The sequence below is a fragment of the Photorhabdus heterorhabditis genome (assembly GCF_018448905.1).
Taxonomy (GTDB): domain Bacteria; phylum Pseudomonadota; class Gammaproteobacteria; order Enterobacterales; family Enterobacteriaceae; genus Photorhabdus; species Photorhabdus heterorhabditis.
The window spans coordinates 1-57671 of sequence record NZ_RCWA01000004.1; the positions used below are offsets into that span (position 1 = coordinate 1).

At 43.2% G+C, this 57671-nt stretch carries 57 protein-coding genes and 1 tRNA gene (1 of these 58 running past the window's edge); 38 read left to right on the top strand and 20 right to left on the bottom strand.

Translation table 11 applies throughout. From position 1 onward, the window contains the following. Window positions 1–584: 584 nt before the first annotated feature. On the bottom strand, window positions 585–875 hold the full coding sequence (locus EAE89_RS03375) for a hypothetical protein (RefSeq protein WP_214085371.1): 291 nt from the start codon (window positions 873–875) through the stop codon (window positions 585–587). A 441-nt stretch (window positions 876–1316) separates the two neighbouring features. Here EAE89_RS03375 and EAE89_RS03380 point away from each other — a divergent pair, with 441 nt between their 5' ends. The 14 genes from EAE89_RS03380 (at window position 1317) to EAE89_RS03435 (ending at window position 12687) form a co-directional block, all read left to right on the top strand. Then, complete coding sequence (locus tag EAE89_RS03380) at window positions 1317–2207, top strand: integrase domain-containing protein (RefSeq protein WP_149615884.1); 891 nt, start codon at window positions 1317–1319, stop codon at window positions 2205–2207. Between the two features lie 379 nt (window positions 2208–2586). Further along, window positions 2587–2718, top strand: coding sequence for a hypothetical protein (locus tag EAE89_RS23955; protein WP_262499864.1), 132 nt, complete (start codon window positions 2587–2589; stop codon window positions 2716–2718). Window positions 2719–2825: 107 nt separating this feature from the next. Then, window positions 2826–3047, top strand: a complete 222-nt coding sequence (locus EAE89_RS03385) for a hypothetical protein (protein WP_149615883.1) — start codon at window positions 2826–2828, stop codon at window positions 3045–3047. Between the two features lie 12 nt (window positions 3048–3059). Then, entirely contained in the window at window positions 3060–3437 is a 378-nt protein-coding gene (locus EAE89_RS03390; RefSeq protein WP_149615882.1) for a hypothetical protein, read from the top strand. Next, window positions 3437–3733: a hypothetical protein gene (locus EAE89_RS03395; RefSeq protein ID WP_214085372.1), complete on the top strand. Its 297-nt coding sequence runs from the start codon at window positions 3437–3439 to the stop codon at window positions 3731–3733. The genes EAE89_RS03390 and EAE89_RS03395 overlap by 1 nt, the downstream gene beginning before the upstream one ends. Before the next feature lie 76 nt (window positions 3734–3809). Beyond that, window positions 3810–4283 carry a hypothetical protein gene (locus EAE89_RS03400; RefSeq protein ID WP_149615880.1) on the top strand — a complete coding sequence of 158 codons (474 nt, stop codon included), beginning with the start codon at window positions 3810–3812 and terminating at the stop codon, window positions 4281–4283. A gap of 69 nt (window positions 4284–4352) precedes the next feature. After that, entirely contained in the window at window positions 4353–6314 is a 1962-nt protein-coding gene (locus EAE89_RS03405) for an ArdC-like ssDNA-binding domain-containing protein (RefSeq protein WP_244866127.1), read from the top strand. 98 nt (window positions 6315–6412) lie between these two features. After that, window positions 6413–7324, top strand: coding sequence for a hypothetical protein (locus tag EAE89_RS03410; RefSeq protein ID WP_149615878.1), 912 nt, complete (start codon window positions 6413–6415; stop codon window positions 7322–7324). Window positions 7325–7584: 260 nt separating this feature from the next. Further along, the gene (locus EAE89_RS03415) at window positions 7585–7773 is read left to right on the top strand and encodes a hypothetical protein (RefSeq protein WP_149615877.1); all 189 of its coding nucleotides are present in this window, start codon (window positions 7585–7587) and stop codon (window positions 7771–7773) included. Between the two features lie 125 nt (window positions 7774–7898). Continuing rightward, window positions 7899–8819: a DUF1281 domain-containing protein gene (locus EAE89_RS03420; RefSeq protein WP_149615876.1), complete on the top strand. Its 921-nt coding sequence runs from the start codon at window positions 7899–7901 to the stop codon at window positions 8817–8819. Between the two features lie 220 nt (window positions 8820–9039). Beyond that, window positions 9040–9570 carry an N-6 DNA methylase gene (locus tag EAE89_RS03425; protein ID WP_338090087.1) on the top strand — a complete coding sequence of 177 codons (531 nt, stop codon included), beginning with the start codon at window positions 9040–9042 and terminating at the stop codon, window positions 9568–9570. Then, complete coding sequence (locus EAE89_RS24135; RefSeq protein WP_338090086.1) at window positions 9564–9689, top strand: hypothetical protein; 126 nt, start codon at window positions 9564–9566, stop codon at window positions 9687–9689. The genes EAE89_RS03425 and EAE89_RS24135 overlap by 7 nt, the downstream gene beginning before the upstream one ends. Window positions 9690–10089: 400 nt before the next feature. Beyond that, window positions 10090–11607, top strand: coding sequence for a conjugal transfer nickase/helicase domain-containing protein (locus EAE89_RS03430; protein ID WP_339423028.1), 1518 nt, complete (start codon window positions 10090–10092; stop codon window positions 11605–11607). Window positions 11608–11685: 78 nt separating this feature from the next. Beyond that, window positions 11686–12687 carry a tyrosine-type recombinase/integrase gene (locus EAE89_RS03435; RefSeq protein WP_149615874.1) on the top strand — a complete coding sequence of 334 codons (1002 nt, stop codon included), beginning with the start codon at window positions 11686–11688 and terminating at the stop codon, window positions 12685–12687. 388 nt (window positions 12688–13075) lie between these two features. Here the strand turns inward: EAE89_RS03435 and EAE89_RS03440 are convergent. The 6 genes from EAE89_RS03440 to aspA form a co-directional block, all read right to left on the bottom strand. Further along, window positions 13076–13151: transfer RNA gene (locus EAE89_RS03440), tRNA-Phe, on the bottom strand. Between the two features lie 128 nt (window positions 13152–13279). Further along, entirely contained in the window at window positions 13280–13852 is a 573-nt protein-coding gene (dicD, locus tag EAE89_RS03445; RefSeq protein WP_054480873.1) for a division control transcriptional repressor DicD, read from the bottom strand. Window positions 13853–13868: 16 nt separating this feature from the next. After that, entirely contained in the window at window positions 13869–15605 is a 1737-nt protein-coding gene (locus EAE89_RS03450; protein WP_214085374.1) for a protein-disulfide reductase DsbD, read from the bottom strand. A gap of 179 nt (window positions 15606–15784) precedes the next feature. Then, window positions 15785–17086 carry an anaerobic C4-dicarboxylate transporter gene (locus EAE89_RS03455; RefSeq protein ID WP_054480878.1) on the bottom strand — a complete coding sequence of 434 codons (1302 nt, stop codon included), beginning with the start codon at window positions 17084–17086 and terminating at the stop codon, window positions 15785–15787. A gap of 496 nt (window positions 17087–17582) precedes the next feature. Beyond that, on the bottom strand, window positions 17583–18038 hold the full coding sequence (locus EAE89_RS03460) for an AEC family transporter (protein WP_214085431.1): 456 nt from the start codon (window positions 18036–18038) through the stop codon (window positions 17583–17585). Window positions 18039–18360: 322 nt separating this feature from the next. Beyond that, the gene (gene aspA, locus EAE89_RS03465; RefSeq protein WP_149615873.1) at window positions 18361–19785 is read right to left on the bottom strand and encodes an aspartate ammonia-lyase; all 1425 of its coding nucleotides are present in this window, start codon (window positions 19783–19785) and stop codon (window positions 18361–18363) included. A gap of 380 nt (window positions 19786–20165) precedes the next feature. Between aspA and EAE89_RS03470 the strand changes: the two genes are divergently transcribed. From EAE89_RS03470 to EAE89_RS03485, 4 genes are all read left to right on the top strand, one after another. Further along, window positions 20166–20654, top strand: a complete 489-nt coding sequence (locus EAE89_RS03470; RefSeq protein ID WP_054480884.1) for an FxsA family protein — start codon at window positions 20166–20168, stop codon at window positions 20652–20654. Window positions 20655–20841: 187 nt separating this feature from the next. Beyond that, window positions 20842–21135, top strand: coding sequence for a co-chaperone GroES (locus EAE89_RS03475; protein ID WP_054480886.1), 294 nt, complete (start codon window positions 20842–20844; stop codon window positions 21133–21135). A 63-nt stretch (window positions 21136–21198) separates the two neighbouring features. Continuing rightward, entirely contained in the window at window positions 21199–22845 is a 1647-nt protein-coding gene (gene groL / locus EAE89_RS03480; RefSeq protein WP_054480888.1) for a chaperonin GroEL, read from the top strand. 705 nt (window positions 22846–23550) lie between these two features. Next, the gene (locus EAE89_RS03485) at window positions 23551–23892 is read left to right on the top strand and encodes a DUF4156 domain-containing protein (protein WP_054480890.1); all 342 of its coding nucleotides are present in this window, start codon (window positions 23551–23553) and stop codon (window positions 23890–23892) included. 58 nt (window positions 23893–23950) lie between these two features. On the opposite strand, the gene epmB is transcribed toward EAE89_RS03485, so the two are convergent. Continuing rightward, window positions 23951–24979 (bottom strand): EF-P beta-lysylation protein EpmB, encoded by a 1029-nt coding sequence (epmB, locus tag EAE89_RS03490; RefSeq protein ID WP_054480892.1) that lies wholly within the window; start codon window positions 24977–24979, stop codon window positions 23951–23953. Between the two features lie 39 nt (window positions 24980–25018). On the opposite strand from epmB, the gene efp reads away from it, so the two are divergent. Together efp and sugE are read left to right on the top strand one after the other, a co-directional pair. Continuing rightward, window positions 25019–25585 (top strand): elongation factor P, encoded by a 567-nt coding sequence (efp, locus tag EAE89_RS03495; RefSeq protein WP_054480895.1) that lies wholly within the window; start codon window positions 25019–25021, stop codon window positions 25583–25585. A 240-nt stretch (window positions 25586–25825) separates the two neighbouring features. After that, on the top strand, window positions 25826–26140 hold the full coding sequence (sugE, locus tag EAE89_RS03500; protein ID WP_054480897.1) for a quaternary ammonium compound efflux SMR transporter SugE: 315 nt from the start codon (window positions 25826–25828) through the stop codon (window positions 26138–26140). 289 nt (window positions 26141–26429) lie between these two features. Here the strand turns inward: sugE and frdD are convergent, their stop codons facing one another. From frdD to frdA, 4 genes are read right to left on the bottom strand one after another with little or no spacing between them, the layout of a single operon-like run. Beyond that, a complete protein-coding gene (gene frdD / locus EAE89_RS03505; protein WP_054480899.1) occupies window positions 26430–26783 on the bottom strand; it encodes a fumarate reductase subunit FrdD in 354 nt (117 codons plus the stop codon). 16 nt (window positions 26784–26799) lie between these two features. Further along, window positions 26800–27192: a fumarate reductase subunit FrdC gene (gene frdC, locus EAE89_RS03510; protein ID WP_214085375.1), complete on the bottom strand. Its 393-nt coding sequence runs from the start codon at window positions 27190–27192 to the stop codon at window positions 26800–26802. Window positions 27193–27207: 15 nt separating this feature from the next. Then, window positions 27208–27942 carry a succinate dehydrogenase/fumarate reductase iron-sulfur subunit gene (locus EAE89_RS03515; RefSeq protein WP_149615872.1) on the bottom strand — a complete coding sequence of 245 codons (735 nt, stop codon included), beginning with the start codon at window positions 27940–27942 and terminating at the stop codon, window positions 27208–27210. Continuing rightward, window positions 27935–29731, bottom strand: coding sequence for a fumarate reductase (quinol) flavoprotein subunit (gene frdA, locus EAE89_RS03520; RefSeq protein WP_054480905.1), 1797 nt, complete (start codon window positions 29729–29731; stop codon window positions 27935–27937). Before frdA ends, EAE89_RS03515 begins: the two co-directional genes overlap by 8 nt. Before the next feature lie 1305 nt (window positions 29732–31036). Between frdA and EAE89_RS03525 the strand changes: the two genes are divergently transcribed. From EAE89_RS03525 to epmA, 3 genes are all read left to right on the top strand, one after another. Next, window positions 31037–31453, top strand: a complete 417-nt coding sequence (locus tag EAE89_RS03525; RefSeq protein ID WP_054477149.1) for a fascin domain-containing protein — start codon at window positions 31037–31039, stop codon at window positions 31451–31453. A 510-nt stretch (window positions 31454–31963) separates the two neighbouring features. Continuing rightward, window positions 31964–32377, top strand: a complete 414-nt coding sequence (locus EAE89_RS03530; RefSeq protein WP_214085376.1) for a fascin domain-containing protein — start codon at window positions 31964–31966, stop codon at window positions 32375–32377. A gap of 309 nt (window positions 32378–32686) precedes the next feature. After that, window positions 32687–33664 (top strand): elongation factor P--(R)-beta-lysine ligase, encoded by a 978-nt coding sequence (gene epmA, locus EAE89_RS03535; protein ID WP_054477144.1) that lies wholly within the window; start codon window positions 32687–32689, stop codon window positions 33662–33664. Between the two features lie 41 nt (window positions 33665–33705). Here the strand turns inward: epmA and glpQ are convergent, their stop codons facing one another. Both glpQ and glpT read right to left on the bottom strand, forming a co-directional pair. Beyond that, window positions 33706–34776: a glycerophosphodiester phosphodiesterase gene (gene glpQ, locus EAE89_RS03540; protein ID WP_214085377.1), complete on the bottom strand. Its 1071-nt coding sequence runs from the start codon at window positions 34774–34776 to the stop codon at window positions 33706–33708. A 140-nt stretch (window positions 34777–34916) separates the two neighbouring features. Continuing rightward, a complete protein-coding gene (gene glpT / locus EAE89_RS03545; RefSeq protein WP_054477140.1) occupies window positions 34917–36269 on the bottom strand; it encodes a glycerol-3-phosphate transporter in 1353 nt (450 codons plus the stop codon). Between the two features lie 495 nt (window positions 36270–36764). Between glpT and EAE89_RS03550 the strand changes: the two genes are divergently transcribed. Together EAE89_RS03550 and EAE89_RS03555 are read left to right on the top strand one after the other, a co-directional pair. After that, window positions 36765–37196: a DUF29 domain-containing protein gene (locus EAE89_RS03550; protein WP_214085378.1), complete on the top strand. Its 432-nt coding sequence runs from the start codon at window positions 36765–36767 to the stop codon at window positions 37194–37196. 145 nt (window positions 37197–37341) lie between these two features. Continuing rightward, window positions 37342–37773, top strand: a complete 432-nt coding sequence (locus EAE89_RS03555) for a DUF29 domain-containing protein (protein ID WP_054477136.1) — start codon at window positions 37342–37344, stop codon at window positions 37771–37773. 97 nt (window positions 37774–37870) lie between these two features. Here EAE89_RS03555 and EAE89_RS03560 read toward each other — a convergent pair whose 3' ends face one another. Together EAE89_RS03560 and EAE89_RS03565 are read right to left on the bottom strand one after the other, a co-directional pair. After that, window positions 37871–38971, bottom strand: a complete 1101-nt coding sequence (locus tag EAE89_RS03560; protein WP_054477134.1) for a glycerol dehydrogenase — start codon at window positions 38969–38971, stop codon at window positions 37871–37873. Window positions 38972–39197: 226 nt separating this feature from the next. Then, a complete protein-coding gene (locus EAE89_RS03565) occupies window positions 39198–39866 on the bottom strand; it encodes a 7-cyano-7-deazaguanine/7-aminomethyl-7-deazaguanine transporter (RefSeq protein ID WP_054477132.1) in 669 nt (222 codons plus the stop codon). 326 nt (window positions 39867–40192) lie between these two features. Between EAE89_RS03565 and tusA the strand changes: the two genes are divergently transcribed. Then, the gene (gene tusA, locus EAE89_RS03570; protein WP_015835818.1) at window positions 40193–40441 is read left to right on the top strand and encodes a sulfurtransferase TusA; all 249 of its coding nucleotides are present in this window, start codon (window positions 40193–40195) and stop codon (window positions 40439–40441) included. Between the two features lie 165 nt (window positions 40442–40606). Here tusA and EAE89_RS03575 read toward each other — a convergent pair whose 3' ends face one another. Beyond that, window positions 40607–42880: a zinc/cadmium/mercury/lead-transporting ATPase gene (locus EAE89_RS03575; RefSeq protein WP_149615871.1), complete on the bottom strand. Its 2274-nt coding sequence runs from the start codon at window positions 42878–42880 to the stop codon at window positions 40607–40609. 424 nt (window positions 42881–43304) lie between these two features. On the opposite strand from EAE89_RS03575, the gene EAE89_RS03580 reads away from it, so the two are divergent. Further along, entirely contained in the window at window positions 43305–44360 is a 1056-nt protein-coding gene (locus EAE89_RS03580; protein ID WP_054477127.1) for a HesA/MoeB/ThiF family protein, read from the top strand. Next, complete coding sequence (locus EAE89_RS03585; RefSeq protein WP_054477125.1) at window positions 44339–45520, top strand: MFS transporter; 1182 nt, start codon at window positions 44339–44341, stop codon at window positions 45518–45520. The genes EAE89_RS03580 and EAE89_RS03585 overlap by 22 nt, the downstream gene beginning before the upstream one ends. Before the next feature lie 133 nt (window positions 45521–45653). Here the strand turns inward: EAE89_RS03585 and EAE89_RS03590 are convergent, their stop codons facing one another. Continuing rightward, complete coding sequence (locus EAE89_RS03590; RefSeq protein WP_015835813.1) at window positions 45654–45917, bottom strand: DUF1145 family protein; 264 nt, start codon at window positions 45915–45917, stop codon at window positions 45654–45656. A 20-nt stretch (window positions 45918–45937) separates the two neighbouring features. Next, window positions 45938–46522, bottom strand: coding sequence for a 16S rRNA (guanine(966)-N(2))-methyltransferase (gene rsmD, locus EAE89_RS03595; RefSeq protein ID WP_054477122.1), 585 nt, complete (start codon window positions 46520–46522; stop codon window positions 45938–45940). A gap of 229 nt (window positions 46523–46751) precedes the next feature. Between rsmD and ftsY the strand changes: the two genes are divergently transcribed. The 5 genes from ftsY (at window position 46752) to EAE89_RS03620 (ending at window position 52170) form a co-directional block, all read left to right on the top strand. Beyond that, window positions 46752–48221, top strand: a complete 1470-nt coding sequence (ftsY, locus tag EAE89_RS03600) for a signal recognition particle-docking protein FtsY (protein WP_214085379.1) — start codon at window positions 46752–46754, stop codon at window positions 48219–48221. 6 nt (window positions 48222–48227) lie between these two features. Beyond that, window positions 48228–48893 carry a cell division ATP-binding protein FtsE gene (gene ftsE, locus EAE89_RS03605; protein ID WP_054477112.1) on the top strand — a complete coding sequence of 222 codons (666 nt, stop codon included), beginning with the start codon at window positions 48228–48230 and terminating at the stop codon, window positions 48891–48893. Continuing rightward, complete coding sequence (gene ftsX, locus EAE89_RS03610) at window positions 48886–49860, top strand: permease-like cell division protein FtsX (RefSeq protein ID WP_054477110.1); 975 nt, start codon at window positions 48886–48888, stop codon at window positions 49858–49860. The genes ftsE and ftsX overlap by 8 nt, the downstream gene beginning before the upstream one ends. A 212-nt stretch (window positions 49861–50072) precedes the next feature. Continuing rightward, window positions 50073–50930 (top strand): RNA polymerase sigma factor RpoH, encoded by an 858-nt coding sequence (gene rpoH, locus EAE89_RS03615; protein WP_054477108.1) that lies wholly within the window; start codon window positions 50073–50075, stop codon window positions 50928–50930. Between the two features lie 100 nt (window positions 50931–51030). Continuing rightward, complete coding sequence (locus EAE89_RS03620) at window positions 51031–52170, top strand: glycerate kinase (protein WP_214085380.1); 1140 nt, start codon at window positions 51031–51033, stop codon at window positions 52168–52170. Here the strand turns inward: EAE89_RS03620 and panM are convergent. Beyond that, window positions 52158–52556 carry an aspartate 1-decarboxylase autocleavage activator PanM gene (gene panM / locus EAE89_RS03625; RefSeq protein WP_214085381.1) on the bottom strand — a complete coding sequence of 133 codons (399 nt, stop codon included), beginning with the start codon at window positions 52554–52556 and terminating at the stop codon, window positions 52158–52160. The two genes, EAE89_RS03620 and panM, sit on opposite strands and share 13 nt — an antisense overlap. Window positions 52557–53067: 511 nt before the next feature. Here panM and EAE89_RS03630 point away from each other — a divergent pair. The 5 genes from EAE89_RS03630 to livF form a co-directional block, all read left to right on the top strand. After that, complete coding sequence (locus EAE89_RS03630; protein WP_054477101.1) at window positions 53068–54180, top strand: branched-chain amino acid ABC transporter substrate-binding protein; 1113 nt, start codon at window positions 53068–53070, stop codon at window positions 54178–54180. Window positions 54181–54242: 62 nt separating this feature from the next. Further along, window positions 54243–55169: a high-affinity branched-chain amino acid ABC transporter permease LivH gene (gene livH, locus EAE89_RS03635; RefSeq protein WP_054477099.1), complete on the top strand. Its 927-nt coding sequence runs from the start codon at window positions 54243–54245 to the stop codon at window positions 55167–55169. Further along, on the top strand, window positions 55166–56452 hold the full coding sequence (locus EAE89_RS03640) for a high-affinity branched-chain amino acid ABC transporter permease LivM (RefSeq protein WP_054477097.1): 1287 nt from the start codon (window positions 55166–55168) through the stop codon (window positions 56450–56452). Before livH ends, EAE89_RS03640 begins: the two co-directional genes overlap by 4 nt. Beyond that, window positions 56449–57222, top strand: coding sequence for a high-affinity branched-chain amino acid ABC transporter ATP-binding protein LivG (gene livG, locus EAE89_RS03645; RefSeq protein WP_054477095.1), 774 nt, complete (start codon window positions 56449–56451; stop codon window positions 57220–57222). Before EAE89_RS03640 ends, livG begins: the two co-directional genes overlap by 4 nt. 2 nt (window positions 57223–57224) lie before the next feature. Continuing rightward, window positions 57225–57671 carry the 5' portion of a high-affinity branched-chain amino acid ABC transporter ATP-binding protein LivF gene (gene livF, locus EAE89_RS03650; protein ID WP_054477094.1) on the top strand. The gene runs 255 nt beyond the window's last position, so the window shows 447 of its 702 coding nt (coding positions 1–447); the start codon lies at window positions 57225–57227; its stop codon lies off the right edge, out of view.

Below are 57671 nucleotides of genomic sequence, written 5' to 3' on the forward strand. Positions count from 1 at the left end.
TAAAAGCCGGGGTTTGGTTAAGATAGCAGCAAAAACAGGGGGTTATATTTTAAAACAAAAAACAGGCCAATGTTATTATTCTGTTACAAAATATATAAAAAATGCATTAATATTAATCATTTAATAATCAATGTTAATAATTTCAAAATAATTTCATTTTTTGTTTTAATTTTGTGATTTAGATCATATTTTTTATTTTAATTTCAGAATGAGAATACATTGAAATGTGACATTTATCGTTAACTAGTGATTGGGTATTACCTTTTATGATTAGGTTAGATGATGACTTTTAGCTCAGTTGTCAGAACAGGCGCTATGTTATTGCGGATTTATCTATGCCAGTTTTGCTTCTTGTTAACTGTTCGGCCTGTCATTGTGCTCACTTTTTGAAGAGCATAAATGATGATTCTATGCAGTATGAAAAGCTTTCTTGACGTTGAGATGGACCTTGATTAATTTAAGGCAGTATTCGTTGTCGCGTAAGCGATCGTTAATGTTCCCGCAGTCTGAGAGGAATGCCTTCGGGTGACTGATTTCAATGCCATTGTAGCCTGAGAGGTGGCGTCTTCGGACGGTAAATCCGTTTATCCTTTGAAAACGGGTATCACTAGCAATAGTGATGAAGGTGCAATTTCACAGACAATTTTCTGACTTGCCAGTATCATCAAGACAACAACCTGCGGGTTAATTTTGCTTTCTACGATTAGCTTGCCTGGGTGGTTTCGTTCAGCAGTCTGGATGATTGCTGCCAGCTTCGACAGGTTATTGGATATTTTGCGGACAACGCATTGGGTCCAGAAGAAACCGGCAGCGTCACTTGTTGGCGTGATAACGAAAACCAAGTGACGCTGCCAGCGTACAACCTTCCAAACCACGTAATACAAGCTTTCCCCGCATCTTTTACCTTCTGACCAATACGTAGTACACCGGTCGGAGGGTTTTAAGATCGCTATTCACCTTAACGTCTTGAGTAAAAAACAATCATGTTGACGTTTTATATTCAGAAGGTTTTATATTCAGAAGAAGGAGAACAATCGACTCGGTATTGATGGCGACGTCAGTGAAAACTGGCGTTGGAGGTAGTTTGACAACGGTCAGGACGGTGTAAACCGCGAACAGCTCAGAGAGCTGGGGTGCCTCGTAAGAACTCAACATTTCGCCACCCCGATGCACAGATATCAGTCGAGCCGCAGGAAGCGCAAATCAAACCGTGCCGTTGGGGTTGAGAGATGACATTCAGAATACCGTTTTGTATTGCCTGCCTCCGTCAGGTTACAAGCGGTGGTGTCGTGTGGGTTAAAAAGGAAATCGTTTGAATGTCAAAGTTGAGTAAACAGTTAGTCACATTGGCTCGTCAGGCTGGCGGCAGTTTTAAAACCGTTTCAGACAGAATGAAAATAGCCAAACGTCTGGCAGAAAGCATGGCGATATTAAATATTCAAATCCGTGATATTAAGAATATGAAAATTAATCATATTGAAAAATATATCGATAGCCGAAAGTCAGAGAATATTTCAAAGCGCACGTTACAAAATGAGATGGCGGCTGTTCGGGCGATATTCGCTATGGCGGGAAGATCTCAATTAGCTAACCCTCATCACGAACGGTTAAGTAATCATGCGCTCGGATTATCTGGCGCCAGCCGGGAGGGGACTAAGATGGCGATTTCGGATGAGCGTTATCACACGACGCTTGTTTTTGTCCGAGGGAAAGATGAAGGAGTGGCTGCGGCTATGCAACTTTCTCGTTATCTGGGGCTGCGAACGGAAGAAGCGGTTCAGGCGGCAAAGTCATTAAGAACGTGGGAAAAAGCTTTATTGCGTGGGGATGAAAGAGTGAGGGTGGTGTTTGGGACAAAAGGGGGACGTCCCCGTGACACGACGGTGGTTGATCGGGATAAAGTGATCCAGGCCGTCAGGACGGCAATAAAGTATGCCAATAAAAATCAGGGATGTTTGATTGATAAGCCGAATTTACATTCGGCCATTGATCGTTACCGGAATATTGTCAGGGAAGCGGGGTTAACCGGAAAGTCTTCACCACACAGTTTGCGTTATGCTTATGCTGTTGAGGCCATAAATTATCATCTGTCAAAGGGATTCAGCCGAAAAGAAGCGGAAGCGATGGTTTCAATGGATTTGGGACATGGGGATGGGCGCGGGCATTATGTTGCCCGTGTCTACAATAAACAGCAGGATGACAATTAATCAGCTTTTGAATTTAACTTGAATCGAAACCGCCCTGGGCTTAATATCAGTGCGTTAACTTGTTGTTTTCGGGCAACGGCCAATGTCAGATGAGTCTGAGACTGACGCTTTTGGGTGACTCGTCATAAAACCATTGTAACCTGAGAGATGGTGCCTTTGGGCGGTACACCCGTTTATCCTTTGAAAACGGGTATCACTGATTACAGTGATGAAGGTGCATTTTTAGTAACACACGGTGGCCTACTGGCTATCTGATGATCTCACCGCCGAGGGACAGAGTGAAGCCTGTTGTCTCTCTCATATCAACCACCTCCTGATGGGGAATACCTTTCCCTGAGGGATGAGGTTATTCCTCATTTTTTACATTTGAGGAAATATTATGCACACTTTATCGTTATTCATTGAAATATCGGTGCAAGCTGTCCGGTTTGAAGCGCTGATTGGGCACAAAGTTAAGTCAGGGAGATTACCCCGGCTGGTGATGCTTATCAGGCATCCTGACAGGGATTGACCTGACGGATTTATTCACTTTGTATGATGTTCGTGATGGAACATCTTCCTTACATTTCCCGGGGCTTGTCCCCGTCAAGGGCGGACTCCCGGTAACAGGAGTAGTTAATGCCTGCTTTTCATCCCCCCACTGATACGACAACCTTGTCGGCTTCAGAGAGGTTAACGCCGAAACAACGTTCACTTATCCGCGATGTGATCCGTGATGAGCGTGACTGCCGAGATCGTGACGCACTCCTTAAACTTTTGGGCATGATAACGCTGTTCAAAATTGCGGGGATCCTGACGTTAGGTGTGCTGTTGCTGGTTTTCCAGTTGTTATGGGGATAAAGGAGACGAACGATGTTAATGATCTTTGTGACAGTACTTTGGAGCGTTATTCGTTGGATTTCGCTGTCGTTTTACCATGTTATGTCCCGGCTATTACGTCGAAGACAGGTGAGACTACCGGCAGCTCATACGCGAAGACACACGGTATATGCGGGTAAATGGCAACTTTCTGATGACGCGAAGTCGTGCGGGAGACCGGTGGTGGTCAGAGATAGACACAGCTACAAACCGGGTGTGGAGTTGCTGTATTTCGGTGAGGAGAGTCCGGAGCCGTTTTATGGCGAGCGGTACCTTATCGACGAAACGGAAGCGGTGGATTCGGCGCAACAGATGCTCACGCGTCTGTTGAGACAGCGTAGTTTGTCGAAGGCTTATGATGAGGCCGCATAATGGTCAATGAGACGTTGACTGCCGTTACCCGGACGGTGATGCCGGCTGTGGCGATTGAGGAGCCCGTCTGGCTGCGAATGGTAAGTTATCCGTCTGCGCCAGAATATGAAACAGAACGGTTTCATCAACTGATTTACCAGGCATTCAAAGTCTGGTCAGCAGCCAAGCCGGGAACGTGTGAGGTGACGTTTGGTTTTTTCTGTTTGCCGCATGACGGCAACATGAAGGCCCTTTTATGGCAAGCGCTGCGGCTTAAACATCAATCTGATCGGTTACTGATTGCATTGGACGCCTAATTTATTGATTACCCTGACGGGGAAACCCGTGAGGGTTAACTCCGTCAGTCATTTTTTTACAACAGGAGTTAACCCTATGAGTACAATGACGACTAAAGAACACATTCGGGAACCGTCCCAGTCCCTGTCAGTGCAGGCGCTGGCTGAGCCTGAGATATTCAGGAAAACCCGTAGCCGGTTTAATCAGTGGCTGCAGGCGCAATTCGACAATCACTATCACACGCTGAGAAATCATGGTTACCGCTGTTTTCTTGCTCGTCATCATCCGACAGAGCTTGAGCGTTACGATGAGGCATGCGAAGCCTTACGGCGTGAGGAATTTCACCGGTTCAGTGAGTTGCAGACGCTGGGGCTGTTCCTGTATCAACAGGTTCAGCTAAAGGAGAAAAAACTCAGGCAGCGTCGTCGCTGGCTGTTGACCGGGATAGCATTGACGTCGCTGGTGACAGGCGTGTGTTTGATGCTTCATGCTTACGAAGTTGACTTGTCTGTAGTTTATCACTGGCTGACCGCGTTACCGGCCAAAATAGCTAATTATTTCATGCGCTAATTATTTATCCCCTGGGAGAGACGACTCCCTGTGGAAGGGTCTCTTCCTTAATTTTAGACAGGAAGGATGATGACCCTTTATTACCTACCGGATGATATCTGCCGGTTAATAACCCGACGTCTTACAGACAGCCTGGAAAGTGGATGGGCGCCCTGGCAAGCGGCCAGTGAGTACGGTTTGCCGCAGCATGCGCTGACCGGACAACCGTTTAGCGGTATCAATGTGCTGTTGCTCTGGCAAACTATGTTGCAGCGGCAGCTGATATCTAACCGCTGGTTAACCGGTGATGAGTTAAGAGCGTTAGGCGGATGGGTGGTCAACGGTGAAAAACCGACAACCATCGTCCGTTACCGGCCTTCAATGTCGCTGATACGTGTTATTAATCTGGAACAATGTGAAGGACTGCCGGCAGAACTTCAACCCGGTTGTCCTTTACCTCCCCGTCCGGCTCCCGGTTTTGCCGCTGTTCAGCAACTGGTGACGGCCAGTGGGATCCCGGTGGTTCATCGGTCAGGCATTGTGCCCGTTTACCGGCCATGGCATGATCGTATTGAGCTGCCTGTCCGGCGGGACTACGTTGAAGATTCACAATACTGGCATGACTTGTTGTATCAACTGGTTTATGCCACTGGCCATCCGTCCCGGTTAAACCGCTTTGGCCTGACAACCCGAAGTCAGTGGGATGAAGCCCGGGAACAATGGGTGACAGCATTGGGCGCGGCGTTTGTGGCGGCATTGACCGGTGTTCGGGGTAACCCGGTATATCCGGATAGGGTGGCACCTTGGGTACAGACTTTGGATTCAGATCCGTGGTGGTTATTTCAGGTGGCTAATGATGCCCGCCGTGCCATGGATTATTTGCAGCACCGAAAGCAACAGTTACCAACCCGTGTAGGGTTGTGGCAACAAATGGCGACCGTACTGCTTAGCGAACATTATGGTCTGCCGCTGGATGACACGATGTTGGGATGTGATGCAGTTGTTCAGCGTCATATCGACGGTGGTATCACGCCGCTGATGGCTATCAGTGCATTGGCACGAATATACGAGTGGGACCGGCGTGATCAGTCCGAAGGGCGGTTATTCCCGGAAGAATTGGGGCCGGCCAGTGAGGCACTGGCATTGTTCTCCAGCCAGCCATCGTATCTGAACTATTATCGGGTACCGGTCACAGAACAGGCTGATACCGATGAACCGGATACGTTATTACAACCTGAGCGGTTGTCACCGCCGGTGGCGTCTGAGACGGGCAGTGAGGATGAAGATAATGACCCTTATTCTCCTGATGATAATGTGGTGGCGCTGCCATTGGCGGCAACTTACCGGGAACCGAATCCACATAAACAGGCTTTTATCAGACTGTTTAACCAGATTGCACCCCATGAAAATCGCTGGCCGGTGTTCTGTGATTTTGTGCATATGGCCGCCTGTTCATTGTATAACGCGCTGTTGCAAAATGAGGAATTTGAAGCGGACTATATGCAGCGGGTTAAACGTTATTCCCGTGAAGATGCATTCCGGCTGAGTCGTTTGCTGAGTGAAGTTATTATGGGTCTGGAGTATGAGGTCGGTGATTTTCTGGGGTCTATTTTTATGGCGCTGGAATTAGGTAATGACCAGGCTGGTCAGTATCTTACGCCGTTTCCTGTCAGCCATATGATGGCCAAATTACAGCTGGCTGACGGTTTGCCAATGCTGAAATCCGGTGAGCGTGAATATATCACGGTGTCTGACCCGGCTTGTGGTGCCGGCGGGATGATTATTGCGATGCATCAGGCAATGCTGGAAGCGGGGTTTAATCCTCAGCAGCAGATGCTGGCGTTTTGTGTCGATATCGACCCGGTTGCCGCGATGATGACGTATATCCAGCTGTCGTTGCTGGGTGTCCCGGCCGTGGTCACGGTGGGCGATTCACTCACTCATGTCATGTCTCAGCAAATGGTGACGCCAATGTACCATTTAGGCTGCTGGCAGTTCAAACGTCAGCGTCAGGAAGCTGAAAACGAAATAGCGATGCGTAAGGCTGGCTGATACACATTTTTAATTTAAGTCACCATTGGGTGGCCTCACATTAACCTGATAGGGGATATCCCCTAAGGGGAAACCCCGTCAATCACGAGATTTCCCTTATGTCTTTATTACGTTTTTATATCCGGCATCAATTCGTAGAACGAATGGGGCTGGCGCTGAATGATAACGCTATTTTCTGTCTGTTTCATGAGTGCCAGGGAGACTACGTCAATACCCATGTAAAGTTTACCAAAGAGTTACTTTTGCCCGTCATGGATCATTTTTTGGACAGTTTGTATGAGGAGCTGGCAAACCGGGCTAGATGCAGAAATAGTGAACGTATCCTGACGTTATGGATACGGGGAATGGATGCGATATCTCATGTTTATCAGGATCCGATGCTGATGCCTTATACCCATCTGGACAGTAGTGGCCGTGTGGATACCCTTATCAGGCCAGATACCGCCGTGTTACTGAATTTGACGGCAGAGCAGTTTTTGTGTCTGACGGCGCAGGATAATCTACCGGAAGATGAACAAATGGGGCTGGAACAGTTCAGCAAAACACAACAGTACTGGACACGTTTTATGGACTATCTGGATAAGCAGTTGACAGAAACGTGTCGGTATTGTTTTGAACGTTTGGGTCAATTTCTTCGTCACTTACAGGTTGAACCCCGTTTAATACGGCGTTTTTCCTTCTCTATCGGTTACATTGATGTATTCATGGGGCCACAGGATTTACACAATATTGAGGCAGAGGAATTTGAGTCAGGGTATCTCGAAGAGTATATCGATGATGTCTCTGATGGACTGATGACACCCGTCCAGTTCCAGGTTGATGTGGTATATAAGAATGGTCGTGTGATAGAGAGTTTTCGATCAGATGTAGACATTGAAAATGTTAATAACCCAACACTCAAGGATTATCGGAATGTGGTGGATGAGGCAATCACATGGGTACATGAGCAGTTTGTGCTGAAAACCCGTTTAGTGAGCCTGTTTTCGCCAGTACATAGGCTGGCAGTATAACTAAAATTTAACCCATTGGGGGAAATGTTCCCTCAATGGGAACGTTTCTCCTCAGGAGAACGACGATGTTACTTTTTAAGGCGAAAGACCTGAAACCCGGTTACTGCATGACAAATGTGATCTGAAGGTGACGCTGACAGCCACACAAATTATCACACAATTTTACCCCTGATTGCCGGGATGCCGGCAGTCGTTTTCACCCTGACGGGCGTTATTTCCCGTCAGGGGGTAACGCCCGTATTTATTTCGGAGCGTTATTGATGAAAAAGATTAAGACCAAAACAGACCCAAAAACTGTTCGCAAGAATAAAGTCACCCGTCGTTATGGCAGGCGTTTCCGGCCTGATTTGTACCGGATGATGACGGTCAGGATTATCGGGGCGTTTGGAAAAAGAAAGCGCCCTGATGTACAGGCCACAAAATTGTGGAGACCGGCTGTCCGGCTATAAATAACTCGGATGGGTCTATCCGAAAGCGGGATAGCTTTTTCACATCGCTGAACTTATCACTTGCCTGTGGGGCATTACCTTCACAGGGTATGCTCTGTGAAGGTAAAAAAAGAGGATTTTTTACTATGCCGAAGTGGTACGCTAATCGTTTGCATATCACGGGTCAACCTGACCAACTGGATGCGCTGCAACAATGGGCATTGGGAGACAAAACTCCCTATTACGGGCAGGCTATCCATCAAAGTATTAAGCTGTTTGTTGCGGGCTGTGCCGGTCTCCTGCAACCCACTGAAACGACAGATTACCCACTTTATCCGGCGCTGGTCGCGAAGGGGAAAGGAGGAAGCTCACCGGCAAACCGGGCGTTTGAGCACTGGCTGGCCTTGTTAAAAGATAATGTTGTGCTTGATGAAGTCACCAGCCAGCAGATTAACAGGCTATACCAACAAAGTAGTCTGGCCGCGCGAAAATGGGAGACGTTGCTCCCGGCAGCGCAGGAAACCATCATGGCGTTGTTTAACCAAAAGTCCCGTGACTGGTTCGGTCTGGTTGACTGGAACGGAGAACGTGACACGGAAATGCTGTGGTCTCATCTTGATGACCGGCTGACAGAGACGGTTCCGGGTGACTTGTTTTTGCTGATACCGACCCGTCTTGCGAGTGAAATCAATGGATTTTGGGGCGGATTGTTAAAGGATCATGAGACGACTCATGAATTGTATATCCGATTGTACGGTATGGCACAGCCGCGAGGTTATGACATAGCCTGGAAGCACCATGATGATGGCAGTCTGACCGGGCATTTTGACAAAACACCCCAGGAGCCGTGGTATGAAAAAGTTATAGCGCCTTTATCCAGGCAATATCACTGCCATATCACCCATTATTTTAAGGGTGTCAGTGGTTTTTGTGGTTATGACAAATACCGGAATGGGCAGAGGGAAACGGGTAGCATTGGTGAACTGGAATTTGGTGAGGAAGACGGTATCCGTAAAGTGATAGGGCCGGCCTACATTCTCGGCAATATTTTACATGACGGATGTTAGTGCGCTGACAATGTATCCCGCAGGGAAATTTCTTGTGGTGAATTGACATAAAAAACAGGTTCAGGTTTGTCTGAGCATCCGATAACACGACTGCCGGCGGATATGACACCGGCGATTTACCCATTGGGGGAACATTTCCTCTGAGGGGGCGTGTTCCCCCTTTTCTCAGGAACACGTTTTGTCTGTATTGATTAATCATAAAAAAGCCTTTATGGCTTGATTGAATGAAACGGCTCGTTACCCTCATCGCTACCGGGTATTTGGCGATTTTGTGCCGTGTGCGGCAATCAGTCTGCATAATGCTTTTTGCACAGACAGTGAGTTGGAGCAGCAGTATTTGCAAATCATAAAACATCATGAACCGGAAGATGTGACCTGGCTGTCTCAACTGCTTGTGCATGTCATAAAGGTATTGGAACGCGAATCCCACGATTTTCTTGGCGGCATTTTCATGGAGATGAATCTGGGTAGCAAACATCTGAAGCAATTCTTCACACCCTGGCATATTAGCCGGGTGATGGCAAACATGCAGTTGAGTGACATTCGGCAATTTTTAGCGAAGCATCCCTTTTTCACCTTATACGAGCCTGCCTGTAGCACGGGTTGTATGGTTATTGTGATGGCAGAAGAATTGAAAGCCTCAGGTTATGTTCCTGTCCGGCATATGTGGGTATCCTGCGTTGATATTGACGTCGTAGCCGCTTCCATGGCGTATATCCTTCTCTGCTGGGGATACCCGGCGAGGTGGTGATAGGTAATGCGCTGACAAATGAACGTCATCGGGTTATGTATACCCCGGTACACTGGCTGGAAAACTGGCCGTGTTGTCTCAGGAAAAATCGTAAGCAGCATGAAGTTCAAACGGTTTGAGACACTTGATTAAGCAAATTCCGGCTCCTGGGCCGGAGTTTTTATCCACAAAACAGGACGGAGATGAGAAATAAACCGAGTGAGGTTATTTTGTTCATCCCTGACACGTTTTAGTCTGAATCGATAGTGCTTCCCAGATTGCACTGGACACACTCTATATTTCCTCTTTAATCCTTTCTTGCATGATCCATCATTGAATAAAATTCTTGCCTTTTGTATTTATCATGACTGATTCAACGAAAGAACCGGATACCCGCTTCGTTTACCCGTGATTGCATTGGAAACGTTTGAATTATTGCGTACGGTTTTCATTGATTAATTTTTATTCCCGGGAAAAGAGTTTTGCCTTGTCCCTGCCAGAGGATGTATTAGGGTTTTGGGAAAAAAAAGGAGAATAATCGTGTTGAAAAAAATTAAAATCCTGTTGGCGGGAACATCCGCAGGAAAAAAGTCACTTCCCCAACCCACCTCCATCCCAGAAACGGTCAAAGCAGGCTACTTTTTGCCGTCTGAATCCAGACTGTTGCTTGATACCGCCCGGCGACGGCAGTGTTTACAGTGTCTGTGGGACAATAGCGCATTACCCCAAACACACTATCAGACGTTATGGCTGGCCCCGTTACATGAATATGTTGCATTGATGCAACAACTTCCGGCAGCACCGCAGGGGCCTTATGCCCACCCAGGTGGCTTGATTGATGTGACTCTGCAATGTACTGCGTTTGCGGTACGTCTGGCAAAAGGACAGATGTTACCGCCGGGGGTAGCCCCTGAGACGCAGGCAGAACAAAGTGTGATATGGAACACGGTGGTGTTTTACGCTGCGTTATTTCATTTTTTACCTGTTTTGGCCCAGTTTGACGGGGAACTGGATGAAGGCCAACCCTGGTACCCGGGATTGGTTGTGCCGCAGGGGCCGTATCGTTTCCGGTTCAAAATTCCTCCCGTGGAGACGAGGGTTGCCTGTCATTTCGGGGGGTTACTCGCCGGACGATTGCTGCCGGCTAAGGCGTTGACCTGGCTGGCGTCAGTACCTAATGCCTTGTCTTCGCTGTTCTGTATTTTATCCGGTGACATGAAGGAAGATGACGCAATCAATCAGATAATGACAGAAGCTTTGAATAAAGCGGGTGCACCGACAATATCAGAAATATTCTCTGTCACGGCAGCATCACCGCAAATTATTGTTTCAGGCAATCCCGAGGTTTCTGCTACGCCTTTATCAACCGCAATAGACAGTGTTCTGCCTTCTCAGAGACGACAGGAAGATAACCCGATGACTGAAATTGTTTCATCAGCCGTGAGGCCGGTTGATGAGATCCCTTCTGCTGTCATGACAGTCGCGCCGGAGCAGGGGATGCCGTCGGATGGGAGCACGCAACAGCTATTGTCATTAATGGGGATGAATGTGACGGGCACAGTGACAGAACAGGTTATGGCCAGTGAAGCGGAAATCGTACCGCCATACACATCAGCGCCTTCACAACACGCGGTTCAGGCAACATGGCAGAACGAAAATGTTATTGAGACATCCTGTATTGGCGAGCAATTCTGGGACTGGTTGTCCGCTGGATTAAGGCATGGGGTGATGACCATTAATACTCCGGAAGCCCGGATACATCTGGTCAGTGGTTTTGTGTTTGTGAGCGCGCCAGCCATTTTCTTCCAGTTTCTCGGTGAGAAGAAGCAGGCGGATGGCAAAGAAGTTAGCCAAAAATGGAAACGGGTACAAACCGCATTCGAGCGGCTGGGACGACATCGAGTCAGTCGTGGAAAGTGTTTTTGTTGTTGTCATCTTTATGATTCGGCTGATCGGACTGGCTCCTATCAACGTGTTCATGGCTACTTAATCAAAAACACGTTGCTTTATCGTGACCGTTCTGTACCAGAAGATAGCCCTTTTCTCATGATTTCATGAGAAAGCATCTTTAATAACAATATGTTATTTTCTGCGCCCCGCAATGGGTTTTTAAATTGATGAAGTGAGGAAGTAGAGATGGACAGTATGACCTGGGATAACCTGCTGGATGAGTATTTCTTTGCCAAAATGTTGCGGCCGGATACGGAGTCAAGTTATCGCAAGGTGGTGAATACCTTCCAGGTGTTTGCAGGTGTGGATAATCGGCCTGCTCAAGTGACCCGACAACAGGTGCTGGCGTGGCGCAGATATGTGTTGCATCAGTCTGGCCTGAAAGGTGTGACCTGGAACAGTAAGATTGCGCATATGCGGGCGGTGTTTAATTTTGCGATAGAAGAAAAAATACTGCCCCAAACGGAAAACCCATTTAATGGTGTGGTGGTCAATGCGAACAAAAATAAAAAGAAAACATTGACCAAAAAACAACTGACAGCCTTGTATCTCACGATGGGGCAATTTGAAGAGCGGGAGCGACAGGCAGGGGATAACCATCGTGCCCGCTGTGCATTATATCCGACCTGGTACTGGCTGACGGTACTGGATACGTTGCGTTATACCGGGATGCGGCAAAATCAGTTATTACATATCCGGTTGGGGGATATTGACCTGCATGAGCGTCGGATTATTCTTTGCTCCGAGGGGAGTAAGAACCATTATGAACATCAGGTGCCAGTGGTGAAATGGCTGTATCCGCGACTGGAGATTTTGCTGGAACGTGCTCAGGCTGCTGGGGCAAAATTGAGTGATCCCCTGTTTTGTGTGAACTATTTTACCACCAAAATAGACAGAGGAAGTGAAACCGACCAGTTACAGACGATAAAATCATTCTTTCGGCGCTTATCAAAGGAGTGTGGATTTGATGTGGGCCCACACCGTTTCCGGCATACCCTGGCAACTGAACTGATGAAAGCGCCTGATCGTAATTTACAAATGGTACGCGGATTACTGGGGCACCGCAGTATTGCCACGACGATGGAATATATTGATATCAATCTGGAGACTGCCGGGCGCGCGTTGGAGCGTGAATTAATGCTGTATATCGATGTTGAACCAGAGAGAGGCGAAATGTTAACCGGATAAAACAAAATATCTTCGCTGTTGCCTGGACTTGTTTTGTCTGTACAAATTCCCTGTTGCAAGATAGGGAATTTTTTTGAGCTGATACAATCACCCGTAATTAACTTTCTTCTGATCAATTAAATTAGGATAGTTGAGTAACCAACATACAACATCGTGTTAATTAATTCATTGATTTTGGTTTGGATGGCTTGACAGCTGCAATAGAACTTGTAAGTATTGCATTCCAGCGCAAAATGGACGCCTAAATTCTTAGGCATCCTAGCTTGGTAACCCTTATGTTCAGTTCAATATCGAAATACTGAAAAGCTAAACTAACCACAGTTATACATTCGGGTTCTTGTATTGGTCGCCCGTTAAGTTTTTATCTCCCAACAAGCGCACTTTGAATTGGTGCCCGGAGGCGGAATCGAACCACCGACACGAGGATTTTCAATCCTCTGCTCTACCGACTGAGCTATCCGGGCAACGGGGCGCATTAAACCGTATTCAGCCTAAGTCGTCAATGTCTTTCTGATAAAAAATGATAAAAGTCGGTTGATTGCTTCCTTTTTGCCCGCCATTTGTGTGGTTATTCATCTCAGGCTGATTTTTGTTAACTTAATGCGCCATTTTTGCGACATTGGGCAATATTCAAAACATCTTCTGCCAGCAGTTTTGCTGTGGCGATATCATTAATATCCCGTTTGACCAATAGCTTACTCAGGCAACCCTCCAGAATGAGTTCCATCTGTTTGGCAACCTGTTCGCCATCTTCGATATCCAGTTGCTGCAATAGCTCGATGGTATAACGGGAGGAACTTTGTTTCTGTAATTCCGCTAATTGATGAATAGGGTGGTCAGGTTTAGGAAATGCACTACAGGCCGCGATAAATAAACAACCCGGATAACGTTTCTCTTTTACTTTTTCATCAAGCGCTGTATAGCGAGCTAACAGTTTTTGTTCTGGCGTCAGAATTTCATCCAGTAACATTTGTCGTTGCCAGACATCGATTTGTTGACCGTGATAACGTAGACAGTCATAAAGTAGTGCTTCCCGATCGGGCCAGAACTGCTTTAGATACTCAATGTCCATGTTAAGTGAACCAAGAAGCGTTTCAGTGGTGGCGGATAAGCCATGTTGCTCCAGCAAAGTTAAGACGTGACTAAGAATTTGCTCTCGTTGCACGGTGTTCTCCTTCAGATCATTTTTGTAGATGCTGCAAATGCTCATTAAAGCGGGTTGCATTCATAAAGCCGTTTATCCGTGAATCAGGGATCTCTTTTCCCTGAGAGTCAAAAAATAGAATAGTGGGTAATCCTCGTACACTGAATGTTTCCAATAGTTGTTTTTGTTGCGGGCTGTTATTCGTGACATTAGCCTGTAACAGTAGGGTATCACTCAGCTGTGATTGAACTTGCGGATCGCTGAAAGTATATTTTTCAAACTCCTTACAGGCGACACACCAGTCAGCATAAAAATCAAGCATAATGGTTTTATGGCTGTTTTGTGCCATTATATGTTCGAATTCTTGCCAGTTATTTATCTGGCGGAAATTGAGGCTATGTTGTGGCTGTTGTGTAACCGATGTATTCCAAAACCAATCTTGCAAGGGGCGGCTAGCTATCAGCATTAGAATTAATAATATCAGTTGCATGACTCTGATCCAGCTATTTTGACTTCTGAGTGTCAGAGCAAATCCCCATCCCAGGAAGCAGATTGCCAGCAGGCTCCATAACCGTATTCCCCATGTATCTCCGACAACTCTTTCCAATAGGAAAACAGGTAATGCAAGAATAATGAAGCCAAAAGCTTCTTTAACATACTGCATCCAAGGACCGCTGCGTGGTAGGAGTTTATGACCAAACATGGTGATAGCAATGAGCGGTAATCCCATACCTAAAGCATAGAGGTAAAGGGTTATGCCACCTGCCACTGTATTACCACTTTGAGCAATGTAGAGCAGAATGGCGCTTAAAGGAGCGGTAGTGCAAGGAGAACAAATTAATCCTGCTAATGCACCCATTGCGAAGACACCGAAGAATGAGCCGCTTTTTTGTTGATTACTCCAGTTGACCAGGCGGGTCTGAACAGAGGAAGGCAGTTGCAGAGAATAAAGGCCGAACATCGATAGTGCCAGCAGAATAAACAATACTGACAAACCTATTAGTACATATGGATGTTGTAGTGCAGCCTGAAACTGTAGACCCGCTGCTGCGACAATCAGCCCAAGCAAGGTGTAAGTGATTGCCATTCCTTGAACATAGCTTAGTGCTAACCAAAAGATCTGTTTCAGGTTTTTAGGGTGCTGGCTGCCAAGAATAATGCTGGAGATCAGTGGGTACATTGGCAATACACAAGGTGTAAAGGCGATACCGATACCAATTAAAATTGCCCAGAGTGGTGAAAAAGGTAAATTTTGTTGATTTTGTTGATCATTTGATGTGCTTTCTGATGTTTTCTGAACAGGTTCAGTTTGTATTACGTTGGCTGTTTCTGATGGAATAACTGCATTCAATGGAACAAGACGGGTTTCAGGTGGATAGCAGTATCCCGCTGCTGCGCAGCCTTGATAAGTGACAACAATATTGGATTTATCATTTGCTTCTGTAATAGGAACATTGATAGCCAGTTGCTGGAAATAAACTTCGGTTTCGCCAAAGAATTCATCTTGATGAGCGGTACCTTGTGGCAGGGTGATTTTACCTAGTGTGGCTTGTTGTGGCTCGACACGAAATTGTTTGCGGTAAAGGTAATAGCCCGGTTTGATTTGCCAGTTTAATGTTAGTTTGTCGCCTTTTTGCTGAAAATCAAACATGAAGGCTTGATCTGCCGGCAAATACAGGTTTTGCCCCGGTTGTTCAAATAACGCATTGACTGTCAATGGTGTAAAGAGAGTGCTGCAAAATAGCAAAAACAGCATAAAAGTATGTTTAATCATAAAGGTAACGATCGCTAATGGAATGAAACAGATTTAGCACTATAACTGATGGTTGTCAGACCAGAAAGTGTTCTGGTTAAGATTGGAGCAATAATTAAAGAATTGCAGAGAAAACATATCTTTTAGCGGAAAATTGCAGGGACGGTATACGTCCCTGAATTGAGCTGTTGTTGGCAGAATTAGAGGATTATACCGCCGAATAAGAAGCCGAAAGCAACCGCCAGAGCAACTCCAATGGTGCCAGGGATAAAGAACGGATGGTTAAATACGAAACGGCCGATACGGGTAGTTCCGGTGTCATCCATCTGAACCGCAGCAACCAGCGTTGGATAAGTAGGCAAAATGAATAACCCGGAAACCGCAGAGAAAGAAGCGATTGCGGTCAGTGGTGTAACGTTCAGAGCCAGCGCCATCGGCATCAGTGCTTTTGCTGTTGCTGCTTGGGAATAGAGCAGGGCAGAACAGAAGAAGAAGATGACGGCCAGTAACCAAGGCTGAGATTGGATTAAGCCACCAGCTGTGTCTTTAATCCAATCAATATTTGCTTGTACAAAAGTATCACCTAGCCATGCAACACCCAGAATACAGATACATGCGCTCATACCTGCTTTAAAAGTGCTGGAATTGAGGATGGCATCAGTATCAACTGAACAAAACATAGTAGTGATAGTTGCTACACTCAGCATGATAATCAGAATGGCGTTGGTGGTGCTCATCAGTGGTGTTTCAACCAGACCGATACTTGGGCTGTTGACGATAGCGTAAATAACAACACCAATAACGCCTAACAGGAACAGCAGAACAGAAGCTTTGGCTCTTGGTTTAACTTCAATCTGTTTGCTGCCGCGCAGAGTGACCAGGTTTTCTTGCAGACGTTTCAGATAAACAGGGTCGTCAGATAGTTTGGAATTAAATACCCAGGAGATAATAAAGGACATCAGAACGATAGCAGCAAAAGTCGATGGCAACAGAACCATCAGCAGGTGGATATAGCTGACGCCGTGGCCTTCCATCAGAGAGGACATATAAACGACTGCCGCGGAAATAGGTGAGGCGGTAATACCAATTTGGGCTGCTACAACTGCGGTGGAAAGTGGGCGGCATGGTTTAATGCCTTGCTCTTTTGCAACTTCAGCAATAACAGGCAGTGCTGACAGAGAGATATTACCTGTACCAGCAAACAGCGTTAGGAAATAGGTAACAATGGGGGCAAGGATAGTGATGTACTTTGGATTCTTGCGTAAAAGTTTTTCGGTTTGTTGAACCAGATAATCCAGACCACCAGCAACTTGCATTGCAGAGATTGCGGCGATAACTGCCATAATGATGGAAATAACATCAAATGGAATATGCCCTGGTGTAACCCCCATTGCTGACAGCACTAGAACGCCAAGACCACCGGCAAACCCAATGCCGATCCCCCCTAATTTTGCACCAAGGAAGATGGCCAGCAGAACGATAATCAATTCTACGGCTAACATAATATTTACTCCTTAAGTTAAGATAATTAAAGATTTGAAAATTTTAGGTTAATATTTTGTGCGTGTAGGGAAGTAAAAAGGCACGCTATCCAGTTGGAGTTGCGTGCTTTAATTATTAAGATCTATTTATTGTTATGAATATTTTATTAGTCATAAAAACGTTTCGCTTTATACGCTAATTGCTTCAGATTTTCTACTGAAAAGATATAATCTAACTGAGCTTCACTTAGTAAACTATGTTCTACCACAATTTTTCTTGCATTTTTACTAGTCTTAACGCAAATATTACAATAAATTAGTACCATTATTATAGGAATACTCACAATGAATTGCACGATATAATCTGAATCGATGAAAGTACCTTAAATGGTTTTGCAGAATGATTTACTTCTCAAAATTAGAAGAAATTTACGACAACATTATTGGCTGGTATTTGGTCATCCATCATTATCAATAAATTGGGGTCGTTACCAACCATTGCTATTATCAGTAATTTTTATGTTTCCTGGTTAATCATCACCATTGCAAGGGGCACAGTAACAATAGTAAGCGCTGTGCTTAACATCACTGAAAGCGCTGCTTTTTCAGGATGGACATTTAGATTGTTTGCGATAATAGCTATATTACCGGCCATAGGAGTGGATAGCATGAAAGTGATAACAACCAATACATCATGGGGTGTATTAGCTATGTAATGGAAAAAGCATAGCCCAAGAATAGGGTAGATAAGGTGTTTCCATAACGATGTAAAAAACGAAAATTTCCAATCAATTTTCATTTTGTAAATAGAAGATAGGATTATTCCAATAACCATCATGCCTAGAATGCTATAAGCGTCTTTAAAGTTATCTAGTGTAGATACGAATATTGGATGTAGTGTTGTGCTACTACTTTTTAATACAATTCCTAATATGGCTGCGTAAATAATGGGTAATTTTATGATTTTCGCTATGCTTTACTTGGTGGTGAAATGTCCTTTGGCAGTAATAAAATAACCTATACCCTTCATCTTTCAAGTTGCTGCTTTGTTGGCTGCGTTCACTTACCCCAGTCACATCGTTATCTATGCTCCTGGGGATGCGTTCACTTGCCGCCGCGCTGCAAATTGAAATTTATTTTGGGTATATAGTGAATCTACCTATCATAATAAATAATAAACTGAAAATTTTAGGTTAGTACTTTGTATTTTTACATGTAGGGAAATAAAAAGGCACGCTATCTAGTTGAGTTGCGTGCCTTATTGCTAATAGCTATTTTTTTATGATATTCAACAATTAATCGTCAAAACGTTTTGCTTTATAAGCTGGGCGTTTCAGGTTTTCTACAGAGAAGATGTCATCTAACTCAGCGTTGGTCAGTAGACCACGTTCTAGTACGACGTCACGAACACTTTTACCGGTTTCAGCACAGATCCTACCGACGATGTCACCATTGTGGTGACCGATGAATGGGTTCAGATAAGTGACGATACCGATTGAGTTGAATACGAAGTTTTCGCAAACCTCTTTGTTAGCTGTGATACCACTAACGCATTTTTCTACCAGGTTGCGGCAGGCATTACTTAGCAGGGAGATAGATTCAAACATGGCCTGACCGATAGCAGGCTCCATCACGTTTAACTGTAACTGGCCTGCTTCAGATGCCATAGTGACACAAATATCGTTACCAATGACTTTGAAACAAACTTGATTCACAACTTCTGGAATAACAGGGTTAACTTTTGCTGGCATGATAGAAGAACCGGCTTGCAATTCTGGCAAGTTGATTTCGTTCAGGCCAGCACGAGGACCAGAAGAGAGCAAACGCAGGTCATTACAAATTTTAGACAGTTTAACCGCTAGGCGCTTCAAAGCGCCGTGAACCATGACATAAGCACCACAGTCAGAGGTTGCTTCAATCAGATCTTCAGCGGGTATGCAAGGCAGCCCGGAGACTTCAGCCAGTTTTTCAACTGCCAGTTTCTGATAGCCTGGTGCAGTGTTAAGACCGGTACCGATAGCGGTAGCACCAAGGTTAACTTCTAACAACAGTTGAGAAGTCCGGCTCAGATTTTTAACTTCTTCTTTCAGCAGGATGGAGAATGCGTTGAATTCTTGTCCTAGCGTCATAGGTACAGCATCCTGTAACTGGGTACGACCCATTTTCAGAATGTCATCAAATTCTTTGGCTTTTTTATTGAAGCCAGCGATGAGCAGTTCAAGAGACTCAATTAGTTTCAGGATCGAGTTATAAACAGCAATACGAAAACCGGTTGGGTAGGCATCGTTAGTTGACTGACTTTTATTCAGATGGTCATTTGGGTTGAGGTATTCATATTCACCCTTTTTGTGGCCTAATAGTTCCAAGCCGATGTTTGCCAGAACCTCGTTAGTGTTCATATTGAGTGAAGTACCAGCCCCCCCCTGAAACACATCAACCGGGAACTGGTCCATGCATTTACCCGCCTTGAGCACTTCATCACATGCTTTGACAATGATATCGGCAATTTTTTTGGGGATGGTTTGCAATTCTTTGTTAGCTAAAGCCGCCGCTTTTTTTACCATCACCATGCCACGGATAAATTCTGGTACATCATTAATAGTGTTGTTACTGATGTAGAAGTTTTCAATCGCACGTAAGGTATGAACACCGTAATAGGCTTCAGCAGGAACTTCTCGTTTACCTAACAGGTCTTCTTCGATACGAATGTTGTTTGACATGAGAACCTTCTTATTAGATGACGTTTTTACTGTCTAATTATGCGTTTGTTAAATAATTATGTTGCCAACAGCAATAGTTGTGATATGAATTCTTCATCACCAGATTGCTGGCGTGATCATATGCTGGTTAGCAATAAATGCATTGAATCTGGATCACTTTATAGTGGTAATTTGCTGAACATGATTCTATATATGTGATGTAAATCACAATTGTATGCCTAATCCGTAAAATCTTCATAGGATTGAAAATGATAGTTATGATCCCAATTACTAATCTCTATAAACTGAAAAAAATGCTAATTTGGTTGTCCCTTGGATCTTGTTGATATGATTTATTCAGGATACAACCTCTCCAGCTAAATCAATTGAAGGAGAATCAAGTGCGTTGGTTGCCATTTATCCTGATATTTTTACTTATCTATATTGAGTCAACTTTATTTGTACGTGTCGCATCTGAATTAGGGGTATTGCTAACTCTGTTACTGGTGTTGTTTACTTCCTGTGTCGGTATCTCTTTGGTACGTAATCAGGGAGTAAAGAACTTTATTCAGCTCCAGCAGAAATTAGTTGCCGGAGAAAGCCCTGCGGTAGAAATGATAAAGAGTGTGTCTCTTGTACTGGCCGGTTTTCTGCTACTGCTTCCTGGTTTTTTTACTGATTTCCTCGGGTTGCTGTTGTTACTGCCTCCTGTTCAGAAAACGCTGGTGATGAAACTGATGCCACATATTAATTTCTATCGTCCTCATAATAGAAATGGGTTCAAACAGGGCGGTAACACCTTTGAAGGGGAATACGAGCGCAAGCAAGATGATTCCTCCCATACATTGAACGACCATAAACGTGATGATGATGAACATAAACCTCGTTGATAAGAAAGTATTTTTTCTAATCACAGGGGTTTTTTCTGCGGGTAAGAAAAGAATAAAATATTTTTCTTGCCTGCCCTTGAAGTGTCATAAATAAGTCCCCATTTAATTTATTATGATACTGGTTCGTGAAAGCATACTAGTATCAATCCTCTTACCTGATATGGACTTTCTTATAGGAGAGCTATCAATGAATATTCGTCCATTGCATGATCGTGTAATCGTCAAGCGTAAAGAAGTTGAATCAAAATCTGCTGGCGGTATTGTGCTGACTGGCGCGGCTGCGGGCAAATCTACTCGTGGTGAAGTTTTGGCTGTAGGCAATGGCCGCATCCTTGACAGCGGTGACGTAAAAGCGCTGAGTGTGAAAGTTGGGGATATCGTTATTTTTAACGAAGGTTATGGTGTTAAGTCAGAGAAGATCGATAACGAAGAAGTATTGATCATGTCTGAAAGCGACATTTTGGCAATTGTTGAAGAGTAATTGTTGAAGCGTAAGTGTTGCGCTTAGATCTTCTTAACTGAACGAATTTAAAGGAAAGAAACAATGGCAGCTAAAGACGTAAAATTTGGTAGCGATGCTCGCGTTAAGATGCTACGTGGTGTGAATGTTCTTGCTGATGCAGTAAAAGTAACCTTGGGTCCTAAAGGCCGTAACGTTATTCTGGATAAATCTTTTGGTGCTCCTGCAATCACTAAAGATGGCGTTTCAGTTGCTCGTGAAATTGAACTGGAAGATAAGTTCGAAAATATGGGCGCTCAGATGGTGAAAGAAGTTGCCTCTAAAGCAAATGATGCTGCGGGTGACGGTACAACGACTGCAACTGTATTGGCTCAATCTATTGTTACTGAAGGTCTGAAAGCCGTAGCCGCTGGCATGAACCCAATGGATCTGAAACGTGGTATTGATAAAGCTGTGGTTGCAGCCGTTGAAGAACTGAAAAAGCTGTCTGAACCTTGCTTAGATTCCACCGCTATTGCTCAGGTAGGTACTATCTCCGCCAATTCCGACGAAACTGTAGGTAAGTTGATCGCAGAAGCGATGGACAAAGTCGGTAAAGAAGGTGTAATCACCGTTGAAGAAGGTACTGGCCTGGAAGATGAACTGGATGTCGTTGAAGGTATGCAGTTCGACCGTGGTTACCTCTCTCCTTATTTCATCAACAAACCAGAAACTGGTTCTGTTGAATTAGAAAACCCATTTATTCTGCTGGTAGATAAAAAAATCTCCAACATCCGTGAACTGTTGCCAGTTCTGGAAGGTGTTGCTAAAGCAAGCAAGCCTCTGCTGATCATTGCTGAAGATGTTGAAGGTGAAGCATTGGCAACTCTGGTTGTTAATACCATGCGTGGCATCGTGAAAGTTGCAGCGGTTAAAGCTCCTGGTTTCGGTGATCGCCGCAAGGCTATGTTGCAAGATATCGCTGTTCTGACTGGCGGTATCGTTATCTCTGAAGAGATCGGTCTGGAACTGGAAAAAGCAACTCTGGAAGATCTGGGTCAGGCAAAACGTGTTGTTATCAACAAAGACACTACAACTATTATTGATGGTGTTGGTGACAAAGTTGGAATCGATGGCCGTGTTTCTCAGATTCGTCAGCAGATCCAAGAATCTACTTCTGATTACGATCGTGAAAAACTGCAAGAGCGCGTAGCTAAGCTGGCTGGCGGTGTTGCTGTTATTAAAGTTGGTGCTGCAACAGAAGTTGAAATGAAAGAAAAACGTGCCCGTGTTGACGATGCCCTGCATGCAACCCGCGCTGCGGTAGAAGAAGGCGTGGTCGCTGGTGGTGGTGTGGCACTGGTTCGTGTTGCAGCTGCTATTGCTAGTCTAAAAGGCGACAACCAAGATCAAAACGTAGGTATCCGTGTTGCAATGCGCGCAATGGAAGCACCTCTGCGTCAGATCGTTGACAACGCAGGCGAAGAACCTTCAGTTGTTGCAAACAAGGTGAAAGCAGGTGAAGGCAACTACGGTTATAACGCGACTACTGAACAGTATGGCAATATGATCGAAATGGGTATTCTGGACCCAACCAAAGTAACCCGTTCTGCACTGCAATTCGCAGCATCTATTGCTGGCCTGATGATCACCACTGAGTGTATGGTGACTGACCTGCCTAAAGATGACAAAGCTGATTTAGGTGGAGCAGGCGGTATGGGTGGCATGGGTGGAATGGGCGGCATGATGTAATAGCCGTTCAGTCGCCGGTATTGAACCCTCAATACGCGATATGAATATCAGACGGGCGGAGTAATCTGCCCGTTTTTTTTATATTTATGTGTATACCCTTCATCTTTAAAGTTGTTGTTTTGTTGGCTGCGTTCACTTGCCGCCGCACTGCAACTTGAAATCTATTGGGTATATTGGGGATAAATCAAAATTCAGAGTGATGATTAATGGATATATTTCGGAATTTTTATTTATGCTAGATGTGGTATATTTATTTCTCTCCACTGGAGTTTTTGTGTTTTTGCCACCAGATAATAAAAAAAGGAAATAATAATTCCTTGCGGATATATAGGTAATAGATTGTTAAATCAAGATTATTCTTATGCTAACTATCTAAAAAGTCATCAGTTATTATCATAGTATATTATTATATTTTTATGTCGTTCTAATATTATCTTTTTTATTCATTTTTTTGTTGTAATTGATAAAATCTTTTATGTTATCTTTAATAAGCCAGTTTTTGTAACATCAACTTTGAAGTTTTTCATGTTATTTATTTAGCTATTTTTCTCTATTTTTACTGAATTTTTCCTGATATAAAAAGCTTTTAGCCCGAATATTTCATTGCAAGGATTCAGTTATAAATTATTTGCTTTGCGATATTGGTGTGTAACAAGGTATATTGATGATTAATTGTCGAATTTTCAACAATAAATGAGGGAAAACATGCGAATTAAAGTTTTGTTCAGTGCTTCAGCATTGTTACTGTTAGCAGGATGTACCGCCACTAACCAATTAACTTCCAGTGGCTCACAGATTCGTTTTGTTGATACTAAGCCAGGCAGCGAGTGTCAGTTATTAGGTGAAGTGACAGGCATTCAAAGTAACTGGATTGGTGTAAGTAATGAAAGCAGCTCAATGCGCGGTGCAGCTAATGATTTGCGTAATAAAGCCGCAGCTATGGGCGGAAATGTGATTTATGGTGTAACCAGCCCAAGTGAAAGTCTATTATCAAGCTTTGCTCCATTAGACAGTAAAATGGTTGGTCAAGTTTATAAATGTCAGTAATGGTATTCAGGTTTTGAATGGCATGCCCGGTAAGAAAGTACCCGGGCATGAGTTTTTGTCACTTTTGCTTTAATCCCAAATCTAATGGTGTTTTACTCGATTCTCCACCGATTTCTCTCGCTAGGCGTGGCACTAAGTAACCTGAAACTTTTGTCAGTAATTCCCGGATAATTTCTCTGGCTTCCTCATCACTTACCATAAAGTGAGCGGCACCTTGCACTTTATCGAGTACATGAATGTAGTAAGGCAAAATTCCTGCATCAAATAGAGCGTTGCTCAGATCAGCTAGCGTATCAGAATGATTATTGACACCACGTAATAGCACACTTTGGTTCAGTAACGTAATGCCTGCGCGTTTCAGTAACATCATGCTGTTTCGTAAAGATTGATCGATTTCATTAGCATGATTGATGTGTGTCACCATGATCACCTGTAATCTTGATTGGGCCAGCCGATTGCAAAGCGTAGTTGTGATCCGAGCAGGAATAACCACGGGTAGACGGGTGTGAATACGCAGTCGTTTGATATGAGAAATCTTTTCCAGGTTGCTGATCAGCCAATCCAATTCGTGATCTTTTGCCATTAATGGATCGCCGCCAGAGAAAATGATCTCATCAAGCTCAGGATGTTGTTGAATGTAATTTAATGCTTGCTGCCAGTTGCGTTTATTACCTTTGTTATCCTCATATGGGAAATGACGACGGAAACAATAACGGCAGTTAACCGCGCATCCTCCTTTAACCAGCAATAATGCGCGGTTACGGTATTTATGTAACAAACCGGGAACAGCACTGCGTTGTTCATCCAGAGGATCGGTAGAAAAACTGGGTGCAATGTTGAACTCTTCCGCTGCTGTTATGACTTGTAGTAACAGTGGATCATAAGGATCGCCTGCTTGCATACGGGCAGCAAAAGCTCTGGGTACCCGTAGTGGAAACAGGCGACGTGCGCGGCTTCCTTTGGTCAACTCCGGGTGTTCATGTAAAGATAATAATTGTAATAATTCATCAGGATCAGTAATAACATCTGTAAGTTGTTTCAACCAGTCTTCTCTGATGACGATCTTTGGGGTTATAATGTGCGCCATTTTTTGGCTAAGCCATTTTGTTTAAATTAGAGGGTCTCCATGGCTACTTATAGTACCAATGAATTCCGTTCAGGTCTTAAAATCATGTTAGATGGCGAACCGTGCGCTATCCTTGAGAGTGAATTCGTAAAGCCGGGTAAAGGCCAGGCGTTTGCCCGCGTTCGTATCCGCAAGCTAATTTCCGGTAAACTGTTAGAAAAAACTTTCAAATCTACTGACTCTGTAGAATCTGCTGATGTGATGGATATGAACCTAGCTTACCTGTATAACGATGGTGAGTTCTGGCACTTCATGAACAACGAAACCTTTGAGCAGTTAGCTGCTGATGAAAAAGCAGTTGGCGAAAACGCGAAATGGTTGGTTGAACAGGCGGAATGTATCCTGACGCTGTGGAATGGTCAGCCTATCTCTGTAACTCCACCAAACTTTGTTGAATTGGAAATCACTGATACCGATCCAGGTTTGAAAGGTGACACTGCTGGTACAGGTGGTAAACCCGCAACTCTGAGTACTGGCGCTGTGGTTAAAGTACCTCTGTTCGTACAAATCGGCGAAGTGATCAAAGTAGATACCCGTTCTGGTGAATACGTTTCCCGTGTGAAATAACCGTTGACGGCAACGGGATTTAGTAAAAACCGCAGTTTTGGCAACAGGCTGCGGTTTTTCTTAATTGATGAGCAATGTGTAAGGGATAAGCTTTATATCTCTGGATTATCGTAAAATCGCGCTATTGATACCGTGATTTTACGCAATTATAATCTGCTTTCACTTCTAATGGTTATCTAGGACGACCTAGGTATACTGCCGTTTCTTGGGGACGACCCCGCAACTCTAGGGGACGTTGATATGTCCTGGTTTATTCTTGTTATTGCTGGTTTATTTGAAATCGTCTGGGCGGTAGGTCTGAAATACACGCATGGTTTCACTCGCTTAATGCCAAGTCTTATGACAGTCAGTGCTATAGCGCTTAGTATGGGATTGCTTGCGTATGCAATGAGGGGATTACCTGTAGGTACAGCCTATGCCGTGTGGACTGGAATAGGCGCAGTGGGTACTGCCATTTTTGGTATCATCGTGTTGGGTGAATCTGCGAGTATCGCCAGAATATTGAGCCTCGTTCTGATTGTTTCTGGTATTATTGGTCTGAAATTGACCAGTTAATTTTAAACTGCACTCCAAAGGCTTGGGTGAAGAGTAAATAATCTCGGATGGTAGCCTAAGAGCCTTCACATATGAAAGTCACTTAAAGTAAAGGATATATACCCGTTATCTTTCAAGCTGCTGCTTTGTTGGCTGCGTTTACTTACCCCAGTCACATAGTTATCTATGCTCCTAGGGGGGCGTTCACTTGCCGTCGCGATCCATCTTGAAATCCATTGGGTATAGATCTGAAAAGGTACTGATAAGTTAAAGGCCGGGGTTGATTGGCCTTTAACTCATTACAGTTCGATTACAGTGTGAAAACCCCGATAGTAGCAATAACACTCAGAATTGCTGCCATGCCGTAGAAGACCCATTTACCCGCAGGGATATGAATTTTCAAGTCATGCATACCGTGGTGGATACGATGTAAACCGCACCATAGCGGCAGAATGATCATCAGCAATAAGAAAGCACGGCCAATGAAGCTCTGGCAGAAGATCAGGATTCGCTCATAGCTTAATGCTGTTGGTGCTATTCCCAATGGTAAAAGGATTGCTATCAGTAAAATAATGGCTGGGGTTACAATTGCGCCCCACATACCGCCAGCACCAAATAATCCCCAGAAAATCGGTTCATCGGAACGTTTAGGTATTTGATTCATCAGATCCTCCCTGGGATTAAAGTAAGGCTATGCCTAAGATGATAGCGGTGACGATAATGGTAATAGTCCATAGCAGCTTGATCACAGGTTCAGGCCCCATCTTTTCACCTTTTATCACTACGTTAGCTGCTTTGGGTGCCAGTTCAAACCAAGTTTTGGTATGCAGTAGAGCGCCCAGTAGAGTGATGAGGTTAATCAGTAAGATCACGGGATTTTGCAGGAATGCGACAAATCCATCCCAGCTCTGTGTGCCACCTTTCAGAGCGAATACACCGTATATCAATAAGATACTGAACCACACCGTAGTAACCGCAGTACTTTCACGGAGAATATAGAAGCGGTAAAAGCCCAGTTTTTGCCACCAGTTGGGAGCTATACTGCGAACATAAGGTTTACGTTTGGTCATCATTGTATATTTCTCCCCTTACTGTGGTTTCAGCATGGCGATCATGAAGTCTTTAGCACTTTCGATCTTGCCTTGTTGAATTGCAGCGGCCGGATCGACATGTTTCGGGCAAACTTCAGAACAATAGCCAACGAAAGTACAGCTCCATACGCCATTTTGGCTGTTAAGTTGCGGCATACGCTCTTTCTTACCGCGGTCACGATTGTCAAGATTGTAACGATGAGCCAGAGTGATCGCCGCTGGGCCGATAAATTCAGGGTTCAAACCAAATTGAGGGCAAGCGGCATAGCACAAGCCGCAGTTGATACAGCCGGAAAACTGATGGTATTTTTCCATCTGTGCTGGAGTTTGAATATTCGGACCTTCAGACGGTTTACGGTCGTTTCCGATGATGTATGGCTTGATGGCTTCCAGGCTTTCAATGAAGTGAGTCATATCAACGACCAAATCACGCTCAATAGGGAAGTTAGCCAATGCTTCAATTTTCATGCCCTGTGGATAATCACGTAGGAAGGTTTTACAGGCCAATTTGGGCACACGCTCAACCATCATACCGCAAGAGCCACAGATAGCCATACGGCAGGACCAGCGGTAAGAGAGGTCGGGAGCCAGATTGTCTTTAATGTAACCTAACGCATCAAGCAGGGAGGTTTGATCATCGTAAGGAACTTCATAGGCTATAAAATGGGGCTCATGGTCACTTTCCGGGTTATAGCGCATGACCTCCATTCTCAGGGTTTTCATATCAGCCATTCGCCTGCTCCTTATGCTCTTTCTCTTGTGCTGCGGCTTCACCGCCGTACACGCGTTTTGCTGGAGTAGATTTGGTAATTTTTACGTTGCTATATTTTAGGCCAGGTGTGCTGTCAGGCTTATAGAAAGCCAACGTATGTTTCAGGAAGTTTTCATCATCACGTTCGGTACAACCTTCATCCAGACGTTGATGTGCACCACGGGATTCTTTTCGGTTGATTGCAGAGTGAATCATACATTCGGCGACTTCCAGACCGAAACCAAGTTCAATGGTATATAGCAGATCAGTGTTGAATACACTGGTGTTATCAGTAATCTGAACGTGTTTAAAGCGATCTTTTAGCTCGGCAATCTTATCAACAGTTTTCTGCATTAATTCAGGGGTACGGTAGATACCGCAGCCTTCTTCCATAGAAAGCCCCAATTCATTGCGGATCTTAGACCAACTTTCAGTACCTTTTTGTTTTAGCAGATTGTTAAGACGCGCTATGACATCATGTGCTTGAGTATCCAGTGCATGATTGTTAGCCGACGTTGCCTGCTGAGCGTGTTTCACGGCTTCTTCACCCGCCAGACGGCCAAAGACCACTAGTTCAGCCAAAGAGTTGGAACCAAGGCGGTTTGCACCATGTAGACCAACAGAAGAACATTCGCCAACAGCAAACAGTCCTTTAATACGGGTTTCACACTTCTGGTCAGTTTCGATACCGCCCATGGTGTAATGTGCGGTAGGGCGAACCGGAATGGGTTCTTTCACCGGATCAACGCCAACATACGCTTTTGCCAGTTCACAAATAAAGGGCAGGCGCTCAAGTAATTTCTTCTCACCTAGATGGCGTAGATCCAGATAAACCACATCGCCACGTTGAGTCGAAATTGTACGACCGGCACGCCATTCATGCCAAAAAGCTTGAGAAACTTTGTCACGGGGACCTAGTTCCATATATTTGTTTTCAGGTTTGCCTAATGGAGTTTCAGGGCCGAGGCCATAATCTTGTAAATAGCGGTAGCCATCTTTGTTGACCAGAATTCCACCTTCACCACGACAACCTTCTGTCATTAGGATACCGGAACCTGGCAGGCCGGTTGGATGGTACTGAACAAATTCCATATCACGTAGTGGTACACCATGACGGAATGCCATGCCCATGCCATCACCAGTCACGATACCGCCGTTAGTATTGTAACGGTATACGCGACCTGCCCCACCGGTTGCCATAATAACGGCATTGGCCCGGATTTGAATTTTGGTGCCTTCCATCATATTTAGTGCAACTAAGCCACGAGCTTGTCCTTCATCTACTAGGATGTCGAGGACAAAATGTTCGTCAAAACGTTGAATCTGCGGGTACTTAAGAGAGGTCTGGAATAGGGTATGTAGCATATGGAAGCCAGTTTTATCCGCCGCAAACCAGGTACGTTCTATCTTCATACCACCGAAACGACGCACGTTGACGGAACCATCTTCTCTACGGCTCCATGGGCAGCCCCATTGCTCCAGTTGGATCATTTCTGTCGGGCAATGTTCGACAAAGTATTCAACGACATCTTGTTCACACAGCCAGTCACCACCGGATACCGTGTCATTGAAATGGAAATCATAGGAGTCGTGAGCTTGAGTGACTGCGGCTGATCCGCCTTCTGCTGCCACCGTGTGGCTACGCATTGGGTAGACTTTTGAGATCAAAGCAATCTTCATTTGAGGATTGGCCTCAGCGGCGGCAATTGCCGCCCGTAGACCTGCGCCCCCGGCTCCGATAATAGCGAGATCGGCATTAAAGGTTTGCACTGTGCTTCTCCATTGTTCAAGTGAAATGAGTCAGTAATCAAAAGCGTTATAACTATCCATAAATGTTGTTGTTATTGTTTATCATATGGCAGGATTCTGTAGATAAAATCTGTGCTTTGACGATTAAGGATAGTTATTTGTTACTTTTTTGTCTGGGATTAAGTATAGCGAATTGCAAATGGGGGAAATTTGATATGAAAGGGGGTTTTGTTGGATTTGATTATGAATATACCCGTTATCTTTCAAGTTGCCTCTTGGTGGGCGGCACTCACTCACCCCGGTCACATCGTTATCTATACCTTTCATCTTTCAAGCTGCTGCTTTGTTGGCTGCGTTCACTTACCCCAGTCACATCGTTATCTATGCTCCTGGGGATGCGTTCTCTTGCCGCCGCGATCCATCTTGAAATCCATAAGGTATATATTGATCTAAAACAAAAATTGGCCCTTTTTTCTTTGCATTCATCTTAAGGATTAATTGTTTAGATATTTTAATTGATTCTATTATCCAGAATTGGGTTGTAGAGTGATAACCTAGAGAGGGAGTATTAATTGATTTGATGATATAATACTATGAAAGTTTAATGATATTCGAAAGTAGTATTTTTAAAATAATATGATTGTCAACTAAATATATAAAATAAATAATCAGTTATTTTAATTAGTTAATTCAGGATGGTTGTTAAAATTATTAATTATATTTTATAGTTGTTTTTATTGATTGTTAATTATTATTCTGAATTTAAGATTAAAAAGTTATGAGCAGAGAGGGAATATCTGTGATTATTTATCTTGAAGCTGTAAGATAAAGATAAAGATAAAGATAAAGATAAAGATAAAGATAAAGATAAAGATAAAGATAAAGATAAAGATAAAGATAAAGATATATTTTTCCATTAAATACTAGTTGTCTATGATTATTTTTATATTTTAAAATGATAACGATAATTTAATGAAAATTAATTTTCATAGGCATTATTTTTGTAGTGGTCGGATAAAACTGACCACTTTTTATTTTTAAATATATTTATAGTGTGCTGTTATTTTAATTTTAAATAACAATATTACTTGAAATAAATATAAAATATATTTTATTATTTAAAGATAATATTAGTTGTATATATTCAACAAAGAGATTTTATACCCAATAGTGATAGTAAAAAATGGAGTATTAATATGATGTTATACCCTTCATCTTTCAAGCTGCTGCTTTGTTGGATGCGTTCACTTGCCGCCGCACTGCAACTTGAAATCTATTGGGTATATATAATTAATTCAATTGAATATATATGAACAGGATAATATTATGGAATTATTAAGCGGTACTATCGCATTACAGGCAGATAATGGGCTGTTTTTGAGTCGAATTGATCGGGGAGGGGGCGGAATTGATTTTATTGAAGCGAATAAATCTACTGTTGATATTTACTCAAAATATTATTTAACAAAGATTAACTCTAATAAAATAGCGCTTCGTGCAAATAATGGTCTCTATTTAAGTCGATTTTCTCTGGTTTGTGGTGATTATATTGTTGCTGTGAGATCGAGTGTTGATATTTATTCTGTTTTTACAGTAGAGTATATCGATAATAATATGATAGCCCTGTGTGCCGATAATGGTAAATATCTTAGTCGGATCAATTCAGGAGGTATTTTTAGCTATATTAAACCGGATAGAGACGATGTGGATATACATTGCCAGTTTAAGGTAATAAAACTATGAATGGTTAAACAGTGATTCTTGTTTATATTAATTTATTGGTGGTCAGGTAAATCTGATCACTGTTTTAATATATCAGATGAAAAGATTAATTATTGCTTGTATACCTGTTATCTTTCAAGTTGCCTATTTGTTGGCTGCGTTCACACACCCCGGTCACAGAGTTATTGAAATCTATTGGGTATAAATAATTCATAATGTGTTTTTAGTGTTATTGATAACATTATAATTAATCAAATTAAATTATTCTTCACTTTTATTATAATATCTTATTTTTTTAATTTAAATATGATAATTATCTCTTGTTATTTTATAAATGACAGTGTGGATTGAATTATGATTTTCTCTAATATTAAGAATAAAGATGAAATATATCTTGTTGTTTAACAATAATGGTATATATTCAATAAAGGAATTTTATTTTCATAGGAATAGAAAGTTGATATGGTGTTTAAATGATATTTTATAAGTAATTAATTTAAGAAATTAAATATATTTAAACAGGAGGATGTCATGGCATTACCTGATCATACTATCGCATTGCAAGCAGATAATGGACTCTATTTGAGTAGATTCAGTCAGGGGAAAATTAATTACATTCAGGCTGGTAGATATACTATTGGTGCTTCTTCCCGGTATATCGTGGAACTATTTGATGCTCATACGATGGCGCTTCGGGCAGACAATGGGCTATATTTGAGTCGGATTCTTCGACCTAGCGGTAGTTATATTGAAGCTGCAAAATCAAGTATTGATGTTTATTCTAAGTTTACTGTAGAAGATGTCGAAGCTAATGTGGTAGCTTTGCGTGCAGATAATGGAAAATATCTAAGTCGGATCAATATAAAAGGTATTAATTATATTAAACCGGATAAGACCTATATAGACGCGTATTGTCACTTTAAATTGATAACGCTGTTAGAGTAAATCGTGATCTTGATTGGCTCGGGCTTTGTCGTGGTCAGGTAAAATCGATCACGTTCCAACGGTAATATTTTGGCGATAACTAATAGTTATATACCCAATAGATTTCAAATTGCAGCACGGCGGCAAGTGAACGCAGCCAACAAAGCAGCAACTTGAAAGATGAAGGGTATATGTCTGGATGTTACGAATCTATTGTAGTTTTGATTTAGAAAAAATTAAGTCGTTCCGAGATGATCAGACGGTAATGATTTGTCTGATATGTGTGATGCAGGTAGACTGCACGTTTTGTTTTATTTTGGAGTCATTTACATGAGCGACACAGCAAACTGGCAACCAAGTGCTCCTATCGCTAACTTGTTGAAACGAGCGACTATTTTAGCTGAAATACGACGCTTTTTCGCAGATCGCGGGGTATTGGAAGTCGAAACACCGGCTATGGGGCAGTCTACAGTGACTGATATCCACTTGTTTCCTTTTCAGACAGAGTTTGTTGGTCCTGGTGCTTCAGATGGTATGACTCTTTATCTGATGACAAGCCCAGAATACCACATGAAACGTCTACTGGCGGCAGGAAGTGGTTCTATTTACCAGCTCAGTCGCAGTTTCCGTAATGAGGAAGCGGGCCGTTATCATAATCCTGAATTTACCATGTTGGAATGGTACCGGCCTCACTATGATATGTACCGCTTGATAAATGAGGTGGATGACTTACTTCAGCAGATACTTGACTGCGAAAGTGCGGAATTACTCTCTTATCAGCAAGCTTTCTTGCGTTATCTGGATATTGACCCATTGTCCGCAGAGAAAGAAAAATTGCGTGAAGTTGCCGCCAAACTGGATCTGAGCAATATTGCTGATACAGAGGAAGATCGGGATACTTTATTGCAACTTTTGTTTACCGTCGGCGTTGAGCCGCATATCGGTATTGAAAAGCCAACTTTTATTTACCATTTCCCGGCTTCTCAGGCTTCTTTGGCTGAAATCAGCAAAGAAGATCACCGGGTTGCAGAGCGTTTTGAGGTCTATTTCAAAGGTGTTGAATTGGCAAATGGCTTCCGGGAATTGACTGATGGTGATGAACAACGTCAGCGTTTTGAACAGGATAATCGTAAACGCGTAGAGCTGGGTTTACCTGTGCGTCCAGTTGATGAAAATTTGCTTGGCGCTCTGAAACAGGGAATGCCTGAGTGTGCAGGTGTGGCGCTTGGCGTTGATCGTTTGGTAATGCTGGCTTTAGGGGCAGAAAAGCTCAGTGATGTTATTGCTTTTTCGGTAAGTAAGGCATAATTATTAAACGATAGGGCGCTGATTGAAGCGCCCGTTTGCATCTACTTATGCTGTTTTTGCAGGAATTTCACACCTAAATCAGGGAAATCGGTGAATGCGCCGTCTACATCCGCCTGATTATAAATGATATCGAAAAGCTGATCGCCATTGGTGGCGTATTTAGGCAGTTTATCAACCCGAATGGAGTATGGGTGGACTTCTACATTGTTAGCGTGAGCATCTTTCACCATACCAGTTAATTTAATATTGGTTGGTGTAGAACTCTCATCCACAATCATATGGTAATCAGGACCAATGCCATCAGCATATTCTGCTATTTTTTTCATTGCTCCTGGTTTAAACATCCAGTCATAGCTGTAATTTATCCAGTTACCGTTTGGTTTTTGTTCATAGGTTTCATTCCAGTTGGTATAAGCAATAAGTTGAACCAGCTTTAAATCCATTCCCAGTTTGGGTTCCAACACGTTTTTGATGCGTTTAAGTTCGTTGGCATCGAAACATTGCAAATAGACTTTATCGCTTTTCTTGGTGTAGCCATATTCTTTCAACACTGTCAGTACCTTAGTGGAAATATCTTTACCTTCCTGCTGGTGGAACCACGGTGCTTTGATTTCAGGGTAGATACCAATGTTTTTGCCAGTAGATTTGTTCAGCCCCTGAATAAACTCGATCTCTTCTTGAAAAGTGTGAATTCGGAAATCAGATTTCCACATCGGAAAACGATGGGTATAGGTCTGTACACGCTTGTTATTTTTAATCTCGAAGCCTTCCGTGAATTTCAATGACTTGATTTCAGACAAGGTGAAATCGATGGCATAGTAACGTCCGTCTTGACGAGCATGGTTAGGGAATTTATCTGCAACGTCAGTTACGCGATCAAGGTAGTGATCATGAAGTACCACCAACTCATTATCTTTAGTCATAACCAAATCTTGTTCCAAATAATCGGCACCTTCAGCATAAGCCATAGCCTTAGCAGGTAAGGTGTGTTCAGGTAAATATCCGCTTGCGCCGCGATGGGCGATCACAATCTTATCTGCCGCTTGAACTATGCCTGACATAGAGGATGCTAAAATAATGCCCGTTACCATGGTTTTTATTGGAGTTCGCATATGTGTTTCTCCGTTTTAGTAATGAGATTGTTGTGCTGTGTTAACCATGTTTCTTAGCTGAAATGAAAGATTAAAAAACCGTAGCATAAACAATGCTACAGTTTAATTATAAGTGATATACCATGATTTGGTGGGAGTAATTAGCTGTGCTGACGGGCTAATTCTTGTTTGTACTTGTTTTCGTTAATCATAACAATCAACAATAGAATAACAGACAAGGCACTTCCGCCTATCATAACCATAAAGCCACCGTCCCAGTCGAAGAAGTCAACGGTGTAACCGACAATGGCACTAGCCGCAACTGAGCCACCTAAGTAACCGAACAAGCCAGTGAAGCCAGCGGCTGTTCCCGCAGCTTTTTTAGGGGCTAGTTCAAGAGCGTGCAGGCCGATCAGCATAACTGGACCATAGATCAGGAAGCCAATAACCAGCATACAAGCCATATCTACATTTGGGTTACCAGCCGGGTTCAGCCAGAATACAATCGTTGCGATAGTGACCAGGGTCATAAAGAAGACGCCGGTTGCACCTCGGTTGCCTCTAAATACTTTGTCTGACATCCAGCCACACAGTAGAGTGCCTGGAATACCTGCATATTCGTACAGGAAGTAAGCCCATGAAGATTTGTCTAACGCAAAGTGTTTGGCTTCACGCAGATAGGTTGGTGACCAGTCAAGAATACCGTAACGCAGCAAGTAAACGAACACGTTGGCAATGGCAATCATCCACAGCAGTTTGTTCGGCAATATATACTGCATAAAAATCTGTTTGGCGGTTAATTCTTTTTCGTCTTTTTCTGTGTAGTCAGGTGGATAATCGTTTTTATACTCTTCAACTGGTGGCAGGCCACAAGATTGTGGTGTGTCACGCATTAGAGCAAATGCGATCAGAGCAACCAAGATTGCAGCGAAAGCGGGCATATAAAGTGCCGCTTTCCAGTCATTGAACCACGCCATACCTAGCAGGAACAGTAACGGTGGCAAACCACCACCGACATTATGTGCGCAGTTCCAGATAGAAACGATACCGCCACGTTCTTTCTGTGACCACCAGTGAACCATAGTACGGCCACAAGGAGGCCAACCCATACCCTGGAACCAACCACATAGGAACAGCAGCACGAACATGACAGCAATACTGGAAGTTGCCCAGGGTACGAAACCCATGAATAGCATAACAACCGCCGCGAGAATCAGACCGGCTGGTAAGAAGACCCGAGGGTTGGAACGATCGGATACAGAACCCATGATGAATTTGGAGAAGCCGTATGCGATAGAGATCCCTGATAGTGCGAAACCGAGATCACCTTTGGAAAAACCTTGCTCAACCAGATAAGGCATTGCCAGAGCAAAGTTCTTCCTTACCAGATAATAAGCGGCATAACCAAAGAAAATCCCCATAAAAATTTGCCAGCGTAGACGGCGATAGACTGGATCTATCTGTGTTGTTGGCAGTCGGGGCTTATGAAGCGCCGGCTTGAAAATACTTAACATATTTTGCCTCCGATGGCTTATCTAGTTATATGAACAACTTACCGGTTGACTAATGCCACCGGATGGGAAAACGAAAATTTTTGTAAGTAGTTATTTTCTATAACGAAAATTATGATAATCGAAATAACCCAATCTAATCTGTGAGATAAGACTCAGTTGTTAAAGGTGTTTTGCCCAAGCAACAATTCTGAGTGATTTGTTAACTTTTTAAAACGTACTTTACCAATGAAATTGTGACTGGCGTCACAATAACGAGCTTTACTTAATTGTTGGTGAGCGTTTTTAGTTCGTTTTTGTTCTTTTTCAAACAAAGACCACAGTTTTTATGCATATTTTGTTGCTGGATATCTATCCTGACAGACATTGGGAGCTTCTCAATTGATAGCGAATGAATAATCGATTTTGACGATAAACAGACTGCTTTGACGGTATACTAATGATCTGCCAGACTCATAATTTATACAGTTGTATAGCTGATATACAAGTGGAGGAACCATGACGACACGTTATGATAGCGACTTTTATGGTTGGACTCAGGAGCAAGCTGGCTTGCTTCGTTCCGGCAATTTGAGCCAGTTAGACACGGAAAACCTTTTGGAGGAGATCGAAAGCATGGGGAATAGCCAAAGAAACGAGTTGGAATCTCGTCTTGAGTTGCTGTTTCTTCACCTTCTAAAATGGCAGTTCCAATCTGAACGGCAAGGGCGAAGCTGGAAACTTACGATTGAAGAGCAGAGAAGAAAAATAGCCCGTCGTTTTAAAAGAAGTCCTAGCTTAAAATCAGAACTTAGTGAAATGCTATTTGATGCCTATGGTGATGCTATGATTGCCGCTGAACGGGAAACTAATATTAGGCGTCGTGTATTCCCTGAAACTTGTCCCTGGACGTTTGAACAAATAATGGATGAGAATTTCTGGCCTGAATGATTTCGATAAATTTGTTTATCTGACGCACTGTGGTTTTGAGCAGTGCGTTTTTTGTCTCTCGTTTTTGACGGTATGTTAATAATCTGACAGACTCATCGATTATATAATTGTATAGCTGATATGCCATATGCCAAGTGGAGGAGCCATGACAACACGTTATAATAGCGACTTTTATGGTTGGACTCAGGAGCAGGCAAACCTCATCCGTTCCGGCCACATTGATATGCTGGACACTGAAAATCTTTTGGAGGAGATTGAGGCTATGGGGCGTAGTGAGCGACGGGAATTCGAATCGCGTCTCGAAGTTTTAATCGCTCATTTACTGAAATGGAAATACCAACCTGTAAGGCGAAGTCGTAGTTGGACATTAACGATTAATGTTCAGCGTAAAAAAGTGAATCGTTGTTTGAAGGAAAGCCCCAGTCTAAAGCACCGACTCGTTGAATCGTTCAGAGATGCTTATGATGACGCTGTATTACTCGCGTCAAAAGAGACTGGCATGATGGAAGATGCTTTTCCTGAAACCTGTCCCTGGACGTTTCAACAAATAATAGATAATGATTTCTGGCCTGAATAACCCTGATGAACTTGTTTCTTATCTGACGCACTGACTTTGATCAGTGCGTTACTGTGGTTGTCAAAAAAAGCGGACAATTTGCCCGCTTCTTCCAGTCTTAATACAGCCAGTCGCGTCCCATTCGGTCAGCAGCCAGAATAGCGGCGTACACTTTTTCCGGTGTAACTTCAAAAGGCATGTTGTGAATAGTTTCGCCTTCAGCGCAACTGGCTTTCGCTACTGCCATCACTTTTTCTTTCAGTTTTTCGCCGTCTTTCACGCCAAGCTGATCCAGAGTGACAGGTAGCCCTACTTGTACACAGAAATCGAGCACAGTATCTAATTCTTCATTTGGACTGTTTTCCAACACGAGTTGGACTATTACTCCGAAAGCAACTTTTTCGCCGTGGTACATATGGTGGCACTCTTCCAATACGGTAAAGCCATTGTGTACGGAATGTGCGGCGGCTATACCTGTATTTTCAAATCCCAGACCACTTAGGTAAATGCTGGCTTCGATAACATTTTCTACCGCCGGCGTACTGACCCCTGCGTCAACGGCCAATTTTGCTTTATAACCCTCTTCTAACAAGGTTTCGTAACATAGATGGGCAAGAGCCATTGCTGTGCGGGATATCCCGCCACCTGTCATTCTCGGTTTATGGGCAGTGTTACAGCTGCGGGCTTCAAAATAGGTAGCCAGTGAGTCTCCAATTCCGGCAACCAGAAAGCGGGTTGGTGCTTTGGCGATAAGAGCAGTATCTACCAGTATAATATCTGGGTTTGTTGGGAAAAAGAGATAATCTTCATATTCGCCATCATCAGTATAAATAACAGATAGAGCACTGGTTGGGGCATTAGTGGAGGAGATAGTGGGTGCAATTAGAATAGGTAGCTTGGATTCGTAGGCAACCACTTTTGCCGTATCCTGTACTTTACCGCCACCGATACCAATAACCGCTTGGCACTCATTTTTTTTTAGAATGTCAGACAGACGTTGAATCTCATTACGGCTACATTCACCACCAAACACTTCAAAATGGCTAGTAATATCATATTCTTCTAGGCTGTTATGAACGGTATCTCCTACCAATTTCATTGCTGAGTTACCCATAATAACGAACACATGGTCGGCAATGGTTTTTGTGTATTTACCAATGGAGAGCAGGGCGTCAGGCCCCTGAATATATTTGGATGGGGCTTGGATAACTTTCAGCATAGAAATACTCCTTTTGTGGAAATTCAATGCCTGTTTACCACATAAATTTTCTTGGCAAACAGAGAAACGGGTTTCGAATGAAAAAAGTACTTATTTACTCAACTGGTTAACACTATATGATAAAAAGTAATGATCAGTTACGGATAAAAAAACTGTTATACCCGTTTTATAGAGGGAAATGTGCATTTTTTTGATCTACGCCCGATATCTACCGGGCATATAAGGATCAGCGAACCTGGATATGAGAGTGATCAGCCTGATAAGCAAAAAAGTACTTTAGAATCAAATTCAGTAAAATACCGTAAGCTGGTAGGAAAAATAATAAGCAGATTAATAGCTTGAAGCAGTAATCAACTAATCCAATCTCGACCCAGTTTGCGGCCATAAAAGCATCGGTACTGCGGTAAAAGGCAATAAAGAAGAAAGTTAGAGTATCAAGTAAGTTGCCGAAGAACATTGCCGCTGCTGGGGCAATCCACCAGTTACGTTTTCGCCGCAGACGGTTAAAGACGTAGACATCCAGTACTTGCCCAAGCAAATAGGCCATAAAACTGGCGCAAGCGATACGAGCAACAAATAGATTGAATTCAGACAACGCAGTGAACCCTTGCCATATTCCCTGAAAAAACAGGGCAGAAATAACATAAGAGATCAGTAAAGCTGGGATCATAACGGTGATAATGATTCGTCTTGCAAGTGACGCATGATAGATACGAACAGTTAAATCTGTTGCAAGGAAAATAAATGGGAAAGTAAATGCTCCCCAAGTGGTATAGAAACCAAAGATAGAAATAGGTAATTGCACCAGATAATTACTGGAAATAATAATCAGGATATGAAATAACGAAAGCCAAATCAAAGCAGCTGTTCGCTGTGATGTCGTAAATGAAAGCATATTGTACCTTTTTGGATAATGGGGTGAGGGAACCCAATGAAATACCTGCCGCTTTAACTGACGGCGCCGCGCATGATACGTCGGTTGTACATAAAATCAAGATGCTTGCCTGTAAAGTTCATTTTTGGATAGCCTTTTTATAATATATACCTTATGGATTTCAAGATGGATCGCGACGGCAAGGGAGCGAATCCCCGGGAGCAGAGATAACTATGTCATAGAGAACTCTGTGACCGGGGTGAGTGAGTGCAGCCAACAAAGAGGCAACTTGAAAGATAACGGGTATAATCAACTTTCATCAGTTGCTTGGAATTACAGAGATAGTTATGCCAGATGTTTTTGCCAACCCAGATAAAACCCTTGATACACAGGGGCTTCGTTGCCCTGAGCCTGTGATGATGGTACGGAAAACCGTGCGTCATATGGAAGCAGGGCAGATGTTACTCATTCTTGCAGATGATCCGGCGACTACACGCGATATTCCCAGTTTCTGCCGTTTTATGGAGCATCAGCTTGTTGCGCAAGAAACGGAACAAATGCCTTATCGCTATTTGGTTCGGAAAACAGAGAGTTAACTTTGGGCATGAAAGGGATTTATTATTTGTTGATGTAAATGCTCTTGGTAATTGGTTTTATTGACTTGGTCTGTGGCAACAAGCCAAGAATATGGGGTAGCTTTTGGGATAAACCCCATATCCTTTAAGAAGTTGAGGACTGGCATTAATCGTAAAATGGTTTTGTTATTTCACTTTAATTCTCAGTAACCTTACTGCGTTTGCCGTTACCAGAGCTGTAGCGCCAGAATCAGCTAATACTGCCATCCACAGGCCAGTGATACCGAGTAGACTAGTGATAAGGAAAATCCCTTTTAGTCCTAGTGCAATAGCTATATTTTGGCGGATATTATTATGAGTTGCGCGAGACAGGGCGATTATTTCTGATAAACCTGTCAGACGGTTGTGGGTCAATGCTGCATCTGCGGTTTCTAATGCAACATCAGTCCCACTCCCCATTGCGACACCGATACTGGACGCTTTCATTGCTGGTGCATCATTAATGCCGTCACCAACCATCATTGTGCTGTGGTTTTTATTCAATTCCATGATAACGTTGACTTTATCTTCTGGCATTAACCCAGCACGGAAATCCATTCCTAACTGACTGGCAATTGCAGTTGCAGCACGTGGGTTATCACCTGTCAGCATCACTGATTTGATACCCTGACTTTTCAGTAAATGGATGGCATCTATCGCATCTTGACGTAATGTGTCTTGCATAGCGATAAGTCCAATGAATTGCTCGTTATGCATCACGGCAACAACAGTTTTTCCACCATCTTCCAACTGAATAATTTTTTGTTTCCAATCATCAGATAAAGTATTCTCCGGCAGCTTGCCCGGTGTACTGACTAAGATGCGTTTACCCTCTAATTGACCTTCAACACCGATACCTGCCAGTGCTTTACGATGTTCAGCTTCAATCACATTAACGTTTTTACTTTTTGCATGTTGCAAAATAGCTTTAGCCAGTGGGTGATGGGAGCCACTTTCCACGGCAGAGGCCAGAGCTAATAGCTGAGATTCACTGATATTCTCCGCTGACTGTATATCAGTGACTTGTGGCTTGCCGGCTGTCAGCGTACCTGTTTTATCAAAAGCGATAGTTGTGATTCGACCGAGTTGTTCCAGTGCAGCACCGCCTTTAATTAGTGCACCACGGCGGGTTGCTGCAGCCAGGGCAGAGGTGATTGCGGCTGGTGTAGAAATTACCAATGCGCAAGGACAACCAATTAGTAACAGAGTAAGACCACGGTAGATCCAAGTTTCCCACGGTTGGCTGAATACAGTAGGTGGAATAATGATAACCAATGCAGAGAACAGCATAATCAACGGAGTATAAATCCGGCTGAAACGGTCAACAAAGCGCTCAATAGGGGCGCGGCGTTCTTCTGCTTCTTCAATCAGTTGCAGGATGCGATCAATGGCATTGTTACCTTGTTCAGACAATACTTTCATTTGTACTGAACGATCTACGGACAAACAACCTGCCGGAACTTTTTCTCCCTGCATGCGTTCAACCGGGATGGATTCTCCTGTCAGGGCACTTTCATCAAAGCTGGCGAATGAGTTGAGTAATTCTGCATCGGTTGGTAAACGTCCCCCCGGTGCAATTTCAATAATATCGCCAGGGCGAAGATCGGCGACCGGAACAGTTTTTCTTTCACCATTTTTTACCAACAGAGCCTCTTCTGGAACTAACGCCATTAAAGCACTAACCCCTCGACGCGCACGGCCAGCAGCATAAGATTCTAGCATTTCACCAAGCATAAACAGCAGGAGTACCATTGCCGCTTCAGCGGTGGCGTCAATAAACAGTGCACCGATTGCAGCAACGCTCATTAGTGTTTCAATGGCAAATGGTGTACCTGATCGTATGAGCTTCCAGGCTTTGCTAACAATAGGTACCAATCCAATCAAGGTGGTGATAATAAAGGCAATGCGGCCAAATGGGGCATTGACATTGGAGATTCCCCAGCTTAGTAGCATCATCAGTGAAAGAATGGCGATTGGTGCAAATTCTTTCCAGCGGCTGCCTTTTGGTGCTTTCTGATTTGCATTTGGGGTGTGAAGTTTAAATCCAGCTTGGTTGACAGCTTGGATGACTGTTGAACGTATATCTGTATCGGCATCTACAACCAGTTTTTCAGTTGCAAACAGGACCTTGACTTGTTTCACTTCTGGAATTCTTCTGACTGCCGTTTCAATTTTACGTGCACAGCTTGCGCAATCCATACCATTCACAACCCAACTAAAACGCTGGCTTGCCAAAAGCTCGGGTATCAGTGTTTCTTGTGTATCATGGGAATGACTGTGCTCATGTGAACAGGCCCCATCATGTTTATGTGAATGTTCACTAACATGTTGAGCTTGCTCTGTGCAGGCGGTAGTCGTACAACAGCTTCCATGATGATGGTTATGTTGATGGGTGTTATTTTTGTTTGAATTTGAGTACATGGGCTCCCCCTTACAGAGTTAATTCACATATGATGACTAAACTCTACACTTTGGAGCCTACTCCAGAGTCAAATAAAAAAGAGAAAATAAATTGGTAAATTGTGCAACTAAGTGTTGACACTGATTTTCATCTGCAATATCGGCTTCATGATGCAAAGCTCTTTTGTGAGTGTATTTTTACGTTGAAAAGGTAAATACAGTTATAGTTATTATCCTTGATAATATTTTTATTGACTTATTTTTTATTATGTGAAATAAGTGAATTGTTGTGAATTTGTTAATGATATTTATCAATATTCTTGTTTCGGGAGGGGAAAAATGATCAGTATCGCTTCTAACTAATTGCGTCAATAATGATTATGTCTTATGCCGTAGAAGATTATTTCTACGGCATAGTACCGAACATATAAATAGAGGGGGGGTTATGGTTAAGATTGCTAGATATATTCAAGCTGGAAGGTTTGAATCTGGTGGGATTTTTGGCGTAGGTTCTAATCAAGTACTCATACCACAGAAGAAGCGATTTGAATCTTTAGTTAAAATCGCTTCTTTTTTAAAAAGAGAAACGGATAGTGATAACCTCTATGAATACATAAAGAATAACGTTAGTGGTGTAAGTGAGGATGATATAAATTTCTCCCTTTCTCTTTTTAGGGAGAAAAATTCACTGATGAGTTCTTCATATTTTAACTCTGATGATAGGTATAGTAGAAACGTACTCTATTATCATTACTTAGGTGCTAACTCTAAAGAAGTTCAGGAAAAAATAAGTAAATCAAAAGTTACCATTATAGGATGTGGGGGGATAGGGAATCATATTTCATATCTTTTGGCGACCTCTGGAGTTGGTACTATATCTATAGTTGATAGTGATATAATTGAGATAAGTAATTTAACTCGGCAAGTCTTATTTTCGGAAAAAGATGTTAATTTTCTTAAAATTGACATATTAGAAAGAGAGTTATTAAAAAGAAATTCAGAGCTAAATGTAAAGAAGGTGAATTTAGAGATAAAACATAAGGATGATTTGTCTAAAATAGAAAAATCTGACCTTTTTATTGTATCCGCTGATACTCCATTTGAACTTATTAATTGGGTTAATGATTATTGTTTTGAAAAAAAACAACCTTATTTAAACGTTGGGTATATAAATGACATATCTGTTATAGGTCCTTTTGTCATTCCAGGAGAAACAGCTTGTTTCAGTTGTTCTAAGGTAGTGCCTGATTACGCCTGTGATGATGAACTACAAGATAATTTGGCAACAATAAATTCTGATTTCAAAGCTGCTACTTTCCCCAGTGTCAATGGGGTAGCTGCTTCATATGCTTTTGGGGATGTTATGAAATTCTTAGGTGGGTATGGTGAAATACTTAGCAAGAATAGAAGAATTGGAATTCACTCTCGTAAAATAAAAATAGAAACACAAGAAATACCTAAAAATGAAAGGTGTAATATATGTGGTCTTCAACCAAAATAATAATAACATATTCTGTTATTTTTAATTCTTTGAGGATGCTCATTGGCGCTACTTCATCGATTTATCTTTTAAGCAAAGGCGTATCTCTTGTTGATCTTGGTTTAATGAAGACCATGCAGGCCTGCGTTTTTTTTATATTGGATATACCAACGTCTTATCTTGCTGATAGGATCAGCCGAAAATATGCGATATCTCTTTCTGTCTTCTTTGGTGGAGCTTGGCTTGTTTTAACGGGGGTTTCATCCCATTTATATGGTTTTTATCTGGCCGAATTTTTTAACGCAATTTCTTTGACGATAATAGGTGGAACATATAATTCATACTTGATTGATGTATATAAATCAGAGGGTGGTAAAGACACTCATCGGATACTGGGAATTAACGGTAAATATCATTATATGTCTATGGCTATTGCTGCTATGATTGGCGCTGCAATAGGTGATATAGGTTCACGATGGATATGGATTCTTGCTGGAATAGGTAGTTTTATATTGATGTTTTTTTCCTTTTTTCTTCCTGAATCAAAGGTTAAATTAGTCAATGGGAAAAAATCAGGGTTAATGAATGATATAAAGGAGATATATTCTCTTTTAATTAAAGGGAGTAAAGACTTCTTATTCGTATTTTTCGCTGTCGTTTCAAATATAGTGTATTTTCAAATATTACTCCAATATTGGCAACCTTATGCTTTTTATGGATTTTCTGGTGGAGTTAAAGGTTCTTTGTCATATGGAATATTATTTGTTTTTATTCTTATGTCTCAATCTGTCGCAGGATGGATCATCAGTAAAATCAGTGACAATAGAAAACTGATTTGGTTTGGCTTACTTTTGATGTTTGTTTCCACAGGAATATGCCTGTTAGGCGGGGAGAGTTATCCATACTTAATACCTGTAGCCTTAATTTTTATGTTTGGTAGTAATCAATATCTAACAATGGGGCTGAGAGCCGTTTATCATGGCTATTTTGATGCCAGTTTGAGGTCAACATTTGACTCTTTATTATCGACATTTGCACGCTTAATCGTTTTGATACTTTTTCCGGTGGTTGCATATCTTACGGAAATTTTTGGATGGCAAATAATGTCATATTCACTCATTATTTTGTCTTCAATGGTTATTTATCTTTATGTGTTTAGCCTGAAATTATCGCTCAGGTAAACACACTAAGGATCTCTTCCAACGCAGAATTAAAATAAGCGGGTGGCTATAAACGAATGGTGGCATCTATTATGCTTATTTCGTTTTCTCCAGTTTGCTTGTGACTACAAGTGAGCATTTCCCGCTAATTGGTTTATTTTTTTAGCTGCTTTTTCTGCATTGCCAATAGCTCAAAGACACCAAAAAAGAAAATCTTTGTTTGCATCAAGCCAGAAAGTTTTTGGTCTTTGGGCTGACTGGATTTTAGAAGTAGCATCTGAAATGCATGCATGACTACCGTGAAAATCATGGCGATATCCATAAAATACTTCAATGGTTTTGGAAATGGATGGATTAGGTTAAATATCAAAAATCCCCAAACGCAGACCATTAATAGTTTTCCCAGTTGAATAAACATCAGTGTGCTCCCAAAGATAATTATGCGGGTAAGTAACGAATATAAAGCCGATATGCGACTTGTCCGGCAACTTTTTCACGATGAAGTTGCCAGTTAGCAGGAACATCTGCCGCTGCTGATTCGGATTCGGCCTCAACATAGATCCAACTTTTATCGGCTAACCAACCCTGCTGTTCCAATAATTTTATGGTTTTGGCAAGCATTCCTTGACGGAAAGGTGGATCAAGGAAAATCACATCACAGGGTGTCCCCGGTTGAGATAAATAGTTTAATGCGCTGTCGTTAATAATTTCGGCATTTTTGGCGCCGAGAAGAGCCAGATTAGCAGAAAGTTGTTTTGCTATATTTCGTTCATATTCAATAAGTATCGCTTGTTTTGCATAACGGGAAAGTGCTTCTAACCCAAGAGCTCCGCTTCCTGCATAACAATCCAGGCAGCGCGCTTCCTGAATCACTGGAGCCAGCCAGTTAAACAGAGTTTCTCTAACGCGATCTGTAGTTGGGCGTAATCCGGGGCTATTCGGTACAGGCAATTTCCGGCTTCGCCATTTTCCACCAATAAGGCGGATTTGTCCCATAGATTGTTGTTGTGATTTTTTTGCCATAATTTATGTAACTTAATAATTTGTCATCAGATAAACCGATAACGTACTTTTAAAGGTGCCATGAAAGTGTCGAATAAGAAAAGACTTGTTAAACTTTGCTGGCGTTAATTTACCACGGAATTCGTGATTGATATGTGTTGCGTTACTATGAAAATGTTAGACTGCATCTAATTTCGTTATTATTCACTGTTATAACGCCATGATTTAACCTTGAGGAGTGTAGTGGCTGATGGCAAAAGAGAAAAAAAGAGGCTTTTTCTCCTGGTTCGGGCGTGGTCGTCAGGAAGAACAGCAAAAAGAAGAACAATTGGCCGTAGAGCAAGCGGAACAACAGCGTCTTGCTGAGGAAGCGGCAAGATTAGCCGCAGAGCAGGCAGAACAACAGCGTCTTACTGAGGAAGCGGCAAGATTAGCCGCAGAGCAGGCAAAGCAACAGCGTCTTGCTGAGGAAGCGGCAAGATTAGCCGCAGAGCGGGCAGAGCAACAACGTCTTGCTCAGGAAGCGGCAAGATTGGCCGCAGAACAGGCAGAGCAACAGCGTCTTACTGAGGAAGCGGCAAGATTGGCCGCAGAACAGGCAGAGCAACAGCGTCTTGCTGAGGAAGCGGCAAGATTAGCCGCAGAGCAGGCAGAGCAACAGCGTCTTGCTGAGGAAGCGGCAAGGTTAGCCGAAGAGCAGGCAGAGCAACAGCGTCTTGCTGAGGAAGCGGCAAGGTTAGCCGCAGAACAGGCGGAACAGCCAAAGCCAGTTGTATCAAAGGAACAGGAACGCCCGACTAAGGAAGGATTTTTCACGCGTTTGAAACGTAGTTTGGTTAAAACTCGTCAAAATCTAGGGTCCGGTTTTCTCAGCTTGTTCAGTGGTAAAAAGATCGATGATGATCTATTCGATGAATTGGAAGAACAATTGTTGATTGCTGATGTTGGTGTCGATACTACTCGCAAAATCATTGGCAGCTTGACGGCCCATGCTAGCCGTAAAGAGCTGAAAGATGCGGAAGCGTTGTATGCCAAATTAAAAGAAGAGATGTCTGGTATTCTAGCTAAAGTTGATAAGCCACTGGATATTGAAGGAAAAACACCGTATGTCATTCTGATGGTTGGTGTTAATGGTGTTGGTAAAACTACAACGATCGGTAAATTGGCACGTCAGTTTCAGGCACAAGGTAAATCTGTCATGTTGGCGGCTGGGGATACTTTCCGTGCAGCCGCAGTTGAACAGTTACAGGTGTGGGGGGAACGCAATCATATTTCTGTGGTAGCGCAACATACCGGTGCTGATCCGGCTTCTGTGATTTTCGATGCTATGCAATCAGCTAAAGCTAAAGGTGTAGATATATTGATTGCAGATACCGCAGGCCGTTTGCAAAATAAATCTCACTTGATGGAAGAGTTGAAGAAAATTGTTCGGGTGATGAAAAAACTGGACGAAGATGCTCCACATGAAATTATGCTGACATTGGATGCCAGTACCGGTCAGAATGCGATAAGTCAGGCTAAACTGTTCCATGAAGCGGTTGGGCTGACAGGTATCTCATTGACAAAATTGGATGGTACTGCCAAAGGTGGTGTGATTTTCGCCATTGCTGATCAGTTTGAAATTCCTATCCGTTATATTGGTGTTGGTGAAGGCATTGAAGATCTACGGCCATTTAAGGCAGACGACTTTATAGAGGCTCTTTTTGCCCGAGAGGATTAATTACCGATGATTCGCTTTGAACAGGTCAGTAAAGCTTATCTGGGGGGACGACAAGCCCTGCAAGGGGTGAATTTTCATTTGCGTCCTGCGGAAATGGCATTTTTGATTGGTCACTCAGGAGCAGGTAAAAGTACCTTGCTGAAACTCATCTGTGGTATTGAGCGACCAAGCGCTGGACATATCTGGTTTGCAGGTCATGATATCAGTCGGTTAAAAAGCCGTGAAGTTCCTTTCCTCCGCCGTCAGATTGGTATGATCTTCCAGGATCATCACCTGCTGTTGGATCGAACGGTATACGATAATGTAGCAATGCCACTTATCATTTCTGGTGCGAGTTCTGAAGATATCCGTCGCCGAACTTCTGCTGCATTAGATAAGGTTGGTTTACTGGACAAAGCGAAGAATTTCCCGATTCAACTCTCGGGTGGTGAGCAGCAACGTGTTGGCATTGCCCGTGCGGTTGTGAATAAGCCGACTGTTTTATTGGCGGATGAACCAACAGGTAACCTTGATGGTGAGTTGTCAGAAGGCATTTTGCGGCTATTTGAAGAATTTAATCGGGTAGGGGTAACAGTGCTGATGGCGACTCATGATATGGCACTGATTGATAGGAGAAAATATCGTATTCTGACGCTGAGCCAAGGCCGTATGACGGGGGAGCATCATGGTTAAAAATGTGCGTAAGGTCGCAGGAAAAGTAACAAGATCGAAAAGCAAAACTCTGCTAGGGGGATGGCGTGAACAATGGCGTTATGCTTGGATGAATGCACTGACCGATATGCTGCGTCAGCCGCTGGCAACTTTGCTGACGATTATGGTTATTGCGATTTCTCTGACATTACCCAGCGTTTGTTACATTGTATGGAAGAACGTTAGCCAGGCTGCGGAAAAATGGTACCCTACTCCGCAATTGACGGTTTATCTCGATAAATCACTAGATGATAACAGCGTCCAGAAATTGATAAGTGAACTGAAAGCGCTCGATGGGGTGGATAATGTTAATTATCTTTCACGCCAGGAAGCCATGACCGAGTTTCGTACTTGGTCTGGTTTTGGCAGCGCTCTGGATATGTTGGAAGAGAATCCATTACCCGCTGTTGCTATCATTACACCGAAAATTGATTTCCAGAGTTCACAGACTCTGACGACATTGCGTGACAGCGTTTCTCAGGTCAAAGGCATTGAAGAAGTTCGGATGGATGACAGCTGGTTTGCTCGTCTGGCGGCGTTGACGGGCCTTGTCGGTCAAATTGCGACAGTGATCGGTATTCTGATGGTAGTGGCATTGTTTTTGGTCATCGGTAATAGTGTACGCCTCAGTATTTTCAGTCACCGTGATACGATTAATGTGATGAAGTTGATTGGTGCAACTGATGGTTTTATTTTGCGTCCATTCCTTAATGGTGGTGCTTTGTTAGGGGGACTTGGGGCAATTTTGTCATTAATACTCTCTGCCTTATTGGTGTGGAAGCTCTCTGATGTTGTAACACAGGTTGCCAGCGTGTTTGGTACGACGTTTAATTTATATGGACTTTCATGGGATGAATCCTTATTGCTAGTTCTTATCTCTGCCATGATTGGTTGGGTAGCCGCTTGGCTAGCGACAACTCAGCATTTGCGCCACTTTACGCCAGAATAAAGTTACTTGCATAAATATAAAACAATCTGTTATTTTTTGTTCCGTAACTTCACAGTGGATATTGTCTGTACTGAAATTATGACTACTTCGCGCATCTGTAACTTGAATATGCACATTCTGGTGATAGACTGTACCGCTGTGTGTTGAGCATTAGTTCATATACACTGATGTAATCTATCCTAACGATTTGAGCCTTATTTGAGAGGATTTGAATGGCCAAAGAAATGCAAACCTTAGCGTTAGTTCCTCAAGGAAGTCTAGAGGGCTATATCCGCGCCTCTAATACCTATCCGATGCTGACAGCAGAGGAAGAGAAGGAACTGGCTGAAAGGCTGCATTACCAGGGAGATCTGGATGCAGCTAAGAAGCTGATTCTATCTCACCTGCGCTTCGTTGTTCATGTCGCTCGCAGCTATGCTGGTTATGGTTTGCCTCAGGCAGATTTAATTCAGGAAGGGAACATTGGCTTGATGAAAGCAGTACGTCGTTTTAACCCGGAGGTGGGGGTACGTCTGGTTTCTTTTGCTGTTCACTGGATTAAAGCTGAAATCCATGAGTATGTGCTGCGTAACTGGCGTATTGTAAAAGTTGCAACAACTAAAGCGCAGCGTAAGCTGTTTTTCAATCTGCGCAAAACTAAACAGCGTCTGGGTTGGTTCAATCAAGACGAAGTGGAGATGGTTGCCAAAGAACTTGGTGTAACCAGTAAAGATGTACGTGAGATGGAATCTCGTATGTCAGCGCAGGATATGGCATTTGATATGTCTGCCGATGATGATAATCAGGAAGGGCAGCCGGTTGCTCCTGTTCTGTATCTTCAGGATAAAGCGTCTGATTTTGCAGACGGCATCGAAGAGGACAACTGGGAAAACCATGCTGCTGATAAATTATCAGTGGCAATAGAAGGTTTAGATGAGCGCAGTCAGGATATTATCCGTTGTCGCTGGTTGGATGATGATAATAAATCTACCTTGCAAGAACTGGCTGATAAGTACGGTGTTTCTGCTGAGCGCGTACGTCAGCTTGAAAAAAATGCCATGAAAAAACTGCGGGTAGCGATTGAGGCGTAAATAAATTTAATGTCTTTATAATGAGTAAGTTAAAGGGCGATAATGATTTATCGCCTTTTTTGTTCCTATTTTTCAGTGCCTTCAACCCTGAGTGAATCGTATGAAAATTGTGATTGCACCTGATTCATTTAAAGAAAGTCTCAGTGCTTCGCAGGTCGCTGAAGCAATAGAACAGGGATTTCGTGAAATTTATCCACAAGCCGAATATATCAAATTACCCATGGCTGATGGTGGTGAAGGAACGGTTGAATCAATGGTAGCAGCCATGAATGGGCAGGTTATCCATCTGTCTGTTACTGGGCCGTTAAATCAGCCAGTGGATAGCTTTTTCGGTATTCTGGGTGATGAAAGAACGGCTGTTATTGAAATGGCCGCCGCTTCTGGCTTACATCTGGTTCCAATGGAAAAGCGTAATCCACTGATAACCACGACTTATGGTACAGGTGAGCTGATACTGGCTGCTTTAGATAAAGGTGTCAGAAAGATAATTTTGGGGATTGGGGGCAGTGCGACTAATGATGGTGGTGCCGGTATGATGCAGGCACTGGGGGTTCATCTGCTTGATATTAGTGGTAAAGAACTCAAGGCTGGAGGTGCAGCATTAAGCCAGCTTGCTGAAATTGATCTCTCTGGTTTGGATTCCCGTTTGAGTCATACTGAAATTATCGTCGCCTGTGATGTGATTAACCCGCTATGTGGTAAGTTGGGTGCATCGGCTATTTTTGGTCCCCAGAAAGGGGCGACACCAGAGATGGTGAAAGAGTTAGATGCTGGTTTACGTCATTATGGTGAAAAAATTGAATTCTTGACAGAAACCAGGGTCATGGATGTACCCGGTGCAGGAGCAGCAGGTGGTATGGGGGCTTCTTTACTTGGTTGGCTGAACGCTAAATTGCAACCGGGAATTGATATTGTTATCTCCACTCTAAAGCTGGAAGAAGCACTACAGGGGGCTAATCTGGTTATTACTGGCGAAGGTCGGATAGACAGCCAGACTATTTATGGTAAAACGCCAATTGGTGTTGCCCGTATCGCCAAAAAATATGCCATCGCAACTATTGCATTGGTTGGCGGTATGAGTAAAGACTACAGTATTGTTCATGATCATGGATTGGATGCTGTTTTCTCAATTATGCCCGGCGTTTGTTCTCTTTCTGATGCTCTTGCTTGCGGGCATGAAAATTTACGAGTGACTGCCCGCAATGTGGCTGTTGTCTGGAAAATGGGTCAATTAGAGTAACAATTTGACCTGGCATCATAATGAAAACCACAGACGCTCATAAAACTTTTTAATGCTGGCTCGTTGGCATCTGGGAAACCGTCAAGACTGAGCTTCCACCGCTTAACGGCAGGATGGCGGGCTTTTATTTCATTTATCAAATATAAACCTATTCCCCGGCGACGTGTTATTTCACGGACACATAAATCTTCAAGCAGACCGAATTGATTACTAAGCGTAATTTTTACTGCGGCTAGTAATCTGTCATTAAAACGGGCAGCGAACAACTCATTCCCATTTCTTAGGCAGATTTGCCATTGTTCAGGGGGTTGCTGAGGCCAAATTTTCCCCAGATCAATCATATCTTGTGCTGATAAAACAGTAAGTTGCTCGATAGTTAATTTCATGGTTTTTCTATATCAATTGTAGATGAATAGATAGGCAGTGTGTTGTGCAACTGCTTTATACTCGTATCTTTCAAGTTGCTTCTTTGTTGGCTGCACTCACTCACCCCGGTCACAGAGTTCGCTATGCTCCCGGGGATTCGCTCCCTTGCCGTCGCGATCCATCTTGAAATCCATTGGGTATATACGTTACTGGAAAAATGTTTTTAACGACCTCGATCTTTCGAATTAAAGATTGCCTTACTAATATTTAACCAGAATATCACACTATGTTTTGTCTAAATTCCAACCATCTTCGGTGGTATTTTATTCTGTAGATAATGCTTTTAGCTACCTTGTTAATTTGATTTTAAGCATGAAATGCTATTTTAATGACATGAAAAATAAAGTCTTATTAACAAAAATTACTTTATCTAATCATCAATCACAAAAGGTCATAATTTACAGCCAGATAATGAAAGATTTTAAAGGCAAACACAATAAATAAGACCAATAACAATACGGGGATAAATAAATGAATATCATAACAGGTAAAGCATTATTAGCAGGTTGTATTGCCATGGTGATGAGCCATTCACTATGGGCAAAAGAGATCAAGGTAGCGATTGTCGGAGCGATGTCTGGGCCCGTTGCTCAGTATGGTGATATGGAATTTACTGGTGCACGTCAGGCGATTGCAGATATTAATGCCAAAGGTGGCATTAACGGCAATAAGCTGGTGGGTGTTGAATATGATGATGCCTGTGATCCGAAACAGGCAGTGGCAGTCGCTAACAAGGTGATTAATGACAACATTCGTTATGTTATTGGTCATCTGTGTTCTTCGTCTACTCAGCCAGCATCTGATATCTATGAAGATGAAGGCGTCATTATGATTACGCCAGCAGCGACTAATGCCGATCTGACGACCCGTGGCTACCAAATGATTCTGCGTACTACAGGGTTGGATTCTGATCAGGGACCAACAGCGGCGAAATATATCGCTGAAAAGATCAAACCTCAGCGTTTGGCGATTGTTCATGATAAACAGCAATATGGCGAAGGGTTAGCGCGTTCTGTTCTCGACAAATTGAAAAAAGCAGGAGTCAATATTGTACTGTTTGAAGGCGTTACTGCGGGTGATAAAGATTTCTCAGTATTAGTCGCCCGTCTGAAAAAAGAGAACGTGGATTTTGTCTATTTCGGTGGCTATTACCCTGAAATGGGGCAAATTCTGCGTCAGGCTAAGCAGGCCGGTTTGAATATTCGCTTTATGGGACCAGAAGGTGTAGGTAATTCTTCGTTGTCCAATATCGCCAGTGAGGCTTCTGAAGGAATGTTAGTAACACTACCTAAGCGTTACGATCAGGTTCCAGTGAACAAGACGGTTGTTGATGCGATCAAAGGTAAGAAAGAAGATCCAACAGGGCCATTCGTCTGGACAACTTATGCTGCCATTCAATCTCTGACAACCGCAATGAGCCGTACCGGTAGCATGGAACCTATTGATTTAGTAAAAAATCTAAAAACTAATCCAGTAGATACTGTAATGGGAACACTGAGCTGGAATGAGGCGGGTGACTTGAAAGGATTCGAGTTCGGTATTTTTGAATGGCATGCAGATGGTTCTTCTACCTCTGTGAAGTAAAGTCATTTTAATGGCCGTCAGCCCCTGTTTGTCAGGGGCTGCTATTCCAGAGGTATCAAGGTATGTCAGAGCAATTTCTCTATTTCTTACAACAGATGTTAAATGGAGTTACTCTGGGTAGCACTTATGCATTGATTGCCATTGGTTATACGATGGTTTACGGCATAATTGGGATGATTAACTTTGCTCATGGCGAAGTTTATATGATTGGCAGTTATGTCTCTTTTATTGTGATTGCGGCCCTGATGATGATGGGCATCGATCTAGGTTGGTTACTGGTTACCGCTGCTTTTTTTGCATCAATTGTTATTGCCAGCGCTTATGGCTGGAGTATTGAACGGGTAGCTTACAGACCTGTTCGTCACTCTAAGCGCCTGATTGCTCTGATTTCCGCAATTGGAATGTCTATTTTCCTGCAAAACTATGTCAGTTTGTCACAAGGTTCCCGTGATTTGGCACTGCCAAGTCTGATTGCCGGACAGTGGGTATTGGGTGAAAGTGATGGATTTTCTGCCAGTATTACTGCAATGCAACTGACTATCTGGATAGTTACATTTCTTGCCATGCTGGTACTGACGATGTTTATCCGCTATTCCCGTATGGGACGCGCTTGTCGTGCTTGCGCGGAAGATTTGAAAATGGCCAGTTTGTTAGGAATCAATACTGATAAAGTCATTTCTTTAACCTTTGTTATTGGCGCAGCAATGGCTGCGGTAGCGGGTGTTTTGCTGGGACAGTTCTACGGTGTGATAAATCCGTATATTGGTTTTATGGCAGGAATGAAAGCCTTCACCGCAGCCGTGTTGGGGGGGATTGGCAGTATTCCGGGGGCAATGATTGGCGGCTTGATCTTGGGAATTTCTGAAGCTCTGACTTCTGCTTATCTGAGCACGGAATATAAAGATGTGGTTTCCTTTGCCCTGCTTATTATTGTGTTGTTGTTTATGCCTACCGGGATCTTAGGCCGTCCGGAGGTAGAAAAAGTATGAAATATGCCAATTGGATTAATGCCATTATCGCCTCAGTCGCTTTATTTGTGCTGTCTGTTTTTATGATGGGGATGCAGTTGTCACTGGATGGTACGCAGTTAGTCGTTCATCGTGCTGATGAAGTGCGCTGGATATGGATTGGTATCGGCTGTACGGTTGTTTTTCTGTTCCAGTTATTGCGTCCAGTTGTTCAGCAGACGATGAAAAAAATACCACTTAAAAGCCGAGTCCTACCTGATTTCGATGGCTCAACTAAAGGGCAAAAACGACTGGCGGCATTGATCATTATTGCCGCCATTGTTTGGCCGTTTGTGGTTTCTCGGGGTAGCGTCGATATTGCTACGCTGACATTAATTTATGTCATGTTGGGATTGGGCTTGAATGTAGTGGTTGGCTTGTCAGGGTTGCTGGTGCTTGGATATGCTGGTTTTTATGCTATCGGTGCTTATACCTATGCTTTACTCAGTCACTATTACGGGTTGGGATTTTGGCAAAGCTTGCCATTGGCAGGGCTAACCGCTGCTTTATCCGGGCTGTTATTAGGTTTTCCCGTATTGAGATTGAGGGGTGACTATCTGGCTATTGTTACACTCGGTTTTGGTGAGATTGTTCGCATTTTACTGTTGAATAATACTGAAATGACAGGTGGCCCAAATGGCATCAGCCAGATCCCCAAACCTACTTTCTTCGGATTGGAATTTAACCGCAGTGTGAAAGAGGGAGGCTGGGATACTTTCCATAACTTCTTTGGTTGGAAATACGATCCAAGTGACCGAGTCATCTTCCTGTATCTGGTCGTGTTGCTGTTAGTGATAGTCACGATATTTATTATCAATAGATTGTTGCGTATGCCATTGGGGCGCGCGTGGGAAGCACTACGTGAAGATGAAATTGCTTGCCGTTCTTTGGGGATTAGCCCAACTCGTATCAAACTGGCTGCATTTACCATCAGTGCTACATTTGCTGGTTTTGCTGGCACGCTATTTGCGGCCCGGCAAGGTTTCGTTAGCCCAGAATCTTTTACTTTTGCTGAATCTGCTTTCGTGTTGGCTATTGTGGTACTCGGAGGAATGGGTTCGCAAACTGCGGTGATACTGGCGGCAATTCTGCTAGTGGTGTCTCGTGAGATGATGCGTGATCTAAATGCTTACAGCATGCTGTTGCTAGGGGCAATGATGGTACTGATGATGGTTTGGCGCCCGCAAGGGTTGCTACCAATGAAACGCCGTGATGTTAGGTTGAAACAGCAGGAAAGCCACGTACAGGAAGGAGAACGGGGATGAGTGCAACATCATTATTGCGGGTTTCTGATCTGACCATGCGCTTTGGTGGTTTGCTGGCTGTCAACAATGTTGCTCTGATACTTAATCAGGGTGAAATTGTTTCTCTCATTGGGCCTAATGGTGCAGGAAAAACCACGATCTTTAATTGTTTGACTGGGTTTTACCGTCCGACTAGCGGAACCATAAAATTGCGGGAAAAACATCTGGAAGGGTTATCTGGGCAGGAAATTGCCCGTATGGGAGTGGTTAGAACATTCCAGCATGTACGATTGTTCCGTGAAATGACTGTGATTGAAAATCTATTGGTAGCGCAGCATCAGCATTTGAAAAGTAGTCTCCTGGCCGGGCTTTTTAAAACGCCAGCGTTCTGCCGTGCAGAATCTGAGGCTGTAGATCGGGCAGTAATTTGGTTGAAACGGATTGGTTTATTATCACTGGCAAATAGACTGGCAGGTAATCTGGCATATGGTCAGCAACGGCGTTTGGAAATTGCACGCTGTATGGTGACACATCCCGAAGTTCTAATGTTGGATGAGCCAGCGGCGGGTTTGAACCCGAAAGAGACAGAGGAACTTAATGCCTTGATTGATGGACTCAGAAAATATCATCAGGTTTCCGTGTTGCTGATTGAGCACGATATGAAACTGGTGATGGGGATTTCAGATCGCATTTATGTTGTTAATCAGGGAATACCTTTGGCACAAGGACGGCCAGAAGAGATTCGTAATAATCCGGATGTTATCCGGGCATATCTGGGTGAGGTGTATTAATCATGTTGGAATTTAAGCAGGTATCTGCCCATTATGGAAAAATTCAGGCGCTGCATCAGGTTAGCTTGAATATTCAGCAGGGAGAAATCGTCACTCTGATAGGTGCAAATGGTGCAGGAAAAACAACCTTGCTCAGTACATTATGTGGTGCACCCAGAGCGACGGAAGGTTCCATTATTTTTCGAGGCAAGGATGTCACTCAATGGCCGACAGCGCGTATTATGCGTGAAGACATTGCCATTACTCCAGAGGGACGCAGAATATTTGCCCGTATGACGGTGGAAGAAAATTTGGTAATGGGCGGTTTTTTTGCTGACAAAACGCAATATCAGCAACGTATTGAACGGGTTTATGATTTGTTTCCTCGCTTACAGGAAAGACGCAGCCAACGGGCTGGAACGATGTCCGGCGGTGAACAGCAAATGTTGGCAATTGGTCGCGCTTTGATG

What these genes read in the sequence shown, in the direction of transcription:
- frdD (WP_054480899.1), bottom strand. Translation starts at nt 26,783, where the DNA reads ATGAATCAAATACCTAAACGTTCCGATGAACCGATTTTCTGGGGATTA.
- tusA (WP_015835818.1), top strand. Translation starts at nt 40,193, where the DNA reads ATGCCAGATGTTTTTGCCAACCCAGATAAAACCCTTGATACACAGGGG.
- livG (WP_054477095.1), top strand. Translation starts at nt 56,449, where the DNA reads ATGAGTGCAACATCATTATTGCGGGTTTCTGATCTGACCATGCGCTTT.
- efp (WP_054480895.1), top strand. Translation starts at nt 25,019, where the DNA reads ATGGCTACTTATAGTACCAATGAATTCCGTTCAGGTCTTAAAATCATG.
- rpoH (WP_054477108.1), top strand. Translation starts at nt 50,073, where the DNA reads ATGGCCAAAGAAATGCAAACCTTAGCGTTAGTTCCTCAAGGAAGTCTA.
- EAE89_RS03400 (WP_149615880.1), top strand. Translation starts at nt 3,810, where the DNA reads ATGAGTACAATGACGACTAAAGAACACATTCGGGAACCGTCCCAGTCC.
- glpT (WP_054477140.1), bottom strand. Translation starts at nt 36,269, where the DNA reads ATGTTAAGTATTTTCAAGCCGGCGCTTCATAAGCCCCGACTGCCAACA.
- EAE89_RS03390 (WP_149615882.1), top strand. Translation starts at nt 3,060, where the DNA reads ATGTTAATGATCTTTGTGACAGTACTTTGGAGCGTTATTCGTTGGATT.
- ftsY (WP_214085379.1), top strand. Translation starts at nt 46,752, where the DNA reads ATGGCAAAAGAGAAAAAAAGAGGCTTTTTCTCCTGGTTCGGGCGTGGT.
- EAE89_RS03435 (WP_149615874.1), top strand. Translation starts at nt 11,686, where the DNA reads ATGGACAGTATGACCTGGGATAACCTGCTGGATGAGTATTTCTTTGCC.
- ftsX (WP_054477110.1), top strand. Translation starts at nt 48,886, where the DNA reads ATGGTTAAAAATGTGCGTAAGGTCGCAGGAAAAGTAACAAGATCGAAA.
- EAE89_RS03380 (WP_149615884.1), top strand. Translation starts at nt 1,317, where the DNA reads ATGTCAAAGTTGAGTAAACAGTTAGTCACATTGGCTCGTCAGGCTGGC.
- EAE89_RS03415 (WP_149615877.1), top strand. Translation starts at nt 7,585, where the DNA reads ATGAAAAAGATTAAGACCAAAACAGACCCAAAAACTGTTCGCAAGAAT.
- sugE (WP_054480897.1), top strand. Translation starts at nt 25,826, where the DNA reads ATGTCCTGGTTTATTCTTGTTATTGCTGGTTTATTTGAAATCGTCTGG.
- EAE89_RS03410 (WP_149615878.1), top strand. Translation starts at nt 6,413, where the DNA reads ATGTCTTTATTACGTTTTTATATCCGGCATCAATTCGTAGAACGAATG.
- EAE89_RS03580 (WP_054477127.1), top strand. Translation starts at nt 43,305, where the DNA reads ATGGTTAAGATTGCTAGATATATTCAAGCTGGAAGGTTTGAATCTGGT.
- ftsE (WP_054477112.1), top strand. Translation starts at nt 48,228, where the DNA reads ATGATTCGCTTTGAACAGGTCAGTAAAGCTTATCTGGGGGGACGACAA.
- panM (WP_214085381.1), bottom strand. Translation starts at nt 52,556, where the DNA reads ATGAAATTAACTATCGAGCAACTTACTGTTTTATCAGCACAAGATATG.
- EAE89_RS03630 (WP_054477101.1), top strand. Translation starts at nt 53,068, where the DNA reads ATGAATATCATAACAGGTAAAGCATTATTAGCAGGTTGTATTGCCATG.
- EAE89_RS03550 (WP_214085378.1), top strand. Translation starts at nt 36,765, where the DNA reads ATGACGACACGTTATGATAGCGACTTTTATGGTTGGACTCAGGAGCAA.
- EAE89_RS03560 (WP_054477134.1), bottom strand. Translation starts at nt 38,971, where the DNA reads ATGCTGAAAGTTATCCAAGCCCCATCCAAATATATTCAGGGGCCTGAC.
- epmB (WP_054480892.1), bottom strand. Translation starts at nt 24,979, where the DNA reads ATGGCGCACATTATAACCCCAAAGATCGTCATCAGAGAAGACTGGTTG.
- rsmD (WP_054477122.1), bottom strand. Translation starts at nt 46,522, where the DNA reads ATGGCAAAAAAATCACAACAACAATCTATGGGACAAATCCGCCTTATT.
- groL (WP_054480888.1), top strand. Translation starts at nt 21,199, where the DNA reads ATGGCAGCTAAAGACGTAAAATTTGGTAGCGATGCTCGCGTTAAGATG.
- EAE89_RS03530 (WP_214085376.1), top strand. Translation starts at nt 31,964, where the DNA reads ATGGCATTACCTGATCATACTATCGCATTGCAAGCAGATAATGGACTC.
- EAE89_RS03405 (WP_244866127.1), top strand. Translation starts at nt 4,353, where the DNA reads ATGACCCTTTATTACCTACCGGATGATATCTGCCGGTTAATAACCCGA.
- frdC (WP_214085375.1), bottom strand. Translation starts at nt 27,192, where the DNA reads ATGATGACCAAACGTAAACCTTATGTTCGCAGTATAGCTCCCAACTGG.
- livH (WP_054477099.1), top strand. Translation starts at nt 54,243, where the DNA reads ATGTCAGAGCAATTTCTCTATTTCTTACAACAGATGTTAAATGGAGTT.
- EAE89_RS03585 (WP_054477125.1), top strand. Translation starts at nt 44,339, where the DNA reads ATGTGGTCTTCAACCAAAATAATAATAACATATTCTGTTATTTTTAAT.
- EAE89_RS03620 (WP_214085380.1), top strand. Translation starts at nt 51,031, where the DNA reads ATGAAAATTGTGATTGCACCTGATTCATTTAAAGAAAGTCTCAGTGCT.
- EAE89_RS03420 (WP_149615876.1), top strand. Translation starts at nt 7,899, where the DNA reads ATGCCGAAGTGGTACGCTAATCGTTTGCATATCACGGGTCAACCTGAC.
- EAE89_RS03525 (WP_054477149.1), top strand. Translation starts at nt 31,037, where the DNA reads ATGGAATTATTAAGCGGTACTATCGCATTACAGGCAGATAATGGGCTG.
- EAE89_RS03450 (WP_214085374.1), bottom strand. Translation starts at nt 15,605, where the DNA reads ATGATTAAACATACTTTTATGCTGTTTTTGCTATTTTGCAGCACTCTC.
- glpQ (WP_214085377.1), bottom strand. Translation starts at nt 34,776, where the DNA reads ATGCGAACTCCAATAAAAACCATGGTAACGGGCATTATTTTAGCATCC.
- EAE89_RS03385 (WP_149615883.1), top strand. Translation starts at nt 2,826, where the DNA reads ATGCCTGCTTTTCATCCCCCCACTGATACGACAACCTTGTCGGCTTCA.
- EAE89_RS03640 (WP_054477097.1), top strand. Translation starts at nt 55,166, where the DNA reads ATGAAATATGCCAATTGGATTAATGCCATTATCGCCTCAGTCGCTTTA.
- epmA (WP_054477144.1), top strand. Translation starts at nt 32,687, where the DNA reads ATGAGCGACACAGCAAACTGGCAACCAAGTGCTCCTATCGCTAACTTG.
- EAE89_RS03555 (WP_054477136.1), top strand. Translation starts at nt 37,342, where the DNA reads ATGACAACACGTTATAATAGCGACTTTTATGGTTGGACTCAGGAGCAG.
- EAE89_RS03575 (WP_149615871.1), bottom strand. Translation starts at nt 42,880, where the DNA reads ATGTACTCAAATTCAAACAAAAATAACACCCATCAACATAACCATCAT.
- EAE89_RS03515 (WP_149615872.1), bottom strand. Translation starts at nt 27,942, where the DNA reads ATGGCTGATATGAAAACCCTGAGAATGGAGGTCATGCGCTATAACCCG.
- EAE89_RS03455 (WP_054480878.1), bottom strand. Translation starts at nt 17,086, where the DNA reads ATGTTAGCCGTAGAATTGATTATCGTTCTGCTGGCCATCTTCCTTGGT.
- EAE89_RS03565 (WP_054477132.1), bottom strand. Translation starts at nt 39,866, where the DNA reads ATGCTTTCATTTACGACATCACAGCGAACAGCTGCTTTGATTTGGCTT.
- EAE89_RS03395 (WP_214085372.1), top strand. Translation starts at nt 3,437, where the DNA reads ATGGTCAATGAGACGTTGACTGCCGTTACCCGGACGGTGATGCCGGCT.
- aspA (WP_149615873.1), bottom strand. Translation starts at nt 19,785, where the DNA reads ATGTCAAACAACATTCGTATCGAAGAAGACCTGTTAGGTAAACGAGAA.
- EAE89_RS03590 (WP_015835813.1), bottom strand. Translation starts at nt 45,917, where the DNA reads ATGTTTATTCAACTGGGAAAACTATTAATGGTCTGCGTTTGGGGATTT.
- EAE89_RS03475 (WP_054480886.1), top strand. Translation starts at nt 20,842, where the DNA reads ATGAATATTCGTCCATTGCATGATCGTGTAATCGTCAAGCGTAAAGAA.
- EAE89_RS03485 (WP_054480890.1), top strand. Translation starts at nt 23,551, where the DNA reads ATGCGAATTAAAGTTTTGTTCAGTGCTTCAGCATTGTTACTGTTAGCA.
- EAE89_RS23955 (WP_262499864.1), top strand. Translation starts at nt 2,587, where the DNA reads ATGCACACTTTATCGTTATTCATTGAAATATCGGTGCAAGCTGTCCGG.